56 protein-coding genes, 8 tRNA genes, 1 rRNA gene, 4 pseudogenes and 2 riboswitches (1 of these 71 running past the window's edge) are annotated in these 57,671 nt (G+C 36.9%); of the genes and pseudogenes, 56 read left to right on the forward strand and 13 right to left on the reverse strand.

The genetic code is table 11. The annotated features are described in order from the left end of the window. The 4 genes from rrf to CWR45_RS19105 all read left to right on the forward strand — a co-directional run. A 5S ribosomal RNA gene (gene rrf, locus CWR45_RS20570) occupies positions 1-81 on the forward strand; the annotation flags it as partial. A gap of 69 nt (positions 82-150) precedes the next feature. Beyond that, a tRNA-Asn gene (locus CWR45_RS19095) sits at positions 151-225 on the forward strand. 7 nt (positions 226-232) lie between these two features. Next, positions 233-305, forward strand: a tRNA-Thr gene (locus tag CWR45_RS19100). A 224-nt stretch (positions 306-529) separates the two neighbouring features. After that, a complete protein-coding gene (locus CWR45_RS19105) occupies positions 530-1,612 on the forward strand; it encodes an AI-2E family transporter (RefSeq protein ID WP_115751428.1) in 1,083 nt (360 codons plus the stop codon). Positions 1,613-1,939: 327 nt separating this feature from the next. Here CWR45_RS19105 and CWR45_RS19110 read toward each other — a convergent pair whose 3' ends face one another. Then, positions 1,940-2,563 carry a TetR/AcrR family transcriptional regulator gene (locus CWR45_RS19110; RefSeq protein ID WP_115751429.1) on the reverse strand — a complete coding sequence of 208 codons (624 nt, stop codon included), beginning with the start codon at positions 2,561-2,563 and terminating at the stop codon, positions 1,940-1,942. 137 nt (positions 2,564-2,700) lie between these two features. Here CWR45_RS19110 and CWR45_RS19115 point away from each other — a divergent pair, with 137 nt between their 5' ends. The 3 genes from CWR45_RS19115 to CWR45_RS20365 all read left to right on the forward strand — a co-directional run bounded on the left by CWR45_RS19115 (position 2,701) and on the right by CWR45_RS20365 (position 5,656). Continuing rightward, positions 2,701-4,953, forward strand: coding sequence for an MMPL family transporter (locus tag CWR45_RS19115; RefSeq protein ID WP_115751430.1), 2,253 nt, complete (start codon positions 2,701-2,703; stop codon positions 4,951-4,953). Between the two features lie 116 nt (positions 4,954-5,069). After that, the gene (locus CWR45_RS19120; RefSeq protein WP_115751431.1) at positions 5,070-5,438 is read left to right on the forward strand and encodes a TIGR02328 family protein; all 369 of its coding nucleotides are present in this window, start codon (positions 5,070-5,072) and stop codon (positions 5,436-5,438) included. A gap of 29 nt (positions 5,439-5,467) precedes the next feature. Beyond that, positions 5,468-5,656 carry a YvbH-like oligomerization domain-containing protein gene (locus CWR45_RS20365; RefSeq protein ID WP_115751479.1) on the forward strand — a complete coding sequence of 63 codons (189 nt, stop codon included), beginning with the start codon at positions 5,468-5,470 and terminating at the stop codon, positions 5,654-5,656. 69 nt (positions 5,657-5,725) lie between these two features. Here the strand turns inward: CWR45_RS20365 and CWR45_RS19130 are convergent, their stop codons facing one another. Next, positions 5,726-7,051: a short-chain fatty acid transporter gene (locus tag CWR45_RS19130; protein ID WP_115751432.1), complete on the reverse strand. Its 1,326-nt coding sequence runs from the start codon at positions 7,049-7,051 to the stop codon at positions 5,726-5,728. A 449-nt stretch (positions 7,052-7,500) separates the two neighbouring features. Beyond that, positions 7,501-7,601, forward strand: a riboswitch (purine riboswitch). 98 nt (positions 7,602-7,699) lie between these two features. Between CWR45_RS19130 and CWR45_RS19135 the strand changes: the two genes are divergently transcribed. Further along, positions 7,700-8,995, forward strand: coding sequence for an NCS2 family permease (locus CWR45_RS19135; RefSeq protein WP_115751433.1), 1,296 nt, complete (start codon positions 7,700-7,702; stop codon positions 8,993-8,995). Between the two features lie 569 nt (positions 8,996-9,564). On the opposite strand, the gene CWR45_RS19140 is transcribed toward CWR45_RS19135, so the two are convergent. After that, entirely contained in the window at positions 9,565-10,533 is a 969-nt protein-coding gene (locus CWR45_RS19140; RefSeq protein WP_170138917.1) for an EamA family transporter, read from the reverse strand. Between the two features lie 288 nt (positions 10,534-10,821). Here CWR45_RS19140 and CWR45_RS19960 point away from each other — a divergent pair, with 288 nt between their 5' ends. Together CWR45_RS19960 and CWR45_RS20235 are read left to right on the forward strand one after the other, a co-directional pair. Continuing rightward, positions 10,822-10,998 (forward strand): hypothetical protein, encoded by a 177-nt coding sequence (locus tag CWR45_RS19960; protein WP_170138918.1) that lies wholly within the window; start codon positions 10,822-10,824, stop codon positions 10,996-10,998. Positions 10,999-11,036: 38 nt separating this feature from the next. Next, on the forward strand, positions 11,037-11,162 hold the full coding sequence (locus CWR45_RS20235; RefSeq protein ID WP_245975478.1) for a DUF6254 family protein: 126 nt from the start codon (positions 11,037-11,039) through the stop codon (positions 11,160-11,162). Between the two features lie 301 nt (positions 11,163-11,463). On the opposite strand, the gene CWR45_RS20240 is transcribed toward CWR45_RS20235, so the two are convergent. Continuing rightward, positions 11,464-13,446: a methyl-accepting chemotaxis protein gene (locus tag CWR45_RS20240; protein WP_245975479.1), complete on the reverse strand. Its 1,983-nt coding sequence runs from the start codon at positions 13,444-13,446 to the stop codon at positions 11,464-11,466. 290 nt (positions 13,447-13,736) lie between these two features. Continuing rightward, entirely contained in the window at positions 13,737-14,126 is a 390-nt protein-coding gene (locus CWR45_RS19150; RefSeq protein ID WP_115751435.1) for an RDD family protein, read from the reverse strand. Between the two features lie 149 nt (positions 14,127-14,275). Between CWR45_RS19150 and CWR45_RS19155 the strand changes: the two genes are divergently transcribed. Beyond that, complete coding sequence (locus CWR45_RS19155; RefSeq protein WP_115751436.1) at positions 14,276-14,521, forward strand: hypothetical protein; 246 nt, start codon at positions 14,276-14,278, stop codon at positions 14,519-14,521. A gap of 152 nt (positions 14,522-14,673) precedes the next feature. Here CWR45_RS19155 and CWR45_RS19160 read toward each other — a convergent pair whose 3' ends face one another. Together CWR45_RS19160 and fabI are read right to left on the reverse strand one after the other, a co-directional pair. Further along, positions 14,674-15,411 (reverse strand): YwaF family protein, encoded by a 738-nt coding sequence (locus CWR45_RS19160; protein WP_115751437.1) that lies wholly within the window; start codon positions 15,409-15,411, stop codon positions 14,674-14,676. Between the two features lie 188 nt (positions 15,412-15,599). Beyond that, a complete protein-coding gene (gene fabI, locus CWR45_RS19165; protein WP_115751438.1) occupies positions 15,600-16,376 on the reverse strand; it encodes an enoyl-ACP reductase FabI in 777 nt (258 codons plus the stop codon). Between the two features lie 388 nt (positions 16,377-16,764). On the opposite strand from fabI, the gene CWR45_RS19170 reads away from it, so the two are divergent. The 10 genes from CWR45_RS19170 to CWR45_RS19215 all read left to right on the forward strand — a co-directional run bounded on the left by CWR45_RS19170 (position 16,765) and on the right by CWR45_RS19215 (position 22,447). Continuing rightward, positions 16,765-16,839, forward strand: a tRNA-Glu gene (locus CWR45_RS19170). 69 nt (positions 16,840-16,908) lie between these two features. Further along, a tRNA-Val gene (locus tag CWR45_RS19175) sits at positions 16,909-16,984 on the forward strand. 3 nt (positions 16,985-16,987) lie between these two features. Further along, positions 16,988-17,063 (forward strand) — tRNA-Thr (locus CWR45_RS19180). Between the two features lie 42 nt (positions 17,064-17,105). Then, positions 17,106-17,190, forward strand: a tRNA-Tyr gene (locus CWR45_RS19185). A gap of 7 nt (positions 17,191-17,197) precedes the next feature. Then, positions 17,198-17,272, forward strand: a tRNA-Gln gene (locus CWR45_RS19190). Between the two features lie 53 nt (positions 17,273-17,325). Then, positions 17,326-17,398: transfer RNA gene (locus CWR45_RS19195), tRNA-Lys, on the forward strand. Positions 17,399-18,079: 681 nt separating this feature from the next. Further along, entirely contained in the window at positions 18,080-19,369 is a 1,290-nt protein-coding gene (locus tag CWR45_RS19200) for a hydroxymethylglutaryl-CoA reductase, degradative (protein WP_115751439.1), read from the forward strand. After that, positions 19,366-20,328: a mevalonate kinase gene (mvk, locus tag CWR45_RS19205; protein WP_115751440.1), complete on the forward strand. Its 963-nt coding sequence runs from the start codon at positions 19,366-19,368 to the stop codon at positions 20,326-20,328. The genes CWR45_RS19200 and mvk overlap by 4 nt, the downstream gene beginning before the upstream one ends. 37 nt (positions 20,329-20,365) lie before the next feature. Continuing rightward, the gene (gene mvaD / locus CWR45_RS19210) at positions 20,366-21,343 is read left to right on the forward strand and encodes a diphosphomevalonate decarboxylase (protein ID WP_115751441.1); all 978 of its coding nucleotides are present in this window, start codon (positions 20,366-20,368) and stop codon (positions 21,341-21,343) included. 9 nt (positions 21,344-21,352) lie between these two features. Next, positions 21,353-22,447: a phosphomevalonate kinase gene (locus tag CWR45_RS19215; RefSeq protein ID WP_245975480.1), complete on the forward strand. Its 1,095-nt coding sequence runs from the start codon at positions 21,353-21,355 to the stop codon at positions 22,445-22,447. A 109-nt stretch (positions 22,448-22,556) separates the two neighbouring features. On the opposite strand, the gene CWR45_RS19220 is transcribed toward CWR45_RS19215, so the two are convergent. Beyond that, on the reverse strand, positions 22,557-22,703 hold the full coding sequence (locus CWR45_RS19220; RefSeq protein ID WP_115751443.1) for an aspartyl-phosphate phosphatase Spo0E family protein: 147 nt from the start codon (positions 22,701-22,703) through the stop codon (positions 22,557-22,559). Positions 22,704-22,878: 175 nt separating this feature from the next. On the opposite strand from CWR45_RS19220, the gene sigW reads away from it, so the two are divergent. The 10 genes and pseudogenes from sigW (at position 22,879) to CWR45_RS19270 (ending at position 32,950) form a co-directional block, all read left to right on the forward strand. Then, complete coding sequence (gene sigW / locus CWR45_RS19225; protein ID WP_115751444.1) at positions 22,879-23,442, forward strand: RNA polymerase sigma factor SigW; 564 nt, start codon at positions 22,879-22,881, stop codon at positions 23,440-23,442. 17 nt (positions 23,443-23,459) lie between these two features. Continuing rightward, positions 23,460-24,098, forward strand: coding sequence for an anti-sigma factor family protein (locus CWR45_RS19230; RefSeq protein WP_115751445.1), 639 nt, complete (start codon positions 23,460-23,462; stop codon positions 24,096-24,098). A 488-nt stretch (positions 24,099-24,586) separates the two neighbouring features. Continuing rightward, a complete protein-coding gene (cdaA, locus tag CWR45_RS19235; protein WP_115751446.1) occupies positions 24,587-25,408 on the forward strand; it encodes a diadenylate cyclase CdaA in 822 nt (273 codons plus the stop codon). Then, positions 25,401-26,627: a CdaR family protein gene (locus CWR45_RS19240; protein ID WP_115751447.1), complete on the forward strand. Its 1,227-nt coding sequence runs from the start codon at positions 25,401-25,403 to the stop codon at positions 26,625-26,627. Before cdaA ends, CWR45_RS19240 begins: the two co-directional genes overlap by 8 nt. A gap of 65 nt (positions 26,628-26,692) precedes the next feature. Then, entirely contained in the window at positions 26,693-28,036 is a 1,344-nt protein-coding gene (gene glmM, locus CWR45_RS19245; RefSeq protein ID WP_115751448.1) for a phosphoglucosamine mutase, read from the forward strand. Positions 28,037-28,537: 501 nt separating this feature from the next. Beyond that, a complete protein-coding gene (locus tag CWR45_RS19250) occupies positions 28,538-28,831 on the forward strand; it encodes a PadR family transcriptional regulator (protein WP_115751481.1) in 294 nt (97 codons plus the stop codon). Next, positions 28,828-29,967 (forward strand): DUF2812 domain-containing protein, encoded by a 1,140-nt coding sequence (locus tag CWR45_RS19255; RefSeq protein WP_115751449.1) that lies wholly within the window; start codon positions 28,828-28,830, stop codon positions 29,965-29,967. Before CWR45_RS19250 ends, CWR45_RS19255 begins: the two co-directional genes overlap by 4 nt. Before the next feature lie 329 nt (positions 29,968-30,296). Next, a complete protein-coding gene (locus CWR45_RS19260; protein ID WP_115751450.1) occupies positions 30,297-32,090 on the forward strand; it encodes a S9 family peptidase in 1,794 nt (597 codons plus the stop codon). A gap of 100 nt (positions 32,091-32,190) precedes the next feature. Then, positions 32,191-32,625, forward strand: a pseudogene (locus tag CWR45_RS19265) (GNAT family N-acetyltransferase). Between the two features lie 118 nt (positions 32,626-32,743). Further along, the gene (locus tag CWR45_RS19270; protein ID WP_115751451.1) at positions 32,744-32,950 is read left to right on the forward strand and encodes a DUF5316 family protein; all 207 of its coding nucleotides are present in this window, start codon (positions 32,744-32,746) and stop codon (positions 32,948-32,950) included. Between the two features lie 110 nt (positions 32,951-33,060). On the opposite strand, the gene CWR45_RS19275 is transcribed toward CWR45_RS19270, so the two are convergent. Continuing rightward, a complete protein-coding gene (locus CWR45_RS19275; protein WP_115751452.1) occupies positions 33,061-33,525 on the reverse strand; it encodes a GNAT family N-acetyltransferase in 465 nt (154 codons plus the stop codon). Positions 33,526-33,649: 124 nt separating this feature from the next. Here CWR45_RS19275 and CWR45_RS19280 point away from each other — a divergent pair, with 124 nt between their 5' ends. From CWR45_RS19280 to CWR45_RS19320, 9 genes are all read left to right on the forward strand, one after another. Continuing rightward, positions 33,650-34,180, forward strand: a complete 531-nt coding sequence (locus tag CWR45_RS19280; protein WP_115751453.1) for a DUF6241 domain-containing protein — start codon at positions 33,650-33,652, stop codon at positions 34,178-34,180. 547 nt (positions 34,181-34,727) lie between these two features. Next, positions 34,728-36,530 (forward strand): glutamine--fructose-6-phosphate transaminase (isomerizing), encoded by a 1,803-nt coding sequence (gene glmS, locus CWR45_RS19285; RefSeq protein WP_115751454.1) that lies wholly within the window; start codon positions 34,728-34,730, stop codon positions 36,528-36,530. Between the two features lie 866 nt (positions 36,531-37,396). Beyond that, complete coding sequence (locus CWR45_RS19290; protein WP_115751455.1) at positions 37,397-37,834, forward strand: SMI1/KNR4 family protein; 438 nt, start codon at positions 37,397-37,399, stop codon at positions 37,832-37,834. A gap of 122 nt (positions 37,835-37,956) precedes the next feature. After that, a complete protein-coding gene (locus CWR45_RS19295; protein WP_115751456.1) occupies positions 37,957-38,202 on the forward strand; it encodes a hypothetical protein in 246 nt (81 codons plus the stop codon). 12 nt (positions 38,203-38,214) lie between these two features. Continuing rightward, a complete protein-coding gene (locus tag CWR45_RS19300) occupies positions 38,215-38,565 on the forward strand; it encodes a hypothetical protein (protein WP_115751457.1) in 351 nt (116 codons plus the stop codon). A 103-nt stretch (positions 38,566-38,668) separates the two neighbouring features. Then, positions 38,669-38,905, forward strand: coding sequence for a hypothetical protein (locus tag CWR45_RS19305; RefSeq protein ID WP_115751458.1), 237 nt, complete (start codon positions 38,669-38,671; stop codon positions 38,903-38,905). Between the two features lie 292 nt (positions 38,906-39,197). Beyond that, entirely contained in the window at positions 39,198-39,779 is a 582-nt protein-coding gene (locus CWR45_RS19310; RefSeq protein ID WP_115751459.1) for an NUDIX hydrolase, read from the forward strand. 70 nt (positions 39,780-39,849) lie between these two features. Next, entirely contained in the window at positions 39,850-40,038 is a 189-nt protein-coding gene (locus CWR45_RS19315) for a hypothetical protein (RefSeq protein WP_115751460.1), read from the forward strand. 162 nt (positions 40,039-40,200) lie between these two features. After that, positions 40,201-40,857, forward strand: a complete 657-nt coding sequence (locus tag CWR45_RS19320; RefSeq protein WP_115751482.1) for a Type 1 glutamine amidotransferase-like domain-containing protein — start codon at positions 40,201-40,203, stop codon at positions 40,855-40,857. A gap of 293 nt (positions 40,858-41,150) precedes the next feature. Here CWR45_RS19320 and CWR45_RS19325 read toward each other — a convergent pair whose 3' ends face one another. The 3 genes from CWR45_RS19325 to CWR45_RS19335 form a co-directional block, all read right to left on the reverse strand. Continuing rightward, entirely contained in the window at positions 41,151-41,798 is a 648-nt protein-coding gene (locus CWR45_RS19325) for a transposase (RefSeq protein ID WP_245975481.1), read from the reverse strand. 198 nt (positions 41,799-41,996) lie between these two features. Then, positions 41,997-42,389: a VOC family protein gene (locus CWR45_RS19330; RefSeq protein ID WP_115751461.1), complete on the reverse strand. Its 393-nt coding sequence runs from the start codon at positions 42,387-42,389 to the stop codon at positions 41,997-41,999. Between the two features lie 148 nt (positions 42,390-42,537). Beyond that, positions 42,538-43,701, reverse strand: coding sequence for a Gfo/Idh/MocA family protein (locus CWR45_RS19335; protein WP_115751462.1), 1,164 nt, complete (start codon positions 43,699-43,701; stop codon positions 42,538-42,540). A gap of 515 nt (positions 43,702-44,216) precedes the next feature. On the opposite strand from CWR45_RS19335, the gene CWR45_RS19340 reads away from it, so the two are divergent. The 5 genes and pseudogenes from CWR45_RS19340 to CWR45_RS19360 all read left to right on the forward strand — a co-directional run bounded on the left by CWR45_RS19340 (position 44,217) and on the right by CWR45_RS19360 (position 46,849). Continuing rightward, positions 44,217-44,990 carry an IclR family transcriptional regulator gene (locus CWR45_RS19340; RefSeq protein WP_115751463.1) on the forward strand — a complete coding sequence of 258 codons (774 nt, stop codon included), beginning with the start codon at positions 44,217-44,219 and terminating at the stop codon, positions 44,988-44,990. 26 nt (positions 44,991-45,016) lie between these two features. After that, positions 45,017-45,174 (forward strand): annotated as a pseudogene (locus CWR45_RS19345) (NAD(P)H:quinone oxidoreductase, type IV); the annotation flags it as partial. 302 nt (positions 45,175-45,476) lie between these two features. Then, on the forward strand, positions 45,477-45,830 hold the full coding sequence (locus tag CWR45_RS19350; RefSeq protein ID WP_115751464.1) for a VOC family protein: 354 nt from the start codon (positions 45,477-45,479) through the stop codon (positions 45,828-45,830). A gap of 54 nt (positions 45,831-45,884) precedes the next feature. Beyond that, the gene (locus tag CWR45_RS19355) at positions 45,885-46,226 is read left to right on the forward strand and encodes a VOC family protein (protein WP_245975482.1); all 342 of its coding nucleotides are present in this window, start codon (positions 45,885-45,887) and stop codon (positions 46,224-46,226) included. A gap of 245 nt (positions 46,227-46,471) precedes the next feature. Continuing rightward, positions 46,472-46,849 (forward strand): CopG family transcriptional regulator, encoded by a 378-nt coding sequence (locus tag CWR45_RS19360; protein ID WP_115751483.1) that lies wholly within the window; start codon positions 46,472-46,474, stop codon positions 46,847-46,849. 232 nt (positions 46,850-47,081) lie between these two features. On the opposite strand, the gene CWR45_RS19365 is transcribed toward CWR45_RS19360, so the two are convergent. Next, a complete protein-coding gene (locus CWR45_RS19365) occupies positions 47,082-48,275 on the reverse strand; it encodes a NupC/NupG family nucleoside CNT transporter (protein ID WP_115751465.1) in 1,194 nt (397 codons plus the stop codon). 131 nt (positions 48,276-48,406) lie between these two features. Continuing rightward, a riboswitch (purine riboswitch) is annotated at positions 48,407-48,508 on the reverse strand. Between the two features lie 641 nt (positions 48,509-49,149). Here CWR45_RS19365 and CWR45_RS19370 point away from each other — a divergent pair. The 11 genes and pseudogenes from CWR45_RS19370 to CWR45_RS19420 all read left to right on the forward strand — a co-directional run. Beyond that, positions 49,150-49,869 carry a M23 family metallopeptidase gene (locus tag CWR45_RS19370; RefSeq protein ID WP_245975483.1) on the forward strand — a complete coding sequence of 240 codons (720 nt, stop codon included), beginning with the start codon at positions 49,150-49,152 and terminating at the stop codon, positions 49,867-49,869. Between the two features lie 300 nt (positions 49,870-50,169). Next, on the forward strand, positions 50,170-50,643 hold the full coding sequence (yiaA, locus tag CWR45_RS19375) for an inner membrane protein YiaA (RefSeq protein WP_115751466.1): 474 nt from the start codon (positions 50,170-50,172) through the stop codon (positions 50,641-50,643). A gap of 92 nt (positions 50,644-50,735) precedes the next feature. After that, a pseudogene (locus CWR45_RS20245) lies at positions 50,736-50,942 on the forward strand (iron chaperone); the annotation flags it as partial. Positions 50,943-51,287: 345 nt separating this feature from the next. After that, complete coding sequence (locus CWR45_RS19385) at positions 51,288-51,611, forward strand: PadR family transcriptional regulator (protein ID WP_115751467.1); 324 nt, start codon at positions 51,288-51,290, stop codon at positions 51,609-51,611. Beyond that, positions 51,604-52,164, forward strand: coding sequence for an HAAS signaling domain-containing protein (locus CWR45_RS19390; RefSeq protein WP_115751468.1), 561 nt, complete (start codon positions 51,604-51,606; stop codon positions 52,162-52,164). Before CWR45_RS19385 ends, CWR45_RS19390 begins: the two co-directional genes overlap by 8 nt. Continuing rightward, complete coding sequence (locus CWR45_RS19395) at positions 52,157-52,960, forward strand: DUF4097 family beta strand repeat-containing protein (protein ID WP_115751469.1); 804 nt, start codon at positions 52,157-52,159, stop codon at positions 52,958-52,960. The genes CWR45_RS19390 and CWR45_RS19395 overlap by 8 nt, the downstream gene beginning before the upstream one ends. Positions 52,961-53,200: 240 nt before the next feature. Continuing rightward, on the forward strand, positions 53,201-54,229 hold the full coding sequence (locus CWR45_RS19400) for an ROK family transcriptional regulator (RefSeq protein ID WP_115751470.1): 1,029 nt from the start codon (positions 53,201-53,203) through the stop codon (positions 54,227-54,229). A gap of 68 nt (positions 54,230-54,297) precedes the next feature. Further along, the gene (locus CWR45_RS19405; protein WP_115751471.1) at positions 54,298-54,678 is read left to right on the forward strand and encodes a VOC family protein; all 381 of its coding nucleotides are present in this window, start codon (positions 54,298-54,300) and stop codon (positions 54,676-54,678) included. A 204-nt stretch (positions 54,679-54,882) separates the two neighbouring features. Next, positions 54,883-56,106 (forward strand): MFS transporter, encoded by a 1,224-nt coding sequence (locus CWR45_RS19410; protein ID WP_115751472.1) that lies wholly within the window; start codon positions 54,883-54,885, stop codon positions 56,104-56,106. A 61-nt stretch (positions 56,107-56,167) separates the two neighbouring features. After that, positions 56,168-56,970, forward strand: a pseudogene (locus CWR45_RS19415) (HAD family hydrolase). A gap of 460 nt (positions 56,971-57,430) precedes the next feature. Next, a protein-coding gene (locus CWR45_RS19420) for a uracil-DNA glycosylase (RefSeq protein WP_115751473.1) crosses the window boundary here: on the forward strand, positions 57,431-57,671 show its start. It continues 428 nt past the right edge of the window; 241 of the gene's 669 nt are visible here — the first part of the coding sequence; its start codon is at positions 57,431-57,433; its stop codon lies beyond the right edge, outside the window.

The raw sequence follows: 57,671 nt of genomic DNA on the forward strand, positions 1-57,671 counted from the left end.
CATCCCGAACACAGTAGTTAAGCTCTTCAGCGCCGATGGTAGTTGGGACTTTGTCCCTGCAAGAGTAGGACGCCGCCAGGCTGCTTTTTTTCTATATTAAATTAACTGAAGAATGCTTCAATAAACTTAACTTATAGTTAATCACATTATTCCACAGTAGCTCAGTGGTAGAGCAATCGGCTGTTAACCGATCGGTCGTAGGTTCGAATCCTACCTGTGGAGCCATTTTTATGCTTCCATAGCTCAGTAGGTAGAGCACCACCATGGTAAGGTGGGGGTCAGCAGTTCGAATCTGCTTGGAAGCTCTTAGTGAAACGCTTATCCTGTAATGGATTAAGCGTTTTTTTGTTTATAAAAATTATACAGTGGAATATATTAATGACAGATTTTGAAAATAGAGTATTTGTTCTTATAATCAGAGAGTAAATAACACAGCAAACAATTAATTCAGTTTAATAATGGCAAGATAGTGGAATAGTTACAATAATAAATTCAACAGTTAATGACAAAGGAAGAGGGAAATCAGAGCATGTGGATTAGGCATTCGTTTTTTAAATACATTACAGGCGCATTGTTAATTGTAATCTTTATTTATTTTCTAGGAAAAATCGACTATTTTTTATATCCTTTTCAAAAACTGATTGGGACATTATTTTTTCCGATTGTAATAGCTGGTTTGCTCTATTATATTTTGAGACCCGTTGTTTTCCTTTTCTCCAAATCAAAATACATCCCTCGTTCAATAGCGATATTAGTGGTCTATTCCTTAATAACGGGTATCGTTTTCTTAATCTTTCATTTTGGTGGAGAGTCTATTAGCGAACAAGTTAATCATATGGTAAAAGTTATTCCGGAAAATATGGAAGAAATGACAGGGGAAGCAGAGCAGTTTATGGATGAGAAAAATATAAATATGTTCTCTGTCGACCAGCTCAAACAAAAAGGGATGACTTACTTAGGTAATCTTACACAATCTATCGGTCAAAATATAACAGATATTGTAATGGCGATTACTAGTGTAGCGACCGTTCTAATTATTGTTCCTTTTATTTTGTTCTACTTATTAAAGGAAGGCGACCAACTAATTCCTTTTCTATTGAAGTTTATACCCGAAAACCATAATGCTGAAGGTAAGAAAATATTGAAAGACATTGATGGCACAATTGCTGCTTATATTATTGGCCAACTGACTGTTGCTTTGGTTGATGGTGTATTAATGTATTTGGGTTACCTTATAATCGGTCTTGACTATGCTGCTTTTCTTGCAATATTTGTTGTCATAACAGCAGTCGTACCTTTTTTAGGGCCGCTACTTGGCATTTTACCAGCCATTGTATTTGGGGCGATTCAAAGCCCTGAGATGGTCCTTTATATATTAATTGTTTTAGTCATAGTCCAACAATTGGAGGGGAATCTCGTTTCTCCATTAGTTTTAGGAAACAAGTTAGATATACACCCATTGACAATCATTCTCCTTTTAGTTGTAGCCGGATCAATATATGGTTTTATTGGTATACTCATTGCAGTTCCGCTTTATGCTGTATTAAAGGTGACCATAAAAAACCTTTATCGATTTTACCGACTTCGTCAACCGATAGCTAAGAAATATTGAGATGAGGTAAACAAAAATATACCTAAAAAGGCGGGATTTAAAAGCTGTTTAAAAAGGTGAAATTACATGACCATTTTGAACAGCTTTTTTAGATAATACTCTAGATTGAAATAGCCTTGGTGCGACCTTCCTTAGATTTCTCTTGCTAAGCTAATATGCCACTTGGGAAATTACTGTATATTAAAGAAAAGTAGAGCCATAAACCAGCTTTACTTTTTAATTTCCTTCCATATAGTCCTCTACCAATATCATTTTGGTATAACTAGCGATGTTGCCAGTAGAATAGTAATGAATGTTAATTACAGAACTTAGGACCTACCGCGGTAACTAGCTGTCATTGGCCAATCCGTTCCAAAATAAGTTCATTATTTGAGTCACTAGATCATCCAACGATGAGAATGTATCTTTATAAGTAATATCGATTTTATTTCCAGCCGTAAGAATGGATACAAACATAAAAGCACCTAGGCGAGGATTACTCTGAGGAATTTCTCCCTTATCCATCGCTTTTTTTATTGCTTGTTCTAATGCCCCATACATATTATCCTCTGCTTCCTTCATCAATTGCAATTGATCCTCAGTGAGAGACGTTTTCGCTTCCTTCATAAATGAATTAATATCGATATCTACTGTTGCTTGTAAATGTGCTTTAGCAATCTGAAATAACTGTGTTTCTAGTGATGCATTTGTTGAGAGATTATCTACAATTCTTTGCCTGATTCGAATCATTAACTGAACCATCGCATCCGTAAACAGGTCTGCTTTTGTTTTATAATAATAATACACCGTAGCTTTTGTTACATCACATTTTTGGGCAACATCGTCCATAGACACTAATGGATATCCTTTTTCTAAGAACATGCCAGTCGCTATTTTTAATATTATATCCTTAGTTGATTTTCCATCCTGTTCTTTTCGAGGTCTTCCTAAAGGTCGAGGGGAACGTTCCATAATGCTCACTCCAAATTTTATATACTAGACATATTATATCATATTTTGAATATATCTTGATTAATTAACCTTCTAGTATATATAATTAAAACGTGCATGATTATTAGTATTACAAATAAAAGTTCATGCTAGAGAGGATGAGGGTTTTGAAAGAAATATTGAAAAAGTGGGGCGATATTGTTGCAAGCGGTAAAACTCGCTGGGTAACGATATTTATTTGGATTTTATTGATTGGAGTTTTTTCATTTATATGGCCTCAGGTAAATGACCGTGAAACATCGGATACACAATTATTGCCTGATGATGTGATGTCTGTGGAAGCAAATAAAATTTCTAATAAAGAATTCTCAAATGATGCTGGTACACCACTATTGTTAGTATGGCAACGTAGCGAGGGGCTAAGAGACTCGGATTATGAAATGATTCAATCCCTTTATAAAGAATTAAATGATGCACCAGTCGACAAACAGACGTTTATTCCGCCTTTTCAGGATCTTCCTGTAGCTGCTATGGCGGAAAGTTCATCTGAGGACGGAGCTGCCCTAATAACACCAGTATTCTTTAATGAGGAAGCATCAACAAATGAATTACAAGCTGCATTAGATGAACTCGAAACGAAAGTAAAAGAGCAATTTGGAAATGAAGTACTGGAAAATGAATTAGGTGAGTCAAATCTGCATGTGCGCTTTTCTGGACCGGTTGGAATTCAAACAGACGCAGTAGCACTATTTAGTAATGCTGATGTTACATTGTTAATTGCGACTGTATTGATCGTTTTTATCTTACTTATTTTATTGTATCGTTCGCCGATTTTAGCGATTGTTCCGCTTATTGCTGTTGGAATCGCCTATGGTTTAATCAGTCCATTACTTGGTTTTCTCGCAGATAAGGGATGGATTGTCGTTGATGGGCAAGCTATCTCAATTATGACCGTTCTATTATTTGGTGCGGGAACAGATTATTGTTTATTTTTAATCTCACGATACCGAGATGAGCTGCGACATGAGGAGAATAAATATGTAGCATTAAAACATGCAACTAGTGGTACAGGTGGCGCCATCATGATGAGCTCGGTGACAACTGTTTTTGGACTGCTGTCACTTGGCCTGGCTTACTATGCATCCTATGATCGTTTTGCCATACCATTTAGTTTATCCATTTTCATTATGGGAATCGCTGCCTTAACATTACTGCCTGCGATTTTAGCTATACTCGGACGATTTGCGTTTATCCCGTTTATTCCTCGTCCTGAAGAAATGATTCAGGAAATCGAGAAGAAAAAAGGGAAGAAAATCCGCCGTCCGAAACCGAGTCACCGTTTTGGCAAAAAGGTAGGAGCGTTTGTCACAGAGAAACCATGGGCAATTATCATTGTTAGTATGATTATCCTTGGTGGTTTAGCGGCTTTTGTTCCGAAAATGCAATTTACGTATGCATTATTAGATTCATTCCCGGAAGATATGCCATCACGCGAAGGTTTTACAATAATCGAGGATCATTATCCACCAGGGGAAATTGCTCCTGTCAATGTAATTGTAGATACAAATGGTGAGGAACTCTCACTGAAGGAGGAGTTGGAGGAGCATCCCTATGTAGAGATTGTTTCTGATCCAGTTGAAGGTGCGGAAAATAATGAAATCCAGCAATGGCAAGTCACACTTTCCGTTGATCCGTATTCTACAGAATCGGTGGAAAGTATCCCAGAACTAAAAGAGATCGCAACGAAAGTATTGAGCGATGCGGGTATCTCTAATGCTGAGGATTTTGTATGGATTGGCGGTGAAACAGCTACATTATATGATACAGACAAGGTTACAAGCCGAGATCAAGCATTGATTATACCTGTTCTATTATTAATTATTGCTACATTACTCGTGATTTTCCTAAGATCGATTGTTGCGATGGTTTATTTACTCGCAACGGTGATAATCTCGTATGCATCCGCCCTTGGTCTAGGCTGGATTGTGTTGCATCATGTCTTTGGTGTAGCAGAAATACAAGGGTTAATTCCGCTCTATTCGTTCGTCTTTTTAGTCGCTTTAGGAATTGATTATAATATTTTCCTTGTTTCTAGTTTGTGGAGTAAACGCAAGGATATGCCGCTTAAGCAAGCAATTGCAGAAAGTGTAGGAGAGACTGGAAGCGTCATTAGTTCAGCAGGACTTATTTTAGCTGGTACGTTTTCCGTCCTTGCTGTACTTCCTTTGCAAGTACTTGTCCATTTCGGTACAATCATGGCAATCGGAATTATGATTGACACATTTATCGTCAGACCATTGCTTGTTCCTGCAATTACGGCTGTGCTCGGACGCTATGCATTCTGGCCCGGTAAGCTTTGGAAGCTGAGTGATGATGAGAGTTACAAAACGAAGTCCGATTCTAAGGAATAATACAATATAGTTTAGGCTGCTGGCGGGTGAAAGTTTGCCAGTAGCCTTTGTTTTTACTCTGGTATTGTGTAAGCTTAATACATGATGGACGTTATTAAAGAAACTAGGTGAAAAAAATGCGCTTATGGCATGAAGCACTTATTCCCAAACTACCCCGTCAGCAATTATTGGGACAGCACCGGGAATGTTGTGCATTACGTGGCTTAGGGTGGAATAAAAAGCATGCAACAGTAGACTATGTATTTCAGTATTCTCCTTATAAATTATTCCAATACCATATGAAGGTGATGGATGAAATGAAAAGGCGAGGTTATAACAATGATCCATTATGGGAGAATCCAGCATATCGTGGTAAAGCATGTCCACCTTATAAAGAAGATGTGATTAAGAAGGAGAATGAGAGTAAGCTAATTTATCCGGAGCATGATGCGACTTATATGGAAGAATGTATTCGTAATCTTTCAGCCAAAGGGATTTATTTGTAGTGATAGCGTAAGATCTAAGTAGACTTCCAATTTTAAATCTAGGAGAAAGCCTTGATAAAGCAGTATCCGTTCTGCAAAATTTAAGAACATCTGAATCAGACCTGGCATCACAAAATAAACAACTGACGGAGTTTGGATTTTCTTGGATGGAATCAGCTCGAAAGGATTACCATCAGAAGGATTTTGGGGCGGTTTTTGAGAAATATATTAATAATTAGATTGGTGTGGGGGCAGCTGGTAGTTAAGCTGCCCCTATTTTTATAACGAAATCAGACAAATTTTATATTTTAAAACAACAAGAACCCAATTGCAATCGGAATAAAACTAAATAACAAAATCATCACACAGAACCCCATAATATCGCGAATCTTCAATCCAGCAATCGCTAAAACTGGCAGGGCCCAAAATGGCTGTATCATGTTTGTCCACGCATCACCCCAAGCGACTGCCATCGCCGTTTTTGCTGTATCTGCCCCTAATTCCAATGCCGCTTGAATCATTATTGGCCCTTGGACTGCCCATTGTCCACCGCCAGATGGTACGAATACATTAACAAGCCCTGCACTGATGAAGGTTAACACTGGCAGTGTATATTCTGTTGAAAAGTTAACGAACCATAATGAAATCTGCTCTGACAAACCAGATGCAACCATCATCCCCATAATTCCAGCGTAAAATGGAAACTGAATGATGATGCCACCAGCATTTTCCACACCATTTGTAACCGTATCTAAAAAGCGTCTCGGTGTTTTATGCAGGAGGATTCCTAAGAAAAGGAATGTGAAGTTTACAATATTAATATTCAGGTCAAATCCGTTAGTTGCGAAATGGTAGACAATGTATGTTAAACCCATGATTCCAATAACTAGTGATACAATTTGGCTGTTCTCCAGTCTCTCTGCTGGGGTAGTTGCTTTGAGTGACTCCGTTTGCTTTTCATCTTCGTCAGATGATTTCCAATTAGTAGCATCGATAGACTTCAGTGGAGCGGCATTTTTTAATAAATTTCGATTGAAAAATGGCAATGTAATCACTAGCGTAACAACGATAAAGATATTAGCGGGACTGAATAATGTTTCGACAACAGGGATAAGTCCCATCGTATCTTCCAAGAAGTGACCCGGTGTAGCGATTAGTAAAGGAATCGATCCAGAAAAACCACCATGCCAGACAACAAATCCACTATAAGCACTGGCGATTAAAATCCGGTAGTCTACAGTAGGCACTCGCCTTGCAACATGTATTGCAAATAAAGCCCCAACAACAAGTCTAAATCCATAGTTAATCAAATTTGCAATCAAAGCAACAAATGTAACTAGCACAACAGCTTGTGCAGGTGTGTTGGCAAGTGTACTTAATTTCATTAACAGCTTCTTAATAACAGGAGTATTCGCTAAAATATAGCCCGTAACAACTACAAGCGCCATCTGCATTCCAAAAGCTAACAAATCCCAAAATCCAGTTCCCCAATGCTCAATCATTTCAATTGGCCCACTGTCCGTGAATAATAATCCAAGTATATACACAAGGAAAGATAAAATAATGGCAAATAAAAACGCATCCGGTAAGTAACGTTGAACAAGCCGATCAAAGAATGAAGTGATTGCTTTCATTTGATTTTCCCTCCTTTAGTTTGTTGGTTCTGGCGGTAGAGTAATTAGTATGCTTGTCAGGTGGGGGAAATGTTATAAATTTTTTTAAAAATAATGTTAAACATTAGCGAAATGTGCGTGATATAAGCAATAGATCATCAAGGTGATGGTCAGTTCAGCTATTAGTAAAGCTGAGTATCTGTTTTGTTATTAATTATAAATCAGAGTTGATATATATGTGAGACAGAAAGATGTGAACCGCAAAAAAATACACTTACATAGAGGGGGATCCTAGTTACACTAGTAACACTTTTATCATTATGATAAACTTGATTGGATTCTTCTCTATCTTAGGAAGATAGGACAGATTCTGCCCCGATTTTAACTTCTAGGAAAAGGAATTATACCTTATTATTACTCTTCCCTTGACGCCCACCCACTCAACCTGCTATCATTTTCCTATTGTCCAAAAAAATAAATAGCTACACCATTGTATAAGTCTAGGGATATGGCCTAGACGTTTCTACCAGCTACCATAAATAGCTTGTCTACAAGGGATGGAAATGTATTAATATTTTTCTATAACCTTCTACTGTTACTTTGGCGCGTTGGTACGAAGCCAAGGTTTTTTTGTACATAAAAAGAAACAAATAGGAGATAATTCACATCATGAAGAACTTTTTTAGATTTACAGAAAGAAATACCACATATAAAAAGGAAATTCTTGCAGGGCTGACAACTTTTCTTTCCATTTCATATATTTTGGTCGTAAACCCGCTAATTCTTAGTCAGGCGGGCATGGATCGAGGGGCCGTATTTACAGCGACTGCTCTTACTGCGATCATTGGCTCATTGCTTATTGGGTTGCTTGCGAACTATCCGATTGCTATTGCGCCTAGTATGGGGCTAAATTCATTCTTTACTTTTTCCGTTGTTATCGGAATGGGGATTGATTGGCAAGTAGCATTGACTGGCGTTTTTATTGCGGGCATCATTTTTATGATTTTAAGCTTAATGAAAATTAGGGAAAAGATTATTAATGCGATTCCTAAGGATTTAAAACATGCGATTGCTGCTGGAATTGGATTTTTCATTGCATTCATCGGTTTTAAAAATTCAGGGATTATCGTTGCCAGTCCAGATACATTTGTTTCGATCGGTGACTTAACATCACCTGGAACAGCGCTCGCTGTCATTGGGCTCATCATTACAATCATTATGCTTGTTCGAGGAATGAATGGGGCAATTTTTTACGGAATGGCGATTACAACAATTATTGGAATGATTGCTGGATTAATAAAAATTCCAACTTCTATCATTGGTACAATCCCGAGTCTTGAACCAACATTCGGTGCTGTGTTTATGAATTGGGGTGCGATTTTTACTCCGGATGTATTAGCTGTTATTTTTACATTCTTATTCGTTGCCTTTTTCGATACAGCTGGTTCTTTGATTGCACTTACCAGCCAAGCGGGAATCATGAAAAACAATGAGATTCCGAAAATAGGAAGGGCGTTGCTTGCAGATTCTTCAGCAGGAGCAATCGGTGCAATACTGGGTACTTCCACACCTGCAACAAGTGTAGAGTCCTCATCAGGTATTGCAGTTGGTGGAAGGACTGGATTTACATCGGTCATCATTGCACTTTGCTTTTTGATTGCATTATTCTTCTCGCCTATTCTTGCGGTAATCACGACAGAAGTTACTGCACCTGCATTAATTATTGTTGGGGCATTAATGGCGATGGATATTCGCAATATTGACTGGAGCAGAATAGAAATTGTTATACCAGCATTTTTGACAATCATTATGATGCCACTAACTTCCAGTGTGGCGATGGGTCTCGCTTTTGGATTTATTCTCTATCCATTAGTACTACTGGCTCAAAAGCGATTTAAAGAAATCCATCCAATTATGTACGTGCTTTGTGTGTTGTTTATTTTGTACTTTATCTTTATAGCGTAGCGTAAGTAAATCTCTAAAAACAAACGAATATAGATGGAAAAACCTAAGGAATGTAATATTTCCTTAGGTTTTTATATTTGTCTTTGATTGGTATTGGTTTTTCTTATAATAGATACATGTTTCTATCTGGAATGAGGAATAGCATCAGACTTAGCCGTCTCTACCAACCTGTAATTGATTATGTGTACTTTTAACCAAATACTGAAAATAGAAAAGGAAGGATAAACGCTCCCATACTTGTACGAAGTATATTTTTCATTACTCTCGCTTAACCGAAATAGTGAAAAACTATATAATCTTGTAAAACACCCAGACATATAATCTTACTACTAGAATAAGGTATGTTCGGCAGCTGATTTGGTGAGCGCTCTGCTCGATTCCCCGATGCGGTAGCTCGAATTAAGCCCGTTCCGCTCGATTTAGTGATTGAATCGCTCGAAAAAAGGTATGTTCCGCTCGATTTACTTATAATATATGCAGATTTAAGAGTAGTATTAGTAAAAACCCTCGGATTGCTTATATTCCGAGGGTTACTTTGAATCTTATTGTTAAAAACAATGATTAATTACTTATTTATACTCATTTCCTGCCGCATGCTCCCTGTTGTCTGTCCAATCCAAATATCTTCTCCGTTTTATAAACCTTTGCCATATACCCTGTATTTCCCCAATCGCAATTGCAACTAAGATAAGCACAACACCTAACCATCTGGAAGGTGCGATATATTCTGAAAGTCCAATATATGCAACGATAACCGATACTGGAAGCTCCACGGCCCCGAGGATTGTCGCCAGACCTGCGGATATATGAGGGGTAGACATGGCAAACATAAGCGGTGTTAAGATAAGACCACATAGTGCAAGTCCGCCTGCATAGAGCCATATGCTGCCACTGCTTAGGACATCAGTGTTTAGTGACAGGTGCGGTGGGAATATTATAAACATTAATAGTGCTGCTCCTGTAACCATAACAGGTGTCCGAATTGTTGCAGGGACATCGACCGCTACACGTCCACTGACAAAGATAAATGCTGTATAGGAAAATGCCGATCCAATTCCTAAAACAAAGCCGATAAGAGTGATATCAGATAGACCTCCATTAAATACATCTGCTGCAAATAAAACACCTACCATGGTTAGGATGACAGTAACCATCGTTTGTTTGCTTGGCTTTTTCCTGCTGAAAACCCAATCAAATAATACGCCAATCCATATAAATTGGAATAGTAATACAACAGCTAGAGAAGCAGGAAGGTATTGCATTGAGGCGTAATAAAGGATACTTGTCAGACCTGTAAAGCTTCCCGCAACCATGAGGGAAAGCACTGTTTTGATGGTAAGTTTTTTGGCTGCTTTTGGATAGCGTTTAAGAGAGAAAATGCCGATAGTCCAAAGCACGATTAATGCAATAATAGCCTGTACCACAATAATTTCACTAAGGGTCCATCCTGCAGCATAGCCTAAGTTAATAAATAAAGGGTTCAACCCAAAAAAAACAGCACCTATAAGAAAAGTGATGATAGCATGATGACGTTTCATATTATAATCCTCCATTACTGTAAAATAACATGGTGTATTTCTCTGCTAAAGGTAGTTAAGACTACATAAGTGCAGCTAATGCTGTCAACGAAAGGCTTAGTAACACCCAAGTTTTCTGAGAGGAAAATAAGACCATAAACTCTATCATAGCATATTTTAGGGATTTTGTAGGAGTCTTGACTGGTGGAAATAATTGTTTTTGATAGAAACTCAAGTGGCGGTCTTCCATTTTTACACGAATATTTCAATCTGCCTATCCCATACTAAAGCAATAAAGGAGGGATATTCATGGCAAAACGAACGAAGAAAAACGATGCAGATCAAAAGAATAAACAAGGGTTTGATTCAAGTAAGAGGGATTCAGAGTTCTCTAAGGAAATAGGAAGTGGTAGTGCAAAGGCAAACCTGGAGCACAAAAATAGAGCAAAAAAAGAAAGAGCTTCTAAACTTAAGACTAAAAAATAGGGATGTTTTGAAAATGCTGGAAAGGGAGTATACATGCTATGTCCAAATCAAAACGGCGCCAAGAAAGGGAAAGGCAAGGAAAGAAGCAATCGCAAAACCCACATGGAAAAGTCAAATCTTTTGAAGAGTTAGCTGCAGATGCAGGAAAAGATGAATCTTTATAAATCATGTAAATAACTTACTTCTCAAATTGAGGTAGTTGTGATGGTTAGGGACGAGTCCCGCTATTTTAACGCTGCGAAGTACAAGGGGACTGATATTTCAGCCATTAAGTAGAAAAAATTGCATTCATGGAGATAAACTTTAGGAAGTACACCGCCATAGATGCAATTTTTAATAGATAATAATAAAACGAAAAATGGTTCCAATTATCCAAAAAACGATGATTGGAACCATTTTTATGTTATTTCTGGCTAGTAATGTCCAGCCTCATTTTATGTTAGCTTTCCCATAACTTCAGTAAATTTATATCTTAAATCGACGTACTAATTCATTTAATTTTTCAGCAAGATTAGCAAGTTCAACAGAGTTTCCTGCTACTTCCTCCATAGAGCTGCTTGACTGCTGGGCTGTTGCAGATGTTTCCTCTATCCCTGCACCTGATTCTTCCGTTATTGCTGCAATTTCTTGGATTGCGACATTCATTTCTTGGCTTCCAGTTGCAATTTCAGATAAGTTTCCAGTTATTATCGTGATGTAATCTACCATTTCTGTTGTGGAATAATTTATCTTATTAAGCGTTTCTGCAGTTGTTTTGATTTTTGTGGTTCCAAGTTTAACCTCAGCATATCCAGCTTTTAGTGATTCTGCTACAGCTTGGGATTCGGATTGGATACTACATACTATTTGTGTAATGTCTGATATCGATACAGATACTTGTTCAGCAAGTTTTCTAACTTCATCAGCTACAACAGCAAATCCTTTCCCATGTTCACCTGCTCTTGCTGCCTCGATTGCTGCATTGAGCGCTAGCAAATTTGTTTGATTCGCAACTTCCTCGATAATGGAAACAAGCTGGGATATTTTTTGAGACTCGGCATTCAGGGCATCCATCTTTACCACTGATTCTTGTACAATTTTATCAATCTCTATCATTTGCTGATTTGAAGATTCCATTAGTTGCTTACCATGGTTTGTCAGTTCTAAAACCTCGATGGAGGATTTCTGAACTTTTGCTCCTTCTTCATTTGTATCCTGAATTTTTATAGAAAAACTTTCCATAGCAGAAGATATTTCACTTGTAGCATCAGCTTGCTTTTCTGTTCCAGCAGCAATTTCCTCCATGGTTAAAGAGATCTGTTGGGAACCAGTTGTTACTTCATTAGCTGATTGAGTTAATTCCTCACTCTGTGATGCAACATCACTTGAAGCTGCTGCCACGTTTGAAATAGTATTATGAAGGTTATCCTGCATTAATTTCATATCTGCTAGCAGCTTACCAATCTCATCATTGCGTTTGTTTACGTTAATCTTTGTTTTTAAGTTACCTTTTGAAAGTTCCAGCATAAACTCTGCTATTTGTTTAATAGGATTGGAAATCGATTTACTAAACTTCATCGATACTATGATTACGACAATGATGGTTATAGCCATTATCAATAGGCCGATATACACGGAACTTTCTTTTGTATCATAAATAACAGATATGTCTTGAGTAATACCAATAGTACCAATTGTTTCCGTTAGCGTAGGGTCATACATCGGTATGTAAGATTCCAGCATATTACCATCTTGGTAATTTATGCTTTCTCCATTTTGAACAGTTGATAACAATGAACTATCCTTAATTTCTCCACCAATATGGGAATCAATTGAAGATAAGGCGATAATTCCTTTTTCATTATATATGTCGATGGTCACACCTGGCAGTATATTCTTTAATTCATCCAAAAAAGTATCATCAACACCTGTCTGCAGTGTTCCGATGACCTCATGATTATGGATAATTGGCGCAAAGGCGCGAACAGAAAGGCCACTGCTTCCAAATTCAAATCCTGAAGTGAACTCTCCGTTTAATGCTGTTTGAATTGCCGGAAGAGAGCTTTTGTCATCTCCATATTTTTCTGGATTATGTCCACGTAAAATTACATTTCCAGAGGTATCTCCTAATTCAAAAACGTTAAGACCGTGTTCGGCTTCAAGGCGAGTAAAAACCGGGATGATCTTTTGCATCAGTTCATCACGGTTCTCAGATTGATAAGCATCAATAATTGCATCATTGCTTGCATACAGTTTAGTTATTTTGAGTAAATCCTCTGTTTCCTTTTGGAACTGTGTTTGAATCGTATGCTCCATTTCTGCTTGCTGTTTTGTGAAAAGTTCATCAAACCCTTGCTCGGTAGTGAAATAAATAATACCTAATGTAATTAATAAAGGAATTACGGCCAATGTGAGTATTACTGTTAGTAATTTTTTATTTAAACTATTAAATGTAAATATCTTTTTCATATGAGTCCCCTTGTAATTTTGTAGTTCTTGTTGATATAGACTATCCACCTTATTATCTATTTCCATCACAAAAAAGATAGAGTATTTACTATATCGACTTCGATAACAAAATTATTAAGTGATTAGAACGCAGGAGCGGGGCTACAGTCTCTTTTGCAACTAGGAACTATTGTAGTTAATGATAATAGCAATAAGTATATAAAGGGCAGACAGAATAACTACATTCTGTCTGCCCTTTATATTTATGTACTTTATGTCCAGGAGGGAAGGAACCTATACTATCTCGTGCCTCATACCTCCCTAACAACCGTACCTGCAACTTGATCATGAGGCAGTATTGCTCCATCTTCTACTTCAAATGCTTTCTGCTTTTTAAAGTAATCAAATGTACTAAATGTATCTCGATAGGTCATCCGTTTAATGATTTGGTTCGGTGTTAGTACTGAGTCATCCTCATTTTTTAGGGCTAGTCCCATTGTTTTATAACCGATTGTTTGGCTAGACTTCCGCTGTTGTGCATATTCCAGTGACCACGTGACGAGGGTCGGTGTCACTAGTGCATGAACGGCTTCGTTTTTTACCTTCTTCCGCATGAAATACTCAATACCAGCAGTTACTGCAGTTGAAATGGCAAGGTCAATAAAATATGCTTTTGTACGTTTTTTTGTAATTGATTTCACTAGAATTCCTCCTGTAAATTGATTTGTTTATATACGTACGAATATCAATGGAAAAGGTTTCGACTTCATCTAATATCGTTTTATCCTAATAATTAAGCCGTTCTTTTCTATGTAGTACATGCATAATCTATTAAAAGGTGGTGATGAAGATGTTTGAAATTTATGATGTCGTATTGATTCCGCTAATAATAGGGTTGGTACAGTTGCTGAGAACAGTGGGCTTGAATAAGAAGTACCTACCACTAGCGTCGTTGATTTTCGGTTTAGCTGGAGGGATATTTTATATGTATCCTGAAGATCTTAAAGGGGGCATTATTGTCGGTCTAATGCTAGGTTTATCGGCAAGTGGTTTATACAGTGGAACGAAGAATACGTTGGAAAAGAGTAGTGAGTGATTGTTTGGAGGCATTACATCACAATGTTAATCCATGAAAAAATAGGTTCAAATCCATAAGCTATTCATTTAATCAGCGAGTACATATCGAGATTAAATGAATAGTTTTTTCTATGGAATACCCTAGAATTTACTTCAAGCCCTAATTTACTCTTAGGAAACCTCACCATTTCTTATGTCAATCAACTTTACCACCAACCAAAGTCCGAAAAAAACTACATACGCCAATAAACACAAATTCACATAATACCAAACACCACTCCCAAGCAAATCCAAAGGTGTAGACGCTGCAGGGGGACTCGCCAAATATAAATAATTGGATCCCAGCAATGGATTGACAACAAATCCAATAATCCCCGAATAAATCAGCACGTAAGCATATGTTTCCAACATTGATTTAAAGGTGACCTTAATAGATCTCGTTGTTAGCAAAAATATTCCCGTCCAAGATATCGCTAAATGAGATACAAAAAATTGCAAGAAGCGAAAATGCGGAAACTCATAAAGTAATTCAGGAGTGATGATAGCTAAAAAAGCTGGAATAAAGCCAATGAAAAAGGAAATTATTATTAACTTCCTGTTCAAACTCGCAAGTGCAATCGCGCCAATGATGCTGGCAATCCCACAAAGATGCAATGGAATATACTCACTTAGACTCCAGATGCCATTTGTCGCAGTCCATATTTGATAAGAGATTTCAGATAAAACGAGGATACTAAATAAACTCCACCGAATAAGATTGTAGATAAACTGGTTTGCGACAATATGTTTTCGAGTAAAGAAGAAGAAAATAATTCCAATAACGTAAATCAAAATCATAATAAGATGACTAGTACCGAACGAAACAAAGGGATTTCCATCAATATTCATAAACCATTCCTGAAGAATCATATTATCCCTCCATAAAAAATGCCCTATACTACATTATATGCAGCATAGGGCTTCTTCATTTCTGTTTTCCACGCATTAACGGACTGTAATACCCACCTTTGTAGGCTGGTTACAGCCCGTAAATTCCTGATTCTGTTTAACTAACATTCAGTGGGGTGGAAGAGTACCCCACTGAATGAAGTTTCACTTTATCCACCAATAATATGGAAACCAGAGTCAACGTGGAGCACTTCTCCAGTTACCCCACGTGAAAGGTCACTGACGAAGAATAAGGTTGCATCACCGACTTGATCTTGGTCGACATTGCGACGAAGTGGAGCTTTTTCAACAATGACATTTGCTTTGTCGTTGAATCCAGATACACCTTTAGCGGAAAGGGTGCGAATTGGACCTGCTGAAATCGCATTTACACGGATATTGTATTTACCCATATCCTCTGCTAAATAACGAACACTTGCTTCTAGGGAAGCTTTCGCAACACCCATGACATTATAGTTCGGGATAACACGTTCAGAACCGATGTATGTTTGTGTTACGATGCTTCCGCCCTCTGTCATCAATTCCTTCGCTGCATTGGTAACGGCAACTAAAGAATAAGCACTTATTTCTTGTGCTAATAGGAAGCCATCGCGTGATGTGTCTGCATATTCGCCTTTTAATTCTTCGCGCTTAGCAAATGCAACAGAGTGGATGACACCGTGGATGACGCCAACTTTTTCTTTGATTTCTGCAAATGCTGCTTGAATGCTTTCGTCACTAGCAACATCACAGTTCACTAATAAGGTTGCTTCCATATTATTACTTTCTAATAGTTTCACTAATTTTTGATGGGAGCGTTCTTGGCGATTAGTGAAAATAAGGTTTGCGCCTGCATTATGTAATGACCTGGTAATTCCCCATGCAATACTGCGCTCATTAGCAACACCCATGATTACAATGTTTTTTCCTTCTAATAGACCTGACATATGTGTACCTCCAAAAAATATCTTTTCTTTTTTACTTTCGTACATTATAACCTAATTAATACAATGAAAGAAACTTTTACATGAGAAGTGAGTTGCTTAGTAAAGGAAAATCTAATAAAGAGGAATGAGAATAATCAATTGGGGGATTGTAAAAATTAATGAATTAACCCGAAAAAAGTCGTTTGGTGGAAAATTAATTTACATGCAAAAAAGGCGTCACCACAAGGGAAACATACAGGTTTCATCTTGTTTCTACATTTATTTTAAAAAAATGTAAATTTCCCCTTTACAAAGTATAGGGAACTGGGTATAATAAAATTCGTTGGTCCGAAAAGCCAACAAAACAAGCAAACAACTTACAAGTGAGTAAGACATGTACAATTCAAATGGCCCGTTGGTCAAGCGGTTAAGACACCGCCCTTTCACGGCGGTATCACGGGTTCGAATCCCGTACGGGTCACCATTTTAAAGGATGGCATGTTAAGTACGCGACGTCCTGTCGCAACACATGCACTAGCACATCCTGTGCGTCGGAGGATTAGCTCAGCTGGGAGAGCACCTGCCTTACAAGCAGGGGGTCGCAGGTTCGAGCCCTGCATCCTCCACCATTTGCCGGCCTAGCTCAATTGGTAGAGCAACTGACTTGTAATCAGTAGGTTGGGGGTTCAAGTCCTCTGGCCGGCACCATGTTTCATCTATGTATAAACATCCGTTTATAGTGAACAATACGGAGGGGTAGCGAAGTGGCTAAACGCGGCGGACTGTAAATCCGCTCCCTCAGGGTTCGGCAGTTCGAATCTGCCCCCCTCCACCATTGTTGTTGGGCTATAGCCAAGCGGTAAGGCATCGGGTTTTGATCCCGTGTATCCTAGGTTCGAATCCTAGTAGCCCAGCCATTTTTAAGGACATTCTATAAAGGTCCGCTCAAAAAGTATAGTATTCTCAGCACGAGCCATTAGCTCAGTCGGTAGAGCAATTGACTTTTAATCAATGGGTCGAAGGTTCGAATCCTTCATGGCTCATCTTAACTTAAATAAAAGGTTATACATCATAGATAGTATAAATGCGTAAACAAGGTCGTTATGATTGTAAACAACCTTGTTTATTTGCATTATGCGGAGTTTTTTAATAATTGAATAGGGAAAGTAAAAAACTCCTATTCCAATTCACGTAAATGAAGAGAGCACGTCCAGCGCTAGACATGAGCGAGACTCCTTCATCTCCGACGATAAATAAACGCCGATTCGCTTGCGCTCCTAAAGTTCCCTTTTCTTCTACGTCGAATCACCCCGTCCTTGAAAAGAAAAGCACTGTTTCTACGCGTAATGTTTTTCAAGGAAGCTTTTCTTATCCTATGGGCGCGGTTCGTACGTAGCTTAACGGGCGTTTGCGCTTTTGTTAAAGATACGTTGGAATTCATAGAAAATCCTCAGGTAAAGTAATTCAAATAAAGAAAAATCGCCAGAACGTGGTATAATTTATATTATAGATAAAAATAGCAAATCCCAATAAAGGATGCTCCATTAGGTTGGTCAATATGAAGCTGCGAATTTGTTCATTACTTTAGTAGGAAATCTACTAGGAGTGAACAGATAAATGACCATAAACCCTAGCCTACCGGGTAAATTCACTCGGCTTTATAAACTGAATTCAAACTATAATGTACATTAGAGAAGATTTTCGATATAGAAGGATGATACCGTATGAAAACCTCCAGAATTCCTGGTTTCTATAAAATGACTGTTAACGAGCGGCAGGATTTGATTAAAGAATTGCATCCTTTTTCTAAGCAGGAAGAAGATGAATTTTTTTCTAGTGTTCCATTAGCGATTGATACTGCTGATAATATGATTGAAAATGTCATTGGCACCTTTCAATTACCGTTAGGATTAGGATTGAATTTCCTAATAAACGGGAAAGACTATGTTGTACCAATGGCAATTGAGGAAGCATCTGTTGTTGCCTCAGCAAGTCATATTGCGAAAATTGTCAGACAGGCTGGCGGTTTTACGACGGAAGCAACGGAAAGAGTGATGATTGGACAGATCCAGGTCATCGGCTGCTCTGATTTTTATGCTGCAAAAGAGGCAATAATAACAGATAAGGAAAATATCATCATGGCTGCGAACGCGGCCTATCCTAGCATTGTTGCTAGAGGTGGCGGTGCAAAGGATTTGGAAGTACGAATCTTGAATGAAGAATCGGATTCCGAGTATGGCCGAATGATAGTCGTACACCTCTACATCAATACAGTTGACGCAATGGGTGCGAATATTATTAATACGATGGTCGAATCTGTTGCACCTATAGTCGAAGAAATTACAAATGGCAAAGTGTACTTGCGAATTTTATCAAATTATGCTGATAGAAACTTGGCACGTGCACGTTGTGTCATTCCCCCAGCATTGCTTGAAACTGGAGAGTTTTCCGGTGAAGAAGTGCGGGATGGTGTGATCTATGCATTTGAATTTGCAGATTCAGATCCATATCGTGCGGTAACGCATAATAAAGGAATAATGAATGGGATTGACCCGGTAGTAATTGCGACTGGTAATGACTGGAGAGCAGTTGAGGCTGGGGCTCATGCGTATGCAGCTAGAAGTGGTGCATATCGTTCAATGACAACTTGGTCAAAGGATAAAGCAGGCAATCTAGTTGGTGAACTTGAATTACCAATGTCCGTTGGAACGGTTGGTGGTGCGACCAAGGTGCATCCACTTGCGAAGATGGCGTTGGATTTACTTGATATAAAATCGGCTCGAGAATTGGCCCAAGTAATTGTTGCGGTAGGTCTAGCACAAAACCTTGGAGCATTAAAAGCATTAGTAACAGATGGTATTCAGAAGGGGCATATGGCCTTGCATTCTCGTTCTGTTGCAATTGCCGCAGGAGCTACAGGGGAGATGGTTGACATCGTTGCAAAAGAACTAATAGAAACGAAACAAATCCGTGTTGGAAAAGCTATAGAATTGGTGGAAAAATATACAAAATGAGTGCAGAGAAAGTAACAACTACAGAGAAAACAGCTATTGGTGTAGCTCATAGTAAATTAATTTTGATTGGAGAGCATGCGGTTGTACACGGGCAACCGGCCATTGCTATTCCCTTCCCATTAATTGGTGTTGAAACGGCGATCGAATATGTACCAGGTTCCATTAAGCTGGACAGCACATTTTATCATGGACCCCTTGATTTAGCTCCTGAATCATTACAAGGAATTGTTAAATGTATTAAGGGTACATTAGAGTACCTTGAATTACCTTGTCAGGATTTATTAATTCGGATCAACTCTTCCATTCCTCCTGGTAAAGGACTTGGTTCGAGTGCTTCTGTGGCGATTTCAGTAATCAGGTCATTGTTTGCTTATGCCGAAATGAGCTATTCAGATCAGGAACTATTGGATTTAGCGAATATTGCGGAGACTGTCGCACATGGTTCGCCGAGCGGTTTAGATACCCTTACCATTACTTCCGATTTACCAGTTTGGTTTGAAAGGGAGCAACCTGTTGACTATATTAAGCCAAGCGATGACTTCTATTTTATCGTTGCTGATTCCGGGAGATATGGTGACACTCGGTCATCGGTTGAAACAGTAGCGCGTTTATTGAAGACTGCTCCGAAACGAATTCAGCAGAAGTTAGATCGAATTGGTGAATTAACGTTTCAAGCGAAGCATGCTTTGGAAAGAGCAAGTAAGCAATTTTTAGGTCAACTATTAAATGAAGCACAAAAGGAATTGGAAACACTAGGTGTAAGTGACGCAGGTTTAAATCGTCTCATTCATTTTGCCCGTAAAGAGGGTGCACTTGGTGCAAAATTAACCGGTGGCGGAAATGGTGGTTGTATTATTGCCCTTGCGAAGGACGAAGTACATTCTAGACAGCTTGCAGAGAAATTAAAAAACTATGGTGCACACGCAGTTTGGCCGCTTGTTTTAAAGAAACAAGGCTAGGTATGTGCAGTCATAGAAGTATTAAAGGGGAATTATGATGAAAGCTACAGCGAGAGCTCATACAAATATAGCGCTAATCAAATATTGGGGAAAGCGTGAGGAAGCATTAATTTTGCCAACGAACAATAGTCTTTCTCTAACGTTAGATGGTTTTTATACGACAACAACGGTGGACTTTCGTGAGGCGTTATCACAGGACGTTTTTATGCTGAATGACGAGGCGGTTACTGGCGAAGCGTATCAACGTGTAACGAAATTTCTCGATTTAATTCGCGGACTTTCGGGGAAAACGGACTTGTACGCAAATGTCCATTCGATCAATGAAGTACCAACAGCAGCTGGCTTTGCTTCTTCTGCATCTGGGTTTGCAGCACTTGCTGCTGCTGGTGCGAAGGCGATTGGACTTAACTTAAGCGACCAAGAGCTTTCGCGTTTAACACGTCAAGGCTCTGGTTCTGCTTGTCGATCAATCTATGGTGGGTTTGCAGAATGGGAAATGGGTACCCGACAGGACGGTTCTGATTCCTATGCAGTGCCGATTGCTTCCAAAGAGCATTGGGATATTCGAGTTGCTGCCGTTGTGCTTTCTTCTACGATGAAGAAGGTGTCGAGTCGTGCTGGAATGAAACGAACAGTGGAAACTTCGCCATTTTATCCTGGCTGGATTGAAAGTATTCCGAATGACCTAAACGGGATAAAAGCAGGCATCCAAGAGAAGGATTTTGAAAAGGTAGGAGCGATTGCAGAAGCTAATTGCTTGAAGATGCATGCAACGACGCTTGGTGCTAACCCTCCATTTACTTACTGGCATGATACGACATTACGTGTGATGCATACCGTACAGGAAATGCGGGCGAACGGAATTCCTGCATATTTCACAATTGATGCGGGACCAAATGTGAAGGTTCTCTATTTACCAGAGGATGAAGCAAGAGTTGAGGAAACGCTTCGTAACATTGCTGGTGTGACCGATGTACGCTTAAGTAAGGCAGGATCAGGAATAACCTATCTATAGGGGTTGAACGTGTTGGCAATTACGATAAAAGTACCTGGGAAATTAATGATAGCAGGAGAATTCGCGGTTCTCGAGCCATACCATAATTTAGCGGTGCTGGCTGTGGACCGATTTGTTTATGCAAAAATAGAGGGGCATCATGAAAATCGCTTAACATTACAGGATTTCGGGCTTGAAAATTTAAATTTCCACTTTACTAATAGTAAGGTGGAAATCGCTAGTAATGATCGTCGAACCCGTTTTGTTGGTGATGCAATGACAATAGTATTGACATACTTAAAAGAGAAAGGGATTACTCCAGATCCGTTCCACCTTTCGATTAAAAGTGAGCTCGATGATGCATCTGGTGTGAAGTATGGATTAGGCTCGAGTGCTGCGGTTGTAACCTCTGTCATCACTGCGATACTAACAAAACTCCTTCCTTCAAAGCCGGAGAAGGAATTAATTTTTAAACTTGCTGCTATCTCTCATGTGGAAACACAGGGGAATGGGTCAGGTGCAGATGTTGCAGCATCCTCTTACGGAGGATTACTAAAATATGCATCGTTCCAAGCAGAGTGGCTGCATAGTGAATACATAGCAAGTAATTCAATTTCTGAACTTGTAGCAAAAGAATGGCGTTATTTTTCGGTGAAGCCAATGAGGCTACCACAAAATATCCATTTTTGTGTCGGTTGGACAGGAAAACCGGCGTCGACTGCGAAACTTGTCGATGTGATAGGACAATTAAAGTCGGATAATCTCGAGCAGTATGAGAAATTCCTGCAAGATAGTGAAGCGGCGGTTCGGACTTTCTTTAAGGGAATGGAAGAGGAATCAATTGCCGATTTACTAGAAGGGGTTAAGGCAAATCGACAAGCACTTGCTACTGTTGGGAAGCATGCGAATGCCTCAATTGAGACACCATTACTTACGACATTATGCGATTTAGCAGAACAGTTCGGTGGTGCAGGGAAGCCTTCTGGTGCAGGGGGCGGCGATTGTGGGATTGCTTTTATGCCTTCTCATGAGCAAGCAAAGAAATTAATGCATGCCTGGGAAGAAGCTGGGATTAAACCATTAGCAATCCGGCCAAATTCGCAAGGTGCAATTGAAATTGGGTAAAGAAATATAACATCATGATTAAAAGACATAAATGCTCAATATTACTTTCGAGCCTTCATGTCTTTTTTCTTCTGTCTATTATCAAAGGAGTCATTCATCCTTGGTTCATCTAGTAGTTTAAGTATTCATTGATTAGTCTGTCCAATTTCATGCTAGACGAAATGACAGCTTCTGAGGTTAATTCGTATTTATCACTTAATTGAATCATTTCTTGACGGCATACTTCAATTTTTTCTAATAATATAGATTTACTCACAAAATTGTCCTCCTATCTAGTATACTATACTAAGAAATTACCCAAATAAATGCAATTATAAACTTATTACATTTTTGTGACAAAGGAAAAACAAAGTGATTTTTCTTAGGATTATCTGAAACCTTTTTAAAACCAATTCGTATTATAAATACCGCAAGCAAGCGGAGGTAGCTGAATGGATCAAATAATTAGAGATAAAATAAAACAGGTGAAAAAGGGAGATCAAGCAGCCTTTAGTGATGTTGTTGAATATTATCAACATAAAATTTACCAACATTGTTATCGAATGCTTGGAAATGCACACGAAGCCGAGGATATGGCGCAGGAGGCATTTATTCGTGCTTATGTAAACATCGATTCCTTTGATGATGGGAGAAAGTTCTCAACGTGGTTATATCGGATTGCGACCAATTTAACGATTGATCGAATTCGCAAGCGAAAGCCGGACTTTTTTCTTGATGCTGAGATAAAAGGGACAGAGGGGTTAGATATGTATTCCCAGCTCGCTAGTACGTATATTTCCCCTAGCGATAAAGTGGAGGGCATTGAATTACAACGTTATATCCATCACGAAATTTCTGAACTTCCTCCGAAGTATCGGAGTATTATTATTTTACGTTATATCGAGGAGTTCTCCCTTCAAGAAATTAGTGAAATTCTAGACATCCCATTAGGAACGGTAAAAACCCGTATCCACCGAGGAAGGGAAGCTTTAAGGAAGAGGCTTCGTCATGTGTAAAGGAGAGTGTGATCCACTTGAATGCTCATAGTGAATCAATTGCATTAATGCATAAATATTTAGATGGTGATTTAAATAAAACAGAAGAACAAAAGCTACAAGGACATTTGGAGGACTGTGAAGACTGCCAAGCACATCTTCGCGAACTGAAACGAACAATTACATTGCTCCAAAGCGCAGAACATATAAAGGCACCAGCTAACTTCACGGATAAAGTAATGAATAATTTACCGAAAGAGAAGAAACGTATGATATACAAGCGCTGGGTCAAGTCTCACCCATTTATTGTTGCTGCCGCAGTATTCTTTATCTTTATGCTAGGTGGTATGTTTACTGATTGGAATCAAGATAGCCAGCTCGTTGTCTCGAAACAGGAAAACCTAATCATCCAAGGTGATACTGTCATCGTTCCTGAGGGTGTTGTTGTTGAAGGGGATTTACTCGTTAAGAATGGAAATTTAATTATCGAGGGTGTAATCGATGGCGATGTAACGATAGTGAATGGCGAATTGATTGAAAGTACTTCTCTGGATGGTGAGGGGCTCATGGCCTCTGTCGGTGAAATTAACGGCGAGCTACAGACTGTTAATCGCATGTTTGACTGGTTATGGTACCAGATTAAAAGCTTTTTCTCTGGCGTGTTTTCGACTGATTGATTAACAAATGATGGTTAGCCAAGTTTTTTGGTGACAGCCTTAGTTGCACTTAAGTAGTAAGAAATTTATCAAAAAATCAAACCTGGATAAGCAGTTGGTTATCCAGGTTATTTTACAGAGGTTTTCTGAATTAGTGCTGCTTTTTGGTGTTAGACTATAGTAATTGCAACGAATAAACATGATTATTCCCATACATAAAGTTCAATTAGTATTTAGTGGGATTCCCCATCACGACACTAAATGTTTTTTGAATGAATTAAAGTTTTACTGGCAGGTAATCCCTGTAAAAAATTTGCGGTGAGGGTGCGGCTGCTTGTCATTGGGATAAAATGGAAAACCTATAAACTGATTGAATCTTGCCTTTTGGTGAAAATTATAAAAAACGCTTGTCCAATATATATATAGGGCTTGCAATTGTGATATAATTATTTCTAGACTATTTATCAAATAGTGACAATTCATTTCAGGTGCAAAAGGGATGTGTGAACATGCTCGATGGGGGATTCAACTTTTTTGAAGTACTTAGAATATGCATAGATATTGCTCTTGTCTGGTATGTTTTATATAAATTAATAATGCTAATAAAAGGTACAAAGGCAATTCAGTTATTAAAAGGAATTGCAGTAGTATTAGCGGTCTGGGGAATAAGTATTTTTCTGGATTTGCAAACAATCCGATATTTATCCAACCAAATTATTCTTTGGGGATTTCTAGCGATTATTATACTTTTCCAGCCGGAGTTAAGAAGGGCCCTTGAACAACTGGGGAGAGGGAATCTGTTTTCAAGAACGACGAGGTCTGAAGAAGAAATTATTACAAAGAAAATTGAAGCGATTATTGAGTCATGTAAATATATGGCAAAACGACGCATCGGCGCATTGATTTCAATCGAAGGGGAAACCGGAATCGGTGAATACGCTGAAACGGGGATTGAACTAGAAGGCAATTTAACACATCAACTATTAACGAATATATTTACACCGAATACACCACTACATGACGGTGCTGTTATCATAAAAGGCCAAAGAATTCTTGCTGCGGCTTGTTATCTCCCATTATCAGAAAGTCCATTTATTTCAAAGGAGTTAGGAACAAGACACCGAGCAGCGATGGGGATTAGTGAGGTTACAGATGCACTAACAATTGTCGTGTCTGAGGAAACCGGAGCTATTTCTTGTACAAAGAATGGTGAATTACACCGAGATATAGATGAGGAAAGACTTCGTCAAATGCTAATTGCCCACCTTATTTTATTCGAGAAGAACCCCAAACGCAGAACATGGAAATGGAGGGGGAGCAAGAATGGATAATTGGTTTAAGAGCAAGTGGTTTGTCAGAGCTATCTCATTAGCCTTTGCGGTGATATTATACTTTTTTGTAGATATCACGTTGAATTCGTCAGCGAACGACTCTAGCATTCCTAATAATCCAAACAATCTTCAAACACTCGAAGATGTTCCTGTCGATATAAAAATCAATGATGAGAATTATGTTGTAAGCGGGGTTCCGGATTATGTTACGGTTACGCTCTCTGGACCACCAGCTATTTTGACACCAACAACGTATCGACGTAATTTCGATGTGTATGTTGATCTGGAAGGATTAGGAGAAGGAACACATATCGTTGAACTTGAATATAACATTACAAGTGAGTTAGAAGCCTATATCGAACCGAAAACAATCGAGGTTGAGATTGAGGAAAGAGCGAGTGAACAGTTTCAAGTTTCCGTTGATTTTATTAATCAAAATAAATTGCCAGAGGGCTATGAGCTTGGCGAATATAGTATCGAACCAGCTGAAGTAACGCTGACAAGCTCGAGAGCAGTTATTGATCAAATTGGTGTTGTCAGAGCATATGTTAATGTTGCTGGAATAGAGGGCCCTATTAAGAACCGGGAAGTTCCAGTGAATGTATACGATGGTCAGGGGAACGAGGTTAATGTAAGAATCGTCCCAGAAACAGTACAAGTTTCCGCAGAAATTATCAATCCAAGTAAAGAGGTACCAATCGAAGTAGTGACTACAGGTGAATTGTCTGCAGGTTATTCGTTGGAATCTGCTACTGCGACAATTGATGAGATAGAGATTTTTGGTAAGAGTGATTTATTAGAGTCGATTACGAGCATCTCTACAGAAGCGATTGATTTATCGAAACTAACGGAATCTGGCACTGTTGACGTAGAGCTGGCACTGCCGGAGGGTGTGAAGGTTAAAGGAACTGCGACAATTGAAGTTGAGATAGAACTAGAGCAGACAAAAAAGCTCGAGAGTATCCCGATTAATATCGAAGGATTACAAGAAGGACAAGTTATCCGCTTCGCTCAGTCAGGGACGGATACAATCGATCTTGCGCTTGTAGGAAATGAGGCAACAGTAAAGGGAATTACGAATGAAGATTTTCAGGTCAATATTAATGTCAATGATTTAGACGAAGGACAGCATGAAGTACCAATTATAATCGAAGGTCCAGAATCTGAAGATTTAACGGTAACACCGGAATTTGAAGAAGTTCGAGTCGTAATTAACTAATAGATTGTTTCAAACAAGATAAAATGAATCATTGTTTGAAAGAGGAAGTAAAGGAGAGCTAAAACATGGGAAAATATTTTGGAACTGATGGTGTTAGAGGAGTAGCGAACGAGGGACTTACGCCAGAATTAGCATATAAACTAGGACGTGTTGGTGGCTATGTACTGACAAAACAAACGGAGAAGCCAAAAGTAATCATTGGTCGCGATACACGAATTTCAGGGCATATGCTGGAAGGGGCACTTGTGTCTGGTCTACTTTCCATCGGTGCTGAAGTGATGCGTCTAGGAGTAATCTCCACACCAGGTGTTGCTTACTTAACGAAAGCATTGAGTGCACAAGCGGGCGTTATGATTTCTGCTTCACATAATCCCGTAGAAGATAACGGAATTAAGTTCTTTGGTCCAGACGGATTTAAATTAACGGACGAGGAAGAAGAAGAAATCGAGCGCATTATGGATGGCGAAGATAATTTACCGCGTCCAACTGGTGCAGACATCGGTATAATTAATGACTATTTCGAAGGTGGGCAAAAATACCTTTCCTTCCTTAAGGACACAATCGACAATGACTTCGAAGGAATGCAAATCGCAGTAGACTGTGCACATGGTGCAACGTCAAGCCTAGCAACGCATTTATTTGCTGACTTAGAGGCGGATATTTACTCCATCGGTTCATCTCCAAACGGACTTAATATTAATGATGGTGTTGGATCGACTCACCCTGAGTCATTACAAGCATATGTCTTGGAAAAGGGTGCAGACATTGGACTTGCATTTGATGGAGATGGTGATCGTTTGATTGCTGTTGACGAAAAAGGCGGCATTGTTGATGGTGACCAAATCATGTTTATTTGTGCAAAATACATGAATGAAAAAGGTCTACTGAATGAGAACACTGTCGTATCAACTGTAATGAGTAATATTGGCTTCTATAAAGCAATTGAAGAAAATGGCATGCGCAGTGACAAGACGGCTGTAGGTGACCGTTACGTAATGGAAGAAATGCGTAAAGGCGGATACAATCTTGGTGGAGAACAATCTGGACATATTATTTTCTTAGACCATATTACTACAGGTGATGGAATGCTTTCTGCAATCCAACTTGTGAATGTTATGAAGGAAACTGGTAAACCTCTATCAGAATTAGCTGGTGAGATGACAATCTTCCCACAAGTTCTAAAAAATGTTAGAGTAACAGATAAAAACGAAGCATTAACAAATACTGTTATTCTAGAAGAAATTGCAGCAGTTGAAAGTGAATTAGGCGATCTTGGCCGCGTGCTTGTTCGTCCTTCAGGAACCGAGCCACTCGTGCGTGTAATGGTGGAAGCTCCAACGAAAGAACAATGCGATAAATATGTAGATCGAATCGTAAAGGTTACCGAAGATTTATTAGGCTTTAAATAGGAATTATAAGAATTGAAGACAGAGCGAAGGCCATTCCATTTATGGGAGTGGCCTTTTTGTTTGGAGCGCGGGATCTGGAGTGAGTGTGCGGGCGAGATCGGGTGGCGGATGGGAGCGCGGAAGCCGGCGGATTAGCGGAAATACCGATATATTTACAAACACGCCGATATTTCATACGTATACGCCGATATATTGCGAAAACACGCCGAAATATCACTCGTTCACGCCGATATTCGACAAACGGATAGTTGGTCGAGCGGTTTCGTAATCTCGGAATGCCTCGCGCTTATTCTATTTTCTGGCTGATGAATGCAACGATTCTCATTACTTCCAAATTTACCATGGAAGTAATGAGAATCGTCAATTAGCACCCAAAATTAAATATAAAAACATTCTAGACTAATATGTCACGATGTGATATAGTCGAGGTGCGACATAATAAGTGTTTAAATAAGGGTGAGAAAAGTCATTATAAATAAATTAATAAAATCATATATACCAATGACGGAAACTGCATATTATATCCTTCTATCACTAACAGAGCCAAGGCATGGTTATGGAATTATCAAGCATGTAGAGCAAATTACGAATGACCGTATTCGGCTTGGTTCAGGTACAATTTATGGAACACTGACTAAGATGCAGCGGGATGGGATAATATCCGTTTATGCAGATGAAAAACGAAAAAAGATTTACGAGGTTACAGATATCGGCAAACAACTAATGCAAGCAGAAATAGAGAGACTCAAAGAACTTCATGAAAATGCGCTGAAATACGAGGGGGAGTTTTTATGATGAAAAGAATCTTTCAGCCATTTTGGAGCTATGATGTAGAGAAGACAGAGGAATGGCTTCATTACATGGCATTACAGGGGTACCATTTCGTAAAAGTTAATTTAATTACTCGTCAATTTTATTTTGTGGAAAGAAGACCGCAAGCAATTACATATCGAATTGAAATTGACAAAGGTTTCTATTCACTCCCTTCTGTGTTAGTTAATGAAGGATGGGAAGTTGTATTCAACGATAGAAACTGGTATGTTATCGCTAATAATCGACCAGATGAGGAAATAATGACCCATCCAATTCGTGAGGGAATCTTTATGCGTAATGGTCAATTATTGCAGGTTTATAAAATAATATTAATGACTTTGATTCTGCTATCCTTATTTCCATTATCAATCACGTTATTAATAATGTTAGATGGGGATGCAACTATAACGATTGTAAAGAGCCCCATGTGGGTGCTGACGTTTCTTTATTGGCTAATTATTCTGGGGTTGCCTATTAACTCCATTTTAAAGCTATCGAAAGTGAATCGGCGTCTTGAAGAAGACTATTACCCTATAAAAGATAGAACAACAGTAAAGCTAGATACAGTAAAATATAAGCTCGGTTGGATATATGCTCCTGATAAGCTTGAAAATTGGCTGGAGTCGTTGGAAATGCAGGGATTTAATCTGGAACGAGTAAATAAATGGGGATTCAAATTTTATTTTACTAAAGGAGAGCCTAGAAAGGTGCGATATTGCGCAGATTACCAAAACAACGTAACCAGGGATTATTTTGAGGCGCATAAAGAATCCGGATGGCAACTACAATATTCTAATAAAATGGCACTTTCTAAATGGTCCATCTGGTCGAAACAATATGAAGAACGGGAAGAACGACCAGAATTATACAGTGACAGTGAGCAAATGAAAAAACATGCGAAGCGTGTACTGGCTACACATTTGGCTATATGTTTGCCAATGATAATTATGTTCATGAGCCTGCTTGTGATGAATATTGGTCAATTAATGAATGAAAGTAGTTTAGAGATAAACTTTTGGACAATGATTATATTACAACTGCTTATCATTATTCAAAATGGTATATTTGCCATTAGAGTATCATTATACTACCAACGTGTGAATCGGATGTATATTTAAATTAATTTTGGAATCAGCATAAGGCGGAAAGTAGAACGTAAAAGTTCCCCTATATGCTGATTTTGAAGTTAAACAAACGTTTGTTTTAATTACTTAACGACCTCACATCTATTTAAAACTTCCATTCCTCACAAATTCTAAAAATCTAATCTTCATGTATATTATGCAGCCCTTTTCTTCAATTAATTTTTCTCATTTCAACAAAAATTTCAGATAATATTCAGATCCGTTTAAAGCTAATATGCTATACTAAAAATTGAATAATAAATAATATTCAGATTTTATAAGAATGCAGTAGACTGTTAGAATGATGAGGGGGGAGAAAGTTGATGATAGAATTTCCAAAACCAACTGTAGAGCAGTTCTTTCGTACGTATGTTATATCTGACTTTTCTGTAAGTCACGATGAGAAGCGGCTAATATTTAGCTCAAACTTAAATGGGAAGATGAATTTATGGGCAATCGATTTAGATGAAAATAATTTTCCGTACTTATTCGCACATCATGATGAGCAAACAAGTTTTATTAAATTCGATCCGGAAAATCGATATGTTTTAGCTGGGTATGATAAAGATGGTGATGAGAACCATCAAATTTACGCAATTCCAATGGAAGGTGGCTTACCACAGCCATTAATAACGGGTGAAGCAGATGAGAAATATTATTTCTCCCACTTAAGTGAGGATGGGAAACGTATTTATTATGTTACATCAAAAGAAAATCCATCCTATCTAAATACACATGTCCGGAATTTGGAGGACAACTCGGATACTTTATTAAATATGGGAGAGGTTTCACCAACGGAATTAGCAGCAGTTTCTGCTAATGAAAAGGCATTTGTGTATCTGCGTTCTTTTGCAAATACATATGTGACTGGTGTGGTTAAGGTTGGAGCGGAAACATATAATCTTACACCGAACCAAGATGTTGTTCATGTCGTATTCGATCCCGTTTTCACGGATGATTTTACAATCTACTTCATCACAGACTATGAAAGTGAATATAGCTATGTGGCAAAATTCGATTTAGCTACGAAAGCATTTACTAAAATAGTTACGATTGAAAATGAAAGTGTACAGTCACTGAAATGGGATAAACAATATAATGCGTTCTATCTAGTTACAGAAAATGGAGTAACCGATGGATTGTATCGGTACTCTTTAGAGAAGGAAGAAGTCGAAGCGTTACTTACTCCTGTTGATTTGATCGATAAGCTTTCAATTACAAAGTCAGGAAATCTCTATGTGCTGGGTAGAAGTGCAACAATTCCTTCGAATATTTACCATTCCCAAGACGGCAAGGAATGGAAGCAGCTAACAGATAATCGGGTGCTTGGCTTATCTACGGAAGACATGGTTGAGCCTGATGTTGTTTCTTATTCATCATTTGATGGGATGGAGATTGAAGCATTATTATTCAGAGCTAAGCCAGAGAACGATAATGGCTATACCATTCTTTGGCCACATGGCGGTCCACAGGCAGCCGAAAGAAAAAACTTCCGTTCCATGTTTCAATGTTTTCTTAACCGTGGCTACACTATTTTTGCACCTAACTTCAGAGGAAGTACTGGCTATGGATCATCGTTTGTAAAACTAGTGGAGCAGGACTGGGGAGAGGGCCCAAGATTAGATAATGTTGCTGGGATTGAGTGGTTATTTGAAAATAATATTACATCTAAAGATAAATTATTTTTAGTTGGCGGCAGCTACGGTGGCTATATGGCATTACTGCTGCATGGACGTCATCCAGAATATTTTAAAGCAGTTATTGATATTTTTGGACCATCAGATCTTTTCACTTTTGTAGATTCAGTTCCACCGCATTGGAAGCCGATTATGGATCGATGGATTGGAGATCCTGAGCGAGATAAAGAGAGATTTATTAAGGATTCGCCAATTACTTATTTGGATAGTATGACAAAGCCGATGCTTGTTATTCAAGGTGCAAAGGATCCACGAGTTGTGAAGGCAGAATCTGATCAAATTGTCGCAAAGCTTAAAGAAAAAGGCCGAGATGTAGAATACTTCGTGATGGAAGACGAAGGGCATGGGTTCTCTAAGAAAGAGAATGAGATTAAAGTATATACACTGATGCTTGAATTTATGGAGAAGCATCAGAGGTAAGTTGGAATAAAGTCACGAAGTTTATCAAGAGGATGAGCTGTTTGGATTAAATGCGTGAAGCATTGCCTCTTTGGAAGTTTAATCTAAAGGGGCACTTTTTATAAGCAGACTAAATTATTTTATCTGTCCATGCAAATTTAACAGGCACTATGATGGGGAGTATTCATTTTATAATATGGAAGCTGAAAAAGAAGATTTAGATGAATTTATATTTATATTTATAAATCCAGAAACAGGAGGAGATTCCGTGTTTGCTGTTACAAAAAATGAGGAACTGATAGCTTTCCTTGGGATTGAGAAAGCAGTAACTAATGAAGCCTTCGATATTGGTTTAGGAATGAGACTGGATTTAACTGCATGAATCTTGTTAAATCAGAATATGAACCTAAAAAAATAGCATTATCGGTAGCAACTTTTAATCAAAGAGCAATAAAGATATATATATAGAAGGATACGCTTTAAAGGCGTTGTAACTTTTTACCAAGAAACAAATGGCAGCAACTGTGAGTTTCTAAAAATGAAATATGAATGTTAACGAAGATTCTCTCCAATTAATCGATACAAACAATTGTACCTTAATGAAATTTAGTAAAGACCGATTTTTTATTTTAAGAAAAGAGAATTGAAAATGAGCTTAAACAGAGGTGACAAGGATGTTAAAATTCTTTCTAATCATTGGTGGGATAGGTATTCTTATTTCTGCAATTTTCCTTGGTGTAATGACTGATGGCCAACAGCAAAGAGCAAATTTCCATTCTGAAACAGAAGAACATCGATCGTTTAGGACCAAGATAGCATCTTACGCTGGCTTGATTGGTATTGCTTCCTTAGGTATTGCGGCACTTATCTATTATTTATAAAGAATCCACGTCCTAATCGATGAGGAATGCATTTTTGATTAAATATCATATGACACACAGCCAAAATATAAGTCCTAAGCAATTCAAACAAGCGTTTGTTTGACATTAATTTAAAGTATATTTTTTCTCACAAACTCGCGTTCCCCTTTAAACCCCAACTTCTTATAAAAATCCTTTGCCTGTGTATTTCTAATCCAATAATCGAGTTCGATACATGCAGCATTCTCTTCTATCGCAAAATCCTCAATTCGCTTCATTAATTTATAGCCATAGCCTCTCCCTTGTGAATCTTCCAAAATACTTATTTGGTGCACATATAAACATTTATAAGCCTTCTTAAATGGTGTCTTCGGTCGATTCTGGATCTCAAAAAATATGAATCCTTTATTTTCTCCATCGTCCTCTATAATGAAGAAATAAAAATCTTCATAGGAAACGAAATCCTTAAATTCCTCTGCGATGCCTTCAAAGCGATAAGTCGTAAAATATTCTGGATACAGCTGTACATGCCGGTTCTGTACTGCTACGTTTAGCCTTGCGAGTTCAACATGATCCGTTGAAGCAAATATCTTCATTGCGACACCTCATTCTATTTAATAAATATATAACTAGTGTTACATAGGATATAAATTTTGTAAATATTAATATAACTTGAAAATTATAATTAATATAGGTATGGTAAGTCTAGGGGGAAACTACATGAGAAGGAACTTTTTGATTGTTAGCGCTTTAATTGCGACACTTACTATAGGAATCCTTGCGTACTTGCTCATATCTGATATGTATAATGGTGAAGCTAAGGAAGCTGAAATGCCTGGAGGAAAAATAAGTTCAGGAGTGCAAGGGAAGATCACCGAGGAGCAATTACAGCGATATAAAGAAGAAGGCCTAAATCCGTTTGGGCAGGATTTGGATTTAAATGAATTAAATGCGGCATTATATAATGATTATATTCATGGCATGTCACATCAAAAGGTACGAGCTGAGAAGAAATGGGGCTTTTACGAAATTCACCCAGAGCGAATAAAATGGCTGTTGGAGGGATTAGACGTCGTTAACGTTGGAAATGAATCTACTTATCGCAATATTTTACAGCGGTGGGAAGAAGGTGATTTTTCAAAGATTGATAAGGAGCATAATGCAATCTGGAGTATTCAAAATGGTACAGTTGGGAAGGCTACCGGAATTTTAAGTTTGGAAGAGGAACAAAAATATATTGATAGTCAGTAAGTGGTGATGGTGATGTCATGCGCAACTGCTAAATTAATTCATAGGATATAGGGTACACGAAAAATATTGACCAAATCATCTTTTTTCGTGTAAAATAAAGAGTGCTTGTTCTGACTCCCATATAATGGGAAATAGTGACAAGTACTTTCATTCAAAGATAGAAAGGAGCATCAAAGAGAGTAAACTATAAAGCGCCAGGACTATTTTCTGACCGGAAGTGAAAATAGTTGACGAGGTGGGGGTTATCGAACGATTCGGCGGATGCCTCCCGACTGCACATCTCAGTTGATTGGTTTTATTCTAAAACAATAAGGCGACTTATTGCACAAAGGGATGAAACAAGATGTCAAAAAAACAAACACGAGAAAGGGGCAGCAAGACGACGCCCCGTATGAAGTAAGATAGTATATTTCAATATAGGTTCGTTTTGGCAGTTAAGAAAGTTTAAGAGCTTTCTTAAAATGCATAAGTGCAACTAAAGCTGTCACCTAAAAGCATGGTGACAACTTAGTTTTCTAATCTGCCCCTCTTATAGGAGGACAAAACTATGTGCGGAATTGTAGGTTATATTGGAAATAAGGATTCAAAGGGAATTTTATTAAATGGACTTGAAAAATTAGAATATCGCGGCTATGACTCAGCTGGAATTGCAACGCTAAATGAAGATGGAGTGAAGCTAACGAAGGTAAAAGGTCGAATTGCAACGCTTCGTGAAAGTGTCGATGAATCGATTCAGGCAACGATGGGGATTGGTCATACACGCTGGGCAACCCATGGTGTACCAAGTGTTATGAATGCACATCCACATCAAGCAACGTCTGGTCGTTTCACACTTGTTCATAATGGTGTTATCGAAAACTACCAAGATTTGAAGAAGGAAAATTTGAGCGATGTTGCTTTCGTTAGTGAAACAGATACAGAAGTAATCGTACAACTAATTGAGAAACTTTATAATAAATACCAAGATACTGCAGAAGCGTTCCGCCAAGCAATGGGTCTACTTAAAGGATCCTATGCGATTGCAATGATTGATGCAGAAGATCATGACACATTATATGTATCAAAGAATAAGAGCCCGTTATTAGTAGGCTTAGGTGAAGGATTTAATGTTGTAGCGAGTGATGCAATGGCAACATTAAAAGAAACTGACCAATATCTGGAAATTTACGATCAGGAAATCGTTCTTGTAAACCGCAGCTTTGTTGAAGTGCAAACATTGAACGGAACCGTTGTTGACCGTAAACCTTATACAGCAAAAATTGATGCAAGTGACATCGAAAAAGGTACGTATGCACACTATATGTTAAAGGAAATTGATGAACAACCCTTTGTGATGCGTAATATTATCAAAGAATATCAAGACGAAAATAATCAAATGAAGCTTAATGCAGACATTCGTAAAGCAATGCAAGCAGCGGATCGGATTTATATTATTGCTGCTGGCACAAGTTATCATGCAGGATTAGTTGGAAAAGAGCTTCTTGAGAAATTAGCAAACATTCCTGTTGAAGTTCATGTTGCAAGTGAGTTTTCATATAATATGCCACTGCTATCAGAGAAGCCGTTATTTATCTTCCTTTCACAAAGTGGGGAAACAGCTGATAGTCGTGCGGTTTTAGTAAAAATTAAAGAAATGGGACATCCGGCATTAACAATTACGAACGTGCCTGGATCCACCCTTTCTCGTGAAGCAGATTTCACATTGCATTTATATGCAGGGCCAGAAATTGCCGTTGCCTCAACGAAGGCATATACTGCACAAATTGCGGTATTGGCAATTCTAGCAGTGGATACTGCGAAAGAAAAAGGCTTGGAATTAGCATTTGACTTGATTCAAGAGCTAGCTATTGTTGCAAATGCAATTGAAGTATTAACGGATCAAAAGGAAGTAATGGAAGAATTAGCTAGAGATTATTTAGCAATAGCACGAAATGCTTTCTTCATCGGCAGAAGCGCGGACTACAATGTTTGTGTTGAAGGTGCATTGAAATTAAAAGAGGTTTCTTACATCCAAGCAGAAGGTTTCGCTGGAGGAGAATTGAAGCATGGTACAATTGCTTTAATTGAAGAAGGAACACCGATTATTGCACTTGCAACACAAGAAAATGTAAACTATGCAATCCGCAGTAATGTACAGGAAGTGGTATCTCGTGGTGCGAATGCTATGGTAATTAGCATGAAAGGATTAGAACAAGATACAGATGCATTTGTACTCCCACATGTGCATGAAGTTCTCACACCACTAGTAAGTGTCATACCATTACAATTATTGGCGTACTACGCTGCATTACAGCTTGATCGTGACGTAGATAAGCCAAGGAATTTGGCAAAATCGGTAACTGTTGAGTAAGGCGATTTTAGTGTGGGTGTAGTGTTGTGTTCGCAAACATTATTGTTGGTAACTAGACATTAATGTTAGTAACTAGACATTAATGTTGGAAACTCTCTAATAAATGAAGTGTTCGCAATGTATGTAAAGAATCGAAGAAAGAATTGTGGATATTAAATACAGTCGCGACGTTTATAAAAAAGTTGCGAAGCATCACCCCTTTGGATTTTTATCTAAAGGGGTGTTTCGTTGTAAAAGGACTTACTTAATTAAGTAGTTAGTGTAAAATGAATTTAAAGAAATAATTTAAATAATATATGAGAGTTTGTGAACAAATGTACTTAAACTAACGGGTGCTTTAGCAAAAAAATGAGAGTCCATATATCATATTGCCGTAGGAGCAATTACATAAGGGGGAACACATAATAATGGAGGAAGTAATCGGGCTAAACATATGTTATAGGGATAATTATATTGAAACATACCTTTTGGATAAGGAAATTTAGATATATTAAAAAAAGAATTAGAAGATGAATGTTCTAATATCTTTAGTATTAAAGACAAAGTTTTTTCAAAAAGTGATATAGCATCGGTTATTATGGAAAATTATGCTGTTCAATTTTATATTACAGAGGAGGAACTACAATAGTTTAATGCTCCTATTAGAATCCCGTCGCTTATTGCACTATATGGTGCAAGAGTTAAACAAGGTGATCATAGAATTTGGTCGCCTTTTATTTGTGCTGAAAAATGAGTAAATTGTTTGGGATATTATGGTAATATAATTCAGGTATAGAGATATTGTACTAAAGGGACAGGTTAGTAGGAGAAGGAAATGCTATGTAAGAGTTGAATCTTTTTTAAACTAATAGGGGAGTGTTATTTAAATGAAAGATGTGAGAGACCTAATTCATACAAGGAAATTAGGAGTAGATGATTCCGATATAAAAGCAGCAGAAGATAAGTTGGATGTAGTATTTCCAGAACAATATAAGGAACTTTTCAAGTTAGTTAATAATGCGGATATAGGTGAATGGATACTTTATCCTATAAAAGACCATAGAAATCTTAAAAAGACCTGGGATGATATTGTTAGACAAAACACTGAAGTCAGAGAAGAATATATGTCGAAAGACCTTATTGCAATCGGTGATGACGGTTCAGGAGATAAATTATGTTTTAAAGTAAATGACGGGATAATGGGGAATGAAATTTATCTTTGGTATCACGAAGATGGAGAACTTGAATATTATGCTCCCAATTTGAAAGAATTTATAATATCAATATCAGAAGAAGAGAACGAGGATGATTTTGAGGATGAATAAATCTTATTCAACTAACTGGTGCAATTCTTAAAGAAGGGAAAGCATCTTTTTTGTCGAATTCCTATAATAGGACTTGGTGATTATGTTTCTAATAAAGAAACAGCTTATAGGGGGAACATTAAATGAACCTGTTTCGAAAGAACGAAAAGACATTGGTCAAATCTTTGATATATGGTTTGATTGGTGGGTTTTATTTCAGTATCTTGTTTATTTCAAGAACTGAAGAAATTGATAGTGGAGAAGGATGGAGAACGTTTAACGAACTTTCAATATTTGAATATATACTAAAAGTATTACAAGTCTCGATTATCATATCTATTGGGACATTTATTGTTGTCCTGTTATATCCTTACTTTAAGAAAAAATAGATAATACTTATTGTGCTAAAGGGTGCAAGAGTTGAACAAGGCGATCAACGAAATGGTTGTCTTTTTCTGCAATATTTATTTTTAGAATATTACGTTATTGTGAAGGTGGGATTATTTAACCATCGTAACAAGAGTATTGAAAAAACAGGAACTTTCGTAAGTTATCAAAGTAGTCAACAACGGGGTGATAGATTTATGGAATTTTTTATGTCAATATTACCGTTAATATTTTGGATGGCAATTACTGTGATAATATTCTGGGTCTTATTTAAGGCATTTAATATTTCAAAACCAAAGTCAGATTTAGAACAAAGAGTTGAAATTTTAGAAGAAGAAATTAGAAAACTAAAGAATAATAAATGAGACAACAATAATTCTTATTCAATTAACTAGTGCTTTACTGAAAGAAGGGCAATGCATTAAATGATGTATTGTTTTTAAAATTGATTATTTAGAGGTGAGGTTTATGTTACATAAAGCTTTTAATTTTGGTCTTTCTTTGACTATAAGTGGGTTTGTAATGATATTTTTTGCTAGAATTATATCCGATGCAGCTCTTTTAGGAATGGAAACAGATATAGATGATTTTTTTGGTATTTATGCTAGAAGTGCTTATTATATACCTTTTGCATTTTTAATTATTGGTTTGCCTTTTGTTATTATTATTCCATTCATTTGGTTTTCTAGATGGAGTAAAAAATAAGACTGGTGTTTTGATTTAGACCATCAACTACAACAACGATAAACCTTGAAAAAAAGCGACCTTATTAAACAAACTGGTGCAAGAGTTAAACAAGGTGATCATAGAATTTGGTCGCCTTTTATTTGTGCTGAAAAACGAGTAAATTGTTTGGAATATTATGGTATTATATTCAGGTATAGAGATATTGAGCTAACGGGGCAGTTTAGTTGAAGAAGGAGTAACCTCCATTATTAGAGAATATATAAAGATATAGGTTGATTAAATTAAGAAACAGCAATAGTGGAGGGATATTATGGATAAATGGAAAACATTAAAATCAGAGTATATACATAAAAGTCCATTTGGGAATATAAGAAAAGATAAATGCAAGCTTCCAAATGGAATTGTGATTGACGATTATTATGTAAACGAATATTCTGATTGGGTAAATGCAGTAGTAATTACAAAGGAAAAACAAATTGTTCTTGTTGAACAGTATCGTTATGCAGGAAAAGACTTTTTCTTAGAAGTTCCTGCTGGAAAAAGAGAAGGAAATGAAACACATGAAGAAGGGTTAATTAGAGAGGTTAAGGAAGAAACAGGTTTTATTTCTTTGAGAAAACCAATTTTTTTGGGTGAATTCATGGTTAACCCAGCCACACAAAATAACAAAGTGATAACTTATCTAATGTTGGATGCATTTAAAGAATTTGAACAAGACTTAGATGATACAGAAGAGATAAATGTTAAGTTAGTTGATTTTGAAGAAATGGGAAATCTAATAAGAACAAATCAGATAAATACACAACTTTTTACTGCAAATGCTTATTTTATGGCAAAAGTTTTTCTTACTGAATTTAATATTCCTTGTTCAACTAACTGGTGCGTTACTTGAACAGCGAAAAGCTATTTCTGTAATTGGGTTAACAGGGGAGAGAACTACAACACTTAGAGGGGGGATAAAAATGAATTGGTCGGTATTAAAAGATTTAAAAACAATGTTTGGTTTTATTACATCTATTTTATTAGGGGTATTTGCAATAGTATTAGCAGTAAACAATAATAAGCTTTGGGTGTTATTTGTTGTAGTTGCGTTAATATTAATGCTCTTCAGTGTGTTTAGAGCTGATAAAATACATAAGCACAACAATTAAGTTCTTATTCAACAAACTGGTGCGTTAATTCTAGAAGGATTTATGCTATTTTAGTAGAAGTTATTGTGCTAACGGGGCAGGTAAGTTGAGAGTATTGTTGGTGAAAACAGAATGAGTGACGCAAGGAACAAATGTTATTTACACTTTGCTATGGGGGTACTTATGAAAACTCACTATTATTTAGGTTGGTTTAACAATTTTTTTCCAGAGAATCTGGGCAGGGTGTTACAGGGGGATATAACTGATAGAAAATCGCTTGCTATGATTTGCTCGAATCCATCTATTTATGAAGATGATGGTGCTACTGAACGCTCGTGGCTTGACCAGGCTGGCATTATGTTTGATGAATATCATTTAATTAATTATCGCGTACAGAAGGAAGATGCCCAAACGATAATTCAAAATGCTTCAGTCATTTTCTTGTTGGGGGGGAATACTCTTAAACAAAATGGTTTTTTGATGGAATATGAATTATTGGATTCGATTAAAAAAAGCAGCGCCGTTGCGATGGGAGCAAGCGCTGGTGCAATGAACATGTCCGCTAAATGGTTATGCTCGAAAAACTTTGGATATAAAGTTGAAATGAGCTCTGTTTACGACGGAATTGGTCTTGACAATTTTTCCGTCCTGTCTCATTTTGATCTTGAAAATAACATTGCACTGGTTCAAAGCGAACTATCTCTCCTATCAGAAGAAATAAATATTTATGCGTCGAACAAAGATTGCGCTGTACGTGTAAAGGGAGACAAAATCGACGTTTTAGGCAATGTTTTTTTAATTTCCCACTCAAAGATTCAGAAATTGGATGAGACGCTCTAGTTGTAGTGAATGGCTATGGCTTAATTGAATTAATTTCTTTATGCAAGGCCTCTATTTTAAATTTAGTGAAGGAGGACTAGGTAGAATAGGATTGTCCGGAAAGCATAGATGTGCAGAACAGTCCACTGCAATCGGGCGCGAGTGTTAAATATGCGTCACTTTTCTCTTCTTCAACTACCATGAAAATTCACTTCTGTATTAAAGGTAAAAAGGCAATACTGAAGTAGACGCAGCCCATTCTTTTAAAAAAAAGGAGAGCGCCTAAATTCGTTGCTCTATTGTACGAAAAAGCATTAAGATGCTTCTTGTTCTGCTATCGTAACTGTATAGCCTAGACTCTCAAGTCTACGTAAGGAATGTCGAACAATTGATTGTTGTTTCTGTTTATCAAAGTAGTCTTCGCCTAAGTCTACATACACTTCTTTACGTGTTAAGAGATAATAGGAGATACGTAGAATAGCGTGTGCCAGTACGATTCCTGCACGTTTCTTACCTTTCCGTGCTGCGGTTCGTCGATAAAGTGCGCCAAGATAGTTTTTAGATCCTCTTGCAGAATGGGCTGCTTCGATTAAAGCTGATTTTAAGTATTTGTTTCCGTTTTTGGTTTTAAATTTTTTCCTTTTTCCTGCACTTTCGTTATTTCCAGGAACTAATCCAGGCCATGAACACATCTGCGATGCACTAGGAAATTGGTTCTTAATATCTGTTCCAAGCTCAGCTAGCATTTGTTCCGCCATCCGAGTTGCAATGCCAGGAATAGAATCCAATCTCTCAATATCATCTTGATATTTGCTTACTCTATCAGCTACTTCTTGATCTAACATCTCAATTTGGTCTGATAAAAAATCAATGTGTTTTAAGATTGTTTTTATCATTAGTCTTTGATGAGGGCTGATATAGCCTTTTAGTACTAGTCGAAGTTCATCCTTTTTCTTTTTCATGGTACGGAGCGAAGTTCGCAAGTATCTCAGGATTATCTTCACCATTAGCTATGGCATTAAGCATATCCCGAGCAGAAACACCCATAATGTCTGAAACAACAGAACCTAATTTAATGTTAGCCCCTTCTAATAAACTCCATCTCTTTTTGTATTATCCTATTACAGAATCTAGCTCAGCTTTATTATTTTCATGCCTATCTAACTTCTCATATGTGGGGAATCAGGATTCATCTCCATAAACTCGATCCAATTCCCATCGGGATCTACTATCCAGAATTGGTAGTTCAAAGCTATTCCTTGAGAAATTTCTACTTCTAAAGGGACACCCTTTTCCTTCAATTTATTCGCCGTTTCCTGGATATCATCTACCTCGAAACAGATATGTTCCGCTCTGTCTCTATCACCCTCAGCACCACCATAAAATAATTCAATGAAACACCCATCAGTCACTTTTACATATACGATCCACGGCTCACCACTTGGTTGATTCAATTCAAACGCTTTCTTAAATCCAAGCTTATTGCAATAAAAATCCAATGAGCGTTCCATATCTACTACATGAAATCCTTTGTGATTAATCCCTTTAATCATATTCAATCCCACCTATCTCATTTAGTATCTTCGAGCTAACCATTTTTACCTTAAACGTCCCATGTTTTTCCCCTTGTGGGGGTGTTTTTAAACAATTGAATAGTTACAAAATCCTAAGTTCCTAATCTAAAAAACTAATATTAAAATATTAATGCGTCCCTTTAACGTCTAATGTATTGTTCGTTACATGCTTTTTCTCAAATGTGGAAGTGCTAATCTTTTCTTGTAATCTTTCATAATAATGATCTGGATCGACTGGTAATTCTACTGTTTGATTTAACCAAGATGATAAGTAAATAGCATTTGCAATTTCCAACGCCTTTACTCCCTCTTTTCCTGGTGCAAGTAAAGGTGAACCTGTATTAATCGAATCAATCCAGTTTTGAAAAATGGTAGCATGATTGGCATTTTCACTTTTTACAGGAATATCTATTTTTCTGTAGTCAGGCTTACCGAAGCCACCTTTGTACAACCGATTAAAATCACGTTCTGATTGTGTTAATCGGTAAAAAGTAAGTTCTTCATTTTCAACAACGATTTTCCCAAAATCTCCAACTACTTCGAGAAGATTCGTACCTGGTACTTCTCCTGTTGAGGTAATAAATACACCTGTCACCCCATTTTCATATTCCACATATGCTGTTACTTCATCTTCAACTTCAATATCATGATACTTCCCAAAACTACTCACTGCATTAACTCGTTTTGGCATAAACCCAGTCACCCACTGCCAAATATCTAAATGATGAAGTGCCTGATTTAACAAAACACCGCCACCCTCACCTTTCCATGTAGCTCTCCATTTACTTGAATCATAATAACTTTGTGAACGATAAGTATCCGTTACAATCCAGTTTGTCCGTTTTATATTTCCAAGTTTCCCTGAATGAATAAGGTCGCGTAATTTTTGGTAAAGAGGGTTTGCCCTTTGGTTATACATGATGCCGAACACTTTTCCACAAGATTCCGCTGCTTCATTCATTTCTAACACATTTTTCGTATAAACTCCCGCTGGTTTTTCAATAAGAACGTGTATCCCTTTTGAAAAGGCATTGATTGCTATTTCTGGATGACTGTAATGGGGAGTTGCAATTACCACAGCATCTATTCCTGATTCCGTAAAAAAGGTCTCTTCGTCCCGGAAAATTTGTACATCTCCTGATGTATGATTTTCCACCCAGTCGATGCGACTATCATTACTACTGCAAATTGCGGTTAAAATTGCCCCTTCAATTTGCCCTTTGTCTAGCATTTGAACATGTGAGCTCCCCATATTTCCTATTCCGATGACACCGACTTTAATTAAACTCATATATACCCCTCCTTAAGTTTAGCTGTGTATGTAAAAATGCGTTATGTAACATTTTTATAATTTTCTTGGCAGTTAAGAAACTTTCTTACAACATAAGTGCAAATAAGGCAGTAACATAGAGGCGTGGTGACAACCAAGTTTTCTAAAAATGGCTTTTGATATCTTTTCTCTATAGCAAAAACTCCATAATAAGATCTTTATGATTATTTAATAGAAATATTTGGATTTAAATTAAGATTAACACTTAATTTCATCCTTTGACCACTATGTGGTACAAGTGTATCGTTTTGTGGTTGAATTTAGTATATTAATATATATACCGGCTGTCAATCAAATTGTATTATTCCTAAATCGAGCGAGAGCAGACCGAACTCGAGCATGATCCTTACCCAAATGATCTAACCCAATTAGAATAATGTATAATAGGAACAAATGTTAAAAAAGCTTCCTGTGTTTAAAATCGCAATTTCGGATATAATTGAATGGATATATATAAATAGAAGGAGTACATTCTTTTGAGCAACGATAAACAAAATTCAAATAAAACACCTAATGTTCAAGTAATTTCTCGTGCTGCCAAAATTCTTAGAACTCTTAGAAACCACCCTAAAGGATTAAGCCTATCGCAGATTGCGAAAGAAGTGGGCTTAGCACGATCAACGGTTCAAAGAATTGTTAATACCTTAGAACAGGAAAATTTTGTCGCACAAGCTTCATCTAACGGAGGTATCCGTTTAGGTCCTGAGATTGCGATGCTTGCTGCCGCTGTACATAGTGATTTAAGAGAAGAAATTAGACCACATTTAATACAACTATCTAATGAAGTAAATGAAACAGTCGATCTTTCTGTTTTAGATAATGGAAAGGTGCTGTTTGTTGATCAAATTATCGCTGCACATCCATTACAAGCGACTTCAGAGCCCGGTGCAGCTTTTCCATTACATTGCACGGCAAACGGAAAGGCCATACTAGCCTCTTTGCCATTGAATGAAGTTGAGAAGCTGCTACCTGAGCAATTAACACGGTTCAATGATAAAACAATTACGCATCGTGATGAATTGTTAAAGGAATTAGAAGTGATTCGTAAAGAAGGGGTCGCTTTTGCTCAGGAAGAGCATATTCATGGAATCTGTGCGGTAGGCGCAGTTGTTTATGATAGTTTGGGAAATCTAAGTGCTGTCTCAATACCACTGCCTTCTACTCGTTTTTATGGTAATGAAGAAAAACTAGCAGCAGCCATTCTCAACACCTGCAAAAATATCAACCAACACTATAAAACAATAAAGTAAACCTTCATTAAGTGGGGAGTCATAGCCATGTAGCTTCACAAATGAAGCAATTCTTTGATTTGCAAGGCGGTATATGGGCTTCTGGAAAAACAGTAAATAAAGTGGTTAGTGCATGGCATCTGCACAAAACCTGCATGGTGGTGAAGAAGCAACCATTGAAGGTGCTTATGACACAGAAGTTTATAACCTACACACCAACGACTGGCGGAGAAAAAGTTAAATCAAAAATGGGTAACAGAATACGAACTATCACCAGTCGAATAGTATCATTAGTAAAATAAATCATGTAACGATAATCCCTTATTTAATAAAGTGAGGGATTTTTTTTAATAAAGAATATTACGATTGGTAGTTTAAATTGAACTGAAGGGCGCTTTAACACCATTATGAGATCTTCATTATGGTGATCTTTTTTACAAGGGGCAGGATTTTATATTAAATATGCCGAATGTTTAACGAGCTCATAAATTTAAAGGGGTGTTATTATTGGACAATCCAATCTTAAAACAAATCGGAACAGTATTTTTTCCAGTAAGCAACATAGAAAAAGCGAGAGATTGGTACTGCGATATTTTAGGGGTAAAAGCAGATGGAAAAATTCAGTTTGGTCATCTTTACGTTATACCTATGGGAGGTACAGGGATTGTCTTAGATAGCAAGATTTATTCAGAGGATAGATTATTTAAAACACCAGCATTCCACTTAAATGCTAAAAACATCGAGGAAGCATTTCGTTTTATGAGTAATAAAGGCGTTAATTTGATTACAGAAATAGAACATAACCATTATTTTAATTTCAAAGACCCGGATGGAAATATCTTAATGATTTGCGAATGTTAATTTTAAGCTAACGTAAAGTAAGGGAGTCATCAGAAGAAAAAGGAGTTCCTGATAATGATTAAAGGTATCTTTGGAACTCATATTAATGTAAGTAATTATCAAAAATCAGCAGCATTTTATGAAAAGCTTCTAAACATTCTCCCGTTATTTGAGGATTCTAGAAGAAAGTCAAAATTCTACTGGGTTGGAAAGCCTGGAGAATCTATGCTGGGTATTAGAGAAAATTATCCAAGCTCTTTAATCCAACGACAACACTTTGCATTTAAAGTCGATCTAGAGGATATTTCTTCAGCAAGAGAGTATTTATCCGAATTAGGAATAGAAACAACAAACTTTATTAATGATAGTTCTGAAAATTTATTAGTGTTTCCTTTTATGCCTGCTGTATCTATCTAATTTAAAAATGCTGATGGGCACTCAATTGAATTTCTAGCCATGCTAAATGACACTCCGAAACCTGAACTAGATATGATGACGTTGCAAGAGTGGGAGGAATTACACGGAAGAGGCTAACGAAATAATTCCTTATTAAGCTAATTGATGCAATACTTTGGATATTAAATCCTTCATCTGATTGCAAAATTTCCCAAAATAAAACATCCATACAGATGATATTTGGATGATAAATGGATGGTGTGGGGATGGCTGAGACAGAGAAAGTTACAGTTAATATGAATGTCGTTGATTTAGGAAAAGTAGATTTATTAGTTGAGCAAGGCTTTTATCCAAATCGTACTGATTTTATTAAGACTTCAATTCGTAATCAATTGACTTCACACTCTAGTGTTATTGAAAATGTTATTACAGTAAAATCATATGAAATAGGAATATACTATTACGATCGTAAAACACTCGAACAAGTCTTAGAGCAAAATAAATTATTAGACATCAAAGTAGTAGGGATGTTGGTTCTAAAAGATGATGTTGACGTAGAACTAGCAAGGAAGACTATAAAATCAATAAAGGTTTTAGGCGTGTTTAGAGCAAGTCACGAATTAAAAATAGCTTTAAAAAAGTAATTATTTTATAAAAGTGTCAGCCAGAAAGAATTTGGGTTTGCTTGATACTGATAATTTCTAGTGAAATATTCACAAAATCTTGCAATACTTAATACAGGTGCTCCAGTGAAAGAAAAAACCTATCCTTCATACCTAATAAATTGGAAGAAGGATAGGTTTTGTTTAAGTTTAGTTAACCTTACTGCTCACACTCCAGCATATTGCTCTTTAGTGCGACTTCAATTCTCATTTCTTAGACAAACATACCTACAAAAATAGCTGTAATAAAGCTTGCCATAGTACCAGCGATAATGGCTTTAAAGCTCATAGATGCAATTAATTTTTTCTTTGTTGGCGCTAAGGAACCAAGACCTACTATTAATTGTCCAATAGAAGAAAGGTTCGCGAAGTTACATAATGCAACAGTTAAGATTGCAACTGTTTCTGGTCTTAGCATCTCTTGGATTTTGAGTACCTCCTGGAATGCAATCAGTTCATTCGCTGAAAGCTTTGTTCCGATAATGGATGCAGCACGGAAAGCATCTTCAATCGGAATTCCAACAAGTAAAGCAAAAGGAAAGAAAACATAACCAAATATCGTAGCTAGATTTGTTCCGAAGATGCCTAGTAAACCGTCTACGAGAGCTAATAAACTGATGAACGCAATAAGCAAACCACCAATATTAGCAGCAAGCTTTACTCCGCTTACAGCCCCTTCAGAAACGGCTTCAAAAATGTTCGTATGTCCTGCATCTTCCATTTCGACATCTTCATTTGTTAAAGATTCTTCCGTTTCAGGTTCCATGATTTTAGACATTACAATAGCGACAAAAGGTACAGAGAAAACAGAAATAAGCAAATACTTAATATCAATACCCATTTGAGCATAAGACAATAGAATCGCACCACTTGCTGAAGCGGTACCCCCAACCATTACAGTGAATAATTCCGAACGTGTAAGTTTTGCCAGGTAAGGCTTAATGAGTAATGGAGATTCTACCACTCCTAACATCGTATTGGCAACTGTATTAAAAGATTCAACACGAGTGGTACCGAACACTTTACCAACAACCCAACCGAGAATACGTACAACGAAAGGGATGATTCGTAAATAATACAAGGCTGACACTAATGCTGAGATAAAAATAATAACGGATAAGACCTGAATCGCGAAAACAAATCCAACATTCGTTCCTTCTGCAAAGAACCCGCCAAAAAGGAATTCAATGCCTGCTTGGCTATAATTAAGAACATTTTGCACACCCCCGGCAGCACTTGTAAGAATAAAGCGGCCAAGGGGAACATTGAGCATAAAGTAAACGAAAAGTCCTTCTAATACTACACCTATTATAATCGTACGCCATTTGATGGCTTTTTTATTTTTGCTTAGAAGCCAAGCTATAAATAGTAAACCCACAAGGGATAACAAACCAAATAAAATATCCATAATAACCTCCTGATAATAGTTTCAGTTTCATAGACCCTTACCATCGTCAGAAGTCTGACCTACCTCATGAACGAAAAAAGTGCATCCTCTCCATCTATAAAGAAAGAAGAGAATGCACCAAGGTTCACGAGTGGCGTTCTAACTTTCCTCATAGTCCGGCATTTTACGGCTGCCAGGTAGAAACTTATGGACCATATTTCCATAGATATATAAGGATCGTATGAAGTTTATTTTTGAATTTTAACAGAGCTTTTCCGAATATACAATAGGTGAATAAAAAGTGATAAAAAACTAAATTTTTTCAATCCTTTTCTATTTCATAGAAAGTAGATAGATTACGATAACATGAGACCTTCGTAACAGCCATTATTTGAGGCTTAAACTATCAATCACGTTAAAATTACCTCTGAAAAAATAATAAAAATTTACCCATAAATTGGAAGGGTTAATCATCTAGTTTTCTATTTGATTATTGAATAATAATTGTTTTTAAGATTGTAAATATATCATTAATTATTCGATTAAGTGATGAATTTTTAGTTGTTTCTATGATAATATCTCTTTGTTGGTAGAAACAAGCTACATAAGTGAGAACCCAGCAATATAAAAGATGTTGTTAATCTTGGCGCAGAAAGACGCCTTTCATTAAAAACGTTTTTGTATTGGCTGGTTCATAATGTGAATGGATAGGGGGAAGAGAGTTATATTAATCAAGAGTTTAAGCAAAGTAGGTTTAATTAACAGTATATTGATAGTAATCGTTTTATTTTTGTGGATAAGTGTTTATTTTATTCATGGTTTAATGGGTGCCTATGCTTGGGCTTTACTCAAGATGATTTTACCCATCATAGGATTCCTTGGAGTTCTATTGAATATGATTCTGTTTATTATTAGTGTAGTAAAAAAGAAAAGGAACAATAAATTATGGGTGAATTTTATTGTAAATTTGGTATTAATATTTCCCATACTAATGACGATGAATATTATCCGTCTGGCTTATCCGAATGAGATAGACGGTGTTGAACCTTCCATTACAGTAGAATTTCCCTTCGCTGAAGAAACAGTTGTCGGTTGGGGTGGGGATACTGTCGAAAATAATTTAATCCATGTAATATGGCCATCGGAGAGATGGGCATACGATTTTGTCATGGAACCCTTTGATACAGGCAGTAAAAATAACGAGGATTATGGGATTTGGAATAAAGAGGTTTATTCTTCGGTTTCGGGTGTTGTTATTGCTGCTTACGACGATGAAAAAGATATAGATCCAGTTTCTGAAGAATTTATATCATTAGAAGGTAACCATGTCTACATTAAAATTGACGAAACGGGTACTTACCTTTTGCTCAATCATTTAAATGAAGGTAGTGTAACTGTAAAGGAAGGGGATCGAGTAAACCCAGGAGATGTAATTGGACGTGTAGGAAACAGTGGATCAACGTCAGAGCCACATTTGCATATTCATCATCAAAGACAGGACCCTACAAAAGTTCCACACCCTATTTTGGCAGAAGGGCTTCCCTTATATTTTGAAGGGATTGATGGAGAGGCTATGCCGAAAAAAGGAGAAGTTGTATTACCTAGTATCCAATAGGTTAATGTCGTTAATTAGATCAAAATTTGCGCATCGAAGGAATTTTCTAGTTCAGGTATTAGCATTTAACGGAATATGGCCTTTTATAACATTGTTGAAAGTTATCATGGAACGTTTGAAAAAATGTACGAATTTTAGCATCAACAGTCCAGTGAGCAAAGATTTGTTCATAAAATCAAAGATGCACCTTTATACATACACCTTCTATATATAGGAATATTATGTATAATGAAAATATAAAAGGGATATATATTTTACCTGCTGCATAATTTTAATTAGAAAAAGGATGGGGGAAATCCAATGTCTAATGATCACGAGGCTTTATTAGATAAGGGAAGAGAAGATGATCCAAAGGTAGAATTTGAAAGAAAAGAGGGAGAACCGACTGCAGCTTTCAAAGGAGCTTCCTGGGCTGCTTTATTGATAGGGGTAGCAGCTTATCTTATTGGTTTGTTTAACGCAACAACAATGGAACTGAACGAAAAAGGCTATTATTTTGCAGTGTTAATTTTCGGGCTTTATTCTGCGGTATCCTTACAAAAAGCTGTAAGAGATAAAGATGAGGGCATCCCAGTAACAAATATTTATTTCGGCATTAGCTGGATTGCACTGATAATATCTATTTTATTAATTGCCATCGGTTTATACAATGCAGGAAGTATTATTTTAAGTGAAAAAGGATTTTATGCGATGGCATTTGTTCTTAGTATTTTCGCTGCAGTAACGGTTCAAAAGAATATTAGAGATACGCAGAGAGCGAGAGAAAGAGACTAACGTATTATCTGCTAATAATTTTCTATTTTGTTATTATCGGGCCAAATTGTGCAGCAACTTACAATATTAATTTTTTGTTTTAGAGAACGAACATGGAAGTTTTTGCAGAATATTTAGCGCAAAATGACAACCCGCAACATCGGGAGCGAATGGAAGAAGTTTTGGTTAGGGTGACTAAGAAATTTCCGAATTTAGAGCCAAAAATTGCGTGGAATTAGCCTATGTTTACTGTCCATAGCACAAATTTTATTGGCTTTAGTATAGCAAAACATCATTTAGCTACTTCGTCTGAAAGGGCAGAAATGAGAGTATTATATTTTCGATAAGGCCAGACTGTTCAACTTTTTGGTGGAAATTAGAAGGTCGAGTTACTTGAGGATACGTTCACAAATTTTTTACCCATTTGCTTATAGTTAAATTAAGCGAATGGGTATTTTTGTATGCTAGGCATGCATTAGGTTTTTGAATATGTACTTTTGATGGCAATTATTTTAAAGGAATTGTAAAGAATTAGTAAAATATAATTTATAGTACCTTGCAATGAACAGTACTGTATGATATATTTTTTATAAAGGTACCTAATAAATATCAGTACTGTTTAATAAATAATAGTGATTTACTAAGAAAAGAGGTGTGATTCAACAGTGAACGTGCAATTTAAAAAAGGTGTACTAGAATTATGTGTTCTCGTATTGCTGGATAAGCAGGATCGTTACGGTTATGAACTGGTGCAAAAGATATCTGAACAGATTGATGTATCTGAGGGATCTGCATATCCACTATTAAGACGATTAACAAAAGAAGGGTACTTCACGACGTATCTAAAAGAATCAACGGAAGGACCACCAAGGAAGTATTATAAGTTAGCAGACAGCGGAAGAACATATCTTCATGAACTGCTTCAGGAGTGGAAAGAATTCTCAAATGGAGTAAATCAATTGATAAAGGAAGGTGTAAAGGATGACTAAAAAGCAATTTATTAGTAAATTAAACGCATCTCTGAAGAGACTGCCATACGAGGAAAGGCAGGATATTATACAAGATATTGAAGAGTATTTTGTGATTGGATCAGAAGAAGGAAAGTCTGAAGAACAAGTAGCCACTTCACTTGGCTCACCCGAACAAATTGCGAAAGAGCTGGTAGCAGCTTATCGTGTTGAAAAGGTTGAAGAAACTACTTCAACAGGGAATATTATCCGTGCAGTATGGGCTGTTATTGGATTAGGTTTTTTTAATCTTGTTATTGTATTAGGGCCATTCGTTGCTTTAGCAGGAGTAATTATTGCCGGTTGGCTAATGGGAATTTCATTTGTTGCTTCACCAATTTTCGTATTACTAAATGTAGCAATACACCCGCAAATATTTGAGATTTTTGACTTGTTCTTTTCAATCGGTCTCGCTGGGATTGGTTTATTTATTGCAATCGGAATGTTTTTTGCAACTCGTGCAATAAAAAATGGATTTGTCCGTTACTTAAAATACACTATAGGAATTGTGAAAGGTGGCTTAAAACATGCTTAGTATTAAAAAAATGTCTATTGTTGCTTTAGTTCTTTTATTAGTTGGTGTGACTGGGAGCCTTTTAACAGTAAATGCAAAGATACAATCAGAGCCGATTGAAGAAGAAAGAATCATTCAGGATGAGAATTTTACCAACATTGATATTAAAGTGGATAACGCTGAAGTAGAAATTATCCCCGCAGGTAATCAGGCGGCAAAAGTTGAGTTAACAGGTGGAGATAAAAAGAGTAGAGCGTATACCTTCGATGTTGGTGTTCAGGAAAATACACTCGCTGTTCATTTAAATGAAAAAAATCTTAAATTCTATAACTTTGACTTTTTGGATTCAGCTTTAGCTTTAAAAGTCTATGTACCTGAAAAAATGTATGACTCATTGCGGATAGTGGCTGCCAATGGGAATGTGAAAGCAGAAGAAATAGAGGTAGCAGCTGCAACAGTAGAAACGATTAATGGAACAATTGATTTAAATGATTTGGAAACCGCTACACTTAATGTCAGTTCTGGAAATGGAAAAATTCTTCTCCAAAACATTGAGGGGGATATTTTAGGGAATGTAATTAATGGGAAAATCACTTTTGTAACAGATCATTTAGATCGCAACATTGATTTTGAAAATTTGAACGGTAAAATCGAAATTCAGACTTTAAAAGAACCAACAAATTCTACTATAAATGTAGATGTCGCCTATGGAAAAGTTAATATATTTGGCGATTCGTCAAGAAATGCTTTATTTGGAAAAGGGGAAAACTTGATAAAACTATCTACACTAAATGGGGGAATTACTGTAACGAAGTAAATATTAGTAGATAATTTTTAACGTACGTATGTATGGAAACAGAGTTATAAAGTGACTAAACTGTTTTATAAAATCCTGGATAGTAAATTGAAAGGAAGAAGTCCATTTTGATCAATCTTTTTCAGAATGGATTTTTTGCTTACCACAAAACAAATTGTTTTCAGCAAATTTGTATGATATATTGCAAGTATCACTTATTAAAGTGATTTAATAAGTCTAACTTAGTAGGTGGTGACGTTTATGAATGCTAATCCAAAATCGTTGAAGAGAGAAATCCTTTCTAGTATTCGTAAAGCTCTTTTAGAACTTGGAAATGCAACAAAAGCTGAGCTCAGTGATAAATTAGAGATTAGTTTTCCGACAATCAGTAAGTTCTTACTACAGATGGAGAAGGATGGAGAAATTAGATCAGTTGGTTTAGATGAATCCAGTGGGGGGAGAAGAGCAAAAAGATATGCCTACAATCCTGAGCATATGCTTGGTCTTGCCGTTTTCTTAGAAAAAACAGAGACAAATTATACAATTTTTAATTGTATGGGAGAAGTAAAGGAACAAGGGAAAGCTCCAAGTGTACTAGTAGATAGTGGTATAAATTTATTAACTAAGTTCATCGAAGAAATAATGGCTACCAATTCTTCTAAGATCCATTCTATTGCAATTGGTGTCCCTGGTTCGGTTGATAACGGTAAAATTTTCTATATGCCTGGATATGAGGAATATCATGATTTTGATATAAAAGGGTATTATGAAGATTATTTTTCTATCCCTGTCGTTGTAGAGAACGATATGAATGCTGCTATTCTTGGATTTAACTATAATAACAGAATGAAAGATGATCAATCACTAATATATTTGTATTTCGGTCACAATGGACCGGGTGCAGGTTTTATGATTAATGGAGATGTAGTGAGAGGAAAAACTTTTTTTGCAGGAGAGGTTTCGTTCGTCCCACAGTATAGTGAACGAAATTTTGGGCAGGCGTTAGAAAACGGAAGCAGGATTAATGAAGAAGCAGGATCTAAGGATTATCAGATTGATCCTATCAGTAGGCTAGTGGCCTCTTTTACAGCTATTATTAATCCTCATACCGTTATTTTTTGTAATGATGAAATTGAAAAAGAGATGTTAAACAAAATTACTATAGGCAGCTCAAAATACATTCCAGCAGAACATCTACCTGAGCTTACAATTAGTGATTGGAAAAAAGATTATTTATATGGATTACAGAAGCTCTGCTTGGACTTTATGATTATGAATAATGACATATAAGTTGCTAACATTTAAAAATACCAAAGGGATTTAGAAGTAATTTCTTTAATTGAAGGAGTGAAAAATAATTGAGAATTGAACATGTGGCTATTTGGGTCAATGATTTGGAAGGCGTGAAGGAGTTTTATCAAACTTATTTTAATGGTAAATCAAACATTAAATATCACAATAGTGAAAAGGAGTTTGAGTCTTATTTTCTAACATTTGATTCAGGTGCAAGATTGGAGATTATGCGTAAGCAAGGGATAAATGAGCAAAGTCGGAGTGATCAAATAGGGTGGGCACATATCGCGATTTCCTTAGGAAGCAAGGAAGCAGTTAATCAATTGACATCAAGACTAAAAATTGATGGGTACCCAACAATTAGTGGTCCCCGAATAACTGGGGACGGCTATTATGAGAGTGTGATTGAAGATCCTGAAGGAAACCTGATAGAGTTGACTGTGTAATAAAATGGGCAAGTTGATCTATCTTGTTATTACATATTCTATTACGCATTAACTGGCTGAAAGTTCTCTACTAATTGGAGTTCCACTTTTTCTGGTTACTTATTACATTTTTTAATAAGTTTTCCTTTGCCTGCCTTTTAAATATATTTAATAAGTGGAAATCAAAACAATAATATACGAAATAATTAAGAGCGAGGTTAAACTATGACAACATTCCTTTTAGTCATCATTTATTTGGCATTTATCAGTTTAGGTTTACCTGACTCATTATTGGGGGCAGCATGGCCGGTGATGCAATTGGACTATGGAGCTCAACTTGAGACTGCGGGTTTCCTTTTTATGACAATTGCAGGCGGTACAATAATCTCCAGTTTAGTTAGTGGTAGGGTAATTAAACGTTTTGGGACAGGAAAAGTTACATTTGTCAGCGTATTAATGACTGCTTGTGCTTTACTAGGATTTCATTTTTCCCCATCGATTGTTTGGCTGGTTATATGTGCTATCCCACTCGGATTAGGAGCGGGAGCAGTTGATGCTGGATTAAATAATTATGTTGCTACAAATTATAAGGCACATCATATGAGTTGGCTGCATTGTTTTTGGGGTGTTGGAGCTAGTCTCGGTCCGATTATTATGGCTTCGTTTATTTCTGGAGGAAATACGTGGAGAAATGGATATCTTGTTATCTCATGTATTCAGTTTGCATTAGTTATTATCCTTCTCTTCACTTTGCCTTTATGGGGGAGAGTGAAGAACAAAAGCAATCTTTCTTTAAGTGAAGGAGTTACTGATTCAGAAAGGATCACTACGAATGAAGATATAGAAGATATCAAGCCTATAAAAATTAAAGGAGTTAAACTTGCGCTTATAGCTTTCTTGTTTTATTGCGGGGTTGAAGCAACAATGGGGCTCTGGGGAAGCAGTTTCTTGGTTAATGTCAAAGGTTTAAGTGCTGCAACTGCTGCAAGTTGGGTTTCCTCCTATTATCTAGGAATAACAGTTGGTAGATTGATAACAGGCTTTATTACTTTTAAAACTACTAATCGTACACTAATTAGGGCGGGACAGATTATTGCATTATTTGGTGCTGTTATTTTATTTTTGCCATTGCCGTCCGCTTTCTCGCTAGCAGGTTTCATTATTATTGGATTAGGGTTAGCACCAATATTTCCCTGTATGCTGCATGAAACTCCAGCACGTTTTGGGAAAAAACATTCACAGACTATTATGGGTTACCAAATGGCGATTGCTTATACTGGCACTACATTCATGCCGCCTCTACTTGGGTTTATGGCGTCTTATTTAACTTTAGGATTTTTCCCAGTTTGTATTGTAGTATTTGTTGCTGCAATGCTGCTTAGTTCAGAGAAATTAAATGACCTATTGAAAAAGCAGGTTTTGCTAAAGACAAAATCAACAGCTATGTAATCATAGAAACAGATAAAAATATGTACAAAATTTTCAACCTTGGAATGCAGGGGGAATTAAAATGATTAAATTAGTGTTAACAGATATGGATGGAACATTCTTGAATAATAGCGGTGATTTTAATAGAGAACTCTATAAAGATGTTAAAAAGCTAATGGCGGAAAAAGGTGTTGTCTTTGCTCCTGTTACTGGGAAGCAATGTGAACGTATAGAAGAACTATTTGGTGATGACTCAGAGAAATTATGGATTTTAGGTGACAGTGCAACCAGACCAGAATAAAGCATAACGGGGAATTTGTTTATGAATCCCTGCTAAGCAATAAATTAGGGCTGGAAATTATCCGTTTGCTTGAAGAAATAAGCTTGGATCATACCATAATTGCGTGTACTAGGAGCGGTGCAGTAGTAAAAGGTAATATCCCTAAAGAGGAAGCAGCGATTGTCAGAGGATCCTATGCACAAGTGAGACAGGTATCTGATTTTAATGAAATAAAAGATGACTTTGTAAAAATTACGATTCATGACCCATTGTTAAGATGCATGGAGACTAGAGAGAAACTTTCCCAATTTTTTGAGTCTGCATATATTGTTGCTTCTGAAGCGGCTTGGATTGATATTGCAAATGCAAATGTACATAAAGGTACAACTGTTGGATATTTACAAAGCTTATTAAATGTTACGCCTGATGAAACGCTTGCCTTCGGGGATGGTTACAATGATATAGAGCTCATGACGCGCAGCACCTATAGTTTTGCGGTTCGAAATGCTGTTCCAGAATTAAAAGCTGCTGCTAATTTCATTACACGCTCAAATGAAGAGGATGCAGTAATGGAAACTATCATTAAATTGTTATCCTTACAATAAAAAGCGGTTAGATTTGTCATTTGACATTATTCCAGAATAAAGGACTGCTAATTTTATTAACGCTAATGAAAGTTACTGATTGAAGTAATTAAGATTTAATTAAGCCGGAATTACTGTGGCGATTAAACTCATAGCCGTAGATAGGGATGGAACTTTTCTTAATGACCAAATTAAAATTTGATGAGTCGCGATTTTTCAAACAATATTTCTTAAAGTTTGCGTTAGCTTGCCCAGAGGAAGAAACATTTCGAATTGAGAGATTTCCTTCAGAAATAAGAAGTACAAAATGGAATGCACCTCAAATTTTGGCATAGCGGAAAATTTGAGGTGCTTTTTTTGCAAAACAAGTAATGAGTAGTTGAATTGAATAGTTATGAGAGTTAGAGGGAATAAGGCCGATAAGAATATTAAAATGCATGTCATAAAATATGAGGGTAGTAGATTGTTAGGAGATGAAAGTATGACTATCTTAAAAAATGATTGGGAGCCAATATTAAAGGAGGAGTTTCAAAAAGACTATTATATAAGATTACATGCCCTTTTGAAGGAAGAATATAGTTCTTATATTGTATATCCGGAAATGCATGATATTTTTAATGCGCTTCATTATACAGATTATCAACATACAAAAGTTGTTATTCTAGGACAGGACCCATACCATGGACCAAATCAAGCACAAGGTTTAAGCTTTTCCGTTAAAC

The organism is Oceanobacillus chungangensis (genome assembly GCF_003369565.1).
Taxonomy (GTDB): Bacteria; Bacillota; Bacilli; order Bacillales; family Amphibacillaceae; genus Oceanobacillus; species Oceanobacillus chungangensis.

Coding starts and splice junctions, on each gene's coding strand:
- CWR45_RS19390 (WP_115751468.1), top strand. CDS start 51,604: ATGACTAAAAAGCAATTTATTAGTAAATTAAACGCATCTCTGAAGAGA.
- yiaA (WP_115751466.1), top strand. CDS start 50,170: ATGTCTAATGATCACGAGGCTTTATTAGATAAGGGAAGAGAAGATGAT.
- CWR45_RS19200 (WP_115751439.1), top strand. CDS start 18,080: ATGAAAACCTCCAGAATTCCTGGTTTCTATAAAATGACTGTTAACGAG.
- CWR45_RS19270 (WP_115751451.1), top strand. CDS start 32,744: ATGTTAAAATTCTTTCTAATCATTGGTGGGATAGGTATTCTTATTTCT.
- CWR45_RS20240 (WP_245975479.1), bottom strand. CDS start 13,446: ATGAAAAAGATATTTACATTTAATAGTTTAAATAAAAAATTACTAACA.
- CWR45_RS19260 (WP_115751450.1), top strand. CDS start 30,297: ATGATAGAATTTCCAAAACCAACTGTAGAGCAGTTCTTTCGTACGTAT.
- CWR45_RS19110 (WP_115751429.1), bottom strand. CDS start 2,563: ATGGAACGTTCCCCTCGACCTTTAGGAAGACCTCGAAAAGAACAGGAT.
- glmM (WP_115751448.1), top strand. CDS start 26,693: ATGGGAAAATATTTTGGAACTGATGGTGTTAGAGGAGTAGCGAACGAG.
- CWR45_RS19275 (WP_115751452.1), bottom strand. CDS start 33,525: ATGAAGATATTTGCTTCAACGGATCATGTTGAACTCGCAAGGCTAAAC.
- CWR45_RS19410 (WP_115751472.1), top strand. CDS start 54,883: ATGACAACATTCCTTTTAGTCATCATTTATTTGGCATTTATCAGTTTA.
- CWR45_RS19290 (WP_115751455.1), top strand. CDS start 37,397: ATGAAAGATGTGAGAGACCTAATTCATACAAGGAAATTAGGAGTAGAT.
- CWR45_RS19135 (WP_115751433.1), top strand. CDS start 7,700: ATGAAGAACTTTTTTAGATTTACAGAAAGAAATACCACATATAAAAAG.
- CWR45_RS19295 (WP_115751456.1), top strand. CDS start 37,957: ATGAACCTGTTTCGAAAGAACGAAAAGACATTGGTCAAATCTTTGATA.
- CWR45_RS19155 (WP_115751436.1), top strand. CDS start 14,276: ATGTTTGAAATTTATGATGTCGTATTGATTCCGCTAATAATAGGGTTG.
- CWR45_RS19250 (WP_115751481.1), top strand. CDS start 28,538: ATGACGGAAACTGCATATTATATCCTTCTATCACTAACAGAGCCAAGG.
- mvaD (WP_115751441.1), top strand. CDS start 20,366: ATGAAAGCTACAGCGAGAGCTCATACAAATATAGCGCTAATCAAATAT.
- CWR45_RS19360 (WP_115751483.1), top strand. CDS start 46,472: ATGGCTGAGACAGAGAAAGTTACAGTTAATATGAATGTCGTTGATTTA.
- CWR45_RS19960 (WP_170138918.1), top strand. CDS start 10,822: ATGGCAAAACGAACGAAGAAAAACGATGCAGATCAAAAGAATAAACAA.
- CWR45_RS19140 (WP_170138917.1), bottom strand. CDS start 10,533: ATGAAACGTCATCATGCTATCATCACTTTTCTTATAGGTGCTGTTTTT.
- sigW (WP_115751444.1), top strand. CDS start 22,879: ATGGATCAAATAATTAGAGATAAAATAAAACAGGTGAAAAAGGGAGAT.
- CWR45_RS19105 (WP_115751428.1), top strand. CDS start 530: ATGTGGATTAGGCATTCGTTTTTTAAATACATTACAGGCGCATTGTTA.
- CWR45_RS19280 (WP_115751453.1), top strand. CDS start 33,650: ATGAGAAGGAACTTTTTGATTGTTAGCGCTTTAATTGCGACACTTACT.
- mvk (WP_115751440.1), top strand. CDS start 19,366: ATGAGTGCAGAGAAAGTAACAACTACAGAGAAAACAGCTATTGGTGTA.
- cdaA (WP_115751446.1), top strand. CDS start 24,587: ATGCTCGATGGGGGATTCAACTTTTTTGAAGTACTTAGAATATGCATA.
- fabI (WP_115751438.1), bottom strand. CDS start 16,376: ATGTCAGGTCTATTAGAAGGAAAAAACATTGTAATCATGGGTGTTGCT.
- CWR45_RS19320 (WP_115751482.1), top strand. CDS start 40,201: ATGAAAACTCACTATTATTTAGGTTGGTTTAACAATTTTTTTCCAGAG.
- glmS (WP_115751454.1), top strand. CDS start 34,728: ATGTGCGGAATTGTAGGTTATATTGGAAATAAGGATTCAAAGGGAATT.
- CWR45_RS19240 (WP_115751447.1), top strand. CDS start 25,401: ATGGATAATTGGTTTAAGAGCAAGTGGTTTGTCAGAGCTATCTCATTA.
- CWR45_RS19330 (WP_115751461.1), bottom strand. CDS start 42,389: ATGATTAAAGGGATTAATCACAAAGGATTTCATGTAGTAGATATGGAA.
- CWR45_RS19160 (WP_115751437.1), bottom strand. CDS start 15,411: ATGATTCTTCAGGAATGGTTTATGAATATTGATGGAAATCCCTTTGTT.
- CWR45_RS19115 (WP_115751430.1), top strand. CDS start 2,701: ATGAGGGTTTTGAAAGAAATATTGAAAAAGTGGGGCGATATTGTTGCA.
- CWR45_RS19400 (WP_115751470.1), top strand. CDS start 53,201: ATGAATGCTAATCCAAAATCGTTGAAGAGAGAAATCCTTTCTAGTATT.
- CWR45_RS19315 (WP_115751460.1), top strand. CDS start 39,850: ATGAATTGGTCGGTATTAAAAGATTTAAAAACAATGTTTGGTTTTATT.
- CWR45_RS19255 (WP_115751449.1), top strand. CDS start 28,828: ATGATGAAAAGAATCTTTCAGCCATTTTGGAGCTATGATGTAGAGAAG.
- CWR45_RS19355 (WP_245975482.1), top strand. CDS start 45,885: ATGATTAAAGGTATCTTTGGAACTCATATTAATGTAAGTAATTATCAA.
- CWR45_RS19130 (WP_115751432.1), bottom strand. CDS start 7,051: ATGAAAGCAATCACTTCATTCTTTGATCGGCTTGTTCAACGTTACTTA.
- CWR45_RS19395 (WP_115751469.1), top strand. CDS start 52,157: ATGCTTAGTATTAAAAAAATGTCTATTGTTGCTTTAGTTCTTTTATTA.
- CWR45_RS19310 (WP_115751459.1), top strand. CDS start 39,198: ATGGATAAATGGAAAACATTAAAATCAGAGTATATACATAAAAGTCCA.
- CWR45_RS19335 (WP_115751462.1), bottom strand. CDS start 43,701: ATGAGTTTAATTAAAGTCGGTGTCATCGGAATAGGAAATATGGGGAGC.
- CWR45_RS19370 (WP_245975483.1), top strand. CDS start 49,150: ATGATTCTGTTTATTATTAGTGTAGTAAAAAAGAAAAGGAACAATAAA.
- CWR45_RS19325 (WP_245975481.1), bottom strand. CDS start 41,798: ATGAAAAAGAAAAAGGATGAACTTCGACTAGTACTAAAAGGCTATATC.
- CWR45_RS20235 (WP_245975478.1), top strand. CDS start 11,037: ATGTCCAAATCAAAACGGCGCCAAGAAAGGGAAAGGCAAGGAAAGAAG.
- CWR45_RS19120 (WP_115751431.1), top strand. CDS start 5,070: ATGCGCTTATGGCATGAAGCACTTATTCCCAAACTACCCCGTCAGCAA.
- CWR45_RS19305 (WP_115751458.1), top strand. CDS start 38,669: ATGTTACATAAAGCTTTTAATTTTGGTCTTTCTTTGACTATAAGTGGG.
- CWR45_RS19365 (WP_115751465.1), bottom strand. CDS start 48,275: ATGGATATTTTATTTGGTTTGTTATCCCTTGTGGGTTTACTATTTATA.